Source organism: Maribacter luteus (assembly GCF_009674825.1).
Lineage (GTDB): Bacteria > Bacteroidota > Bacteroidia > Flavobacteriales > Flavobacteriaceae > Maribacter_A > Maribacter_A luteus.
In genome coordinates, this window is sequence record NZ_WKJH01000030.1 from 57,672 (window position 1) to 115,342 (window position 57,671).

Annotated in this window: 45 protein-coding genes and 1 other RNA gene (1 of these 46 only partly in view); 24 read left to right on the top strand and 22 right to left on the bottom strand. The window is 39.8% G+C overall.

The window, feature by feature from the left end; all coding sequences use genetic code 11:
* Both GJ691_RS17410 and GJ691_RS17415 read left to right on the top strand, forming a co-directional pair.
* Positions 1 to 2,251: the 3' portion of an alpha-ketoacid dehydrogenase subunit alpha/beta gene (locus GJ691_RS17410; protein ID WP_154369254.1), read on the top strand. 161 nt of this gene lie to the left of the window's left edge; 2,251 of the gene's 2,412 nt are visible here — the last part of the coding sequence; its start codon lies off the left edge, out of view; the stop codon is at positions 2,249 to 2,251.
* Between the two features lie 321 nt (positions 2,252 to 2,572).
* Positions 2,573 to 2,950: a DoxX family protein gene (locus tag GJ691_RS17415; protein WP_154369256.1), complete on the top strand. Its 378-nt coding sequence runs from the start codon at positions 2,573 to 2,575 to the stop codon at positions 2,948 to 2,950.
* On the opposite strand, the gene holA is transcribed toward GJ691_RS17415, so the two are convergent.
* Positions 2,951 to 3,952 carry a DNA polymerase III subunit delta gene (gene holA, locus GJ691_RS17420; protein WP_154369258.1) on the bottom strand — a complete coding sequence of 334 codons (1,002 nt, stop codon included), beginning with the start codon at positions 3,950 to 3,952 and terminating at the stop codon, positions 2,951 to 2,953.
* A 26-nt stretch (positions 3,953 to 3,978) separates the two neighbouring features.
* Between holA and GJ691_RS17425 the strand changes: the two genes are divergently transcribed.
* From GJ691_RS17425 to GJ691_RS17435, 3 genes are all read left to right on the top strand, one after another.
* A complete protein-coding gene (locus GJ691_RS17425) occupies positions 3,979 to 4,425 on the top strand; it encodes a type I restriction enzyme HsdR N-terminal domain-containing protein (RefSeq protein ID WP_154369260.1) in 447 nt (148 codons plus the stop codon).
* A 12-nt stretch (positions 4,426 to 4,437) separates the two neighbouring features.
* Complete coding sequence (locus GJ691_RS17430) at positions 4,438 to 5,439, top strand: glycosyltransferase family 2 protein (RefSeq protein WP_154369262.1); 1,002 nt, start codon at positions 4,438 to 4,440, stop codon at positions 5,437 to 5,439.
* 106 nt (positions 5,440 to 5,545) lie between these two features.
* Entirely contained in the window at positions 5,546 to 6,397 is an 852-nt protein-coding gene (locus GJ691_RS17435; RefSeq protein ID WP_154369264.1) for an OmpA/MotB family protein, read from the top strand.
* Between the two features lie 77 nt (positions 6,398 to 6,474).
* On the opposite strand, the gene GJ691_RS17440 is transcribed toward GJ691_RS17435, so the two are convergent.
* From GJ691_RS17440 to GJ691_RS17450, 3 genes are read right to left on the bottom strand one after another with little or no spacing between them, the layout of a single operon-like run.
* On the bottom strand, positions 6,475 to 7,095 hold the full coding sequence (locus tag GJ691_RS17440) for an L-threonylcarbamoyladenylate synthase (RefSeq protein WP_154369266.1): 621 nt from the start codon (positions 7,093 to 7,095) through the stop codon (positions 6,475 to 6,477).
* 6 nt (positions 7,096 to 7,101) lie between these two features.
* Positions 7,102 to 7,947, bottom strand: a complete 846-nt coding sequence (locus GJ691_RS17445) for a glycoside hydrolase family 16 protein (protein ID WP_154369268.1) — start codon at positions 7,945 to 7,947, stop codon at positions 7,102 to 7,104.
* A 29-nt stretch (positions 7,948 to 7,976) separates the two neighbouring features.
* Positions 7,977 to 10,304, bottom strand: a complete 2,328-nt coding sequence (locus GJ691_RS17450) for an ATP-dependent helicase (protein WP_154369270.1) — start codon at positions 10,302 to 10,304, stop codon at positions 7,977 to 7,979.
* A gap of 133 nt (positions 10,305 to 10,437) precedes the next feature.
* Between GJ691_RS17450 and GJ691_RS17455 the strand changes: the two genes are divergently transcribed.
* The 5 genes from GJ691_RS17455 to GJ691_RS17475 all read left to right on the top strand — a co-directional run bounded on the left by GJ691_RS17455 (position 10,438) and on the right by GJ691_RS17475 (position 15,338).
* The gene (locus tag GJ691_RS17455) at positions 10,438 to 10,980 is read left to right on the top strand and encodes a DsrE family protein (RefSeq protein ID WP_154369272.1); all 543 of its coding nucleotides are present in this window, start codon (positions 10,438 to 10,440) and stop codon (positions 10,978 to 10,980) included.
* 11 nt (positions 10,981 to 10,991) lie between these two features.
* Positions 10,992 to 12,299, top strand: a complete 1,308-nt coding sequence (locus GJ691_RS17460; protein WP_154369274.1) for an amidohydrolase — start codon at positions 10,992 to 10,994, stop codon at positions 12,297 to 12,299.
* Positions 12,300 to 12,334: 35 nt separating this feature from the next.
* A complete protein-coding gene (locus GJ691_RS17465) occupies positions 12,335 to 13,909 on the top strand; it encodes an FMN-binding glutamate synthase family protein (RefSeq protein WP_154369276.1) in 1,575 nt (524 codons plus the stop codon).
* A 49-nt stretch (positions 13,910 to 13,958) separates the two neighbouring features.
* A complete protein-coding gene (locus GJ691_RS17470) occupies positions 13,959 to 14,735 on the top strand; it encodes an OmpA family protein (protein WP_154369278.1) in 777 nt (258 codons plus the stop codon).
* A gap of 84 nt (positions 14,736 to 14,819) precedes the next feature.
* Positions 14,820 to 15,338 (top strand): DUF7935 family protein, encoded by a 519-nt coding sequence (locus GJ691_RS17475; RefSeq protein WP_154369280.1) that lies wholly within the window; start codon positions 14,820 to 14,822, stop codon positions 15,336 to 15,338.
* Between the two features lie 62 nt (positions 15,339 to 15,400).
* Here the strand turns inward: GJ691_RS17475 and GJ691_RS17480 are convergent, their stop codons facing one another.
* Together GJ691_RS17480 and GJ691_RS17485 are read right to left on the bottom strand one after the other, a co-directional pair.
* Entirely contained in the window at positions 15,401 to 16,312 is a 912-nt protein-coding gene (locus GJ691_RS17480) for a patatin-like phospholipase family protein (protein WP_154369282.1), read from the bottom strand.
* Positions 16,309 to 18,360: a M1 family metallopeptidase gene (locus tag GJ691_RS17485; RefSeq protein WP_246200218.1), complete on the bottom strand. Its 2,052-nt coding sequence runs from the start codon at positions 18,358 to 18,360 to the stop codon at positions 16,309 to 16,311. Before GJ691_RS17485 ends, GJ691_RS17480 begins: the two co-directional genes overlap by 4 nt.
* Before the next feature lie 264 nt (positions 18,361 to 18,624).
* Between GJ691_RS17485 and GJ691_RS17490 the strand changes: the two genes are divergently transcribed.
* On the top strand, positions 18,625 to 21,165 hold the full coding sequence (locus GJ691_RS17490; protein WP_154369286.1) for a DUF559 domain-containing protein: 2,541 nt from the start codon (positions 18,625 to 18,627) through the stop codon (positions 21,163 to 21,165).
* Between the two features lie 203 nt (positions 21,166 to 21,368).
* Here GJ691_RS17490 and GJ691_RS17495 read toward each other — a convergent pair whose 3' ends face one another.
* The 5 genes from GJ691_RS17495 to GJ691_RS17515 all read right to left on the bottom strand — a co-directional run bounded on the left by GJ691_RS17495 (position 21,369) and on the right by GJ691_RS17515 (position 33,652).
* On the bottom strand, positions 21,369 to 24,122 hold the full coding sequence (locus GJ691_RS17495) for a DUF5011 domain-containing protein (protein ID WP_154369288.1): 2,754 nt from the start codon (positions 24,120 to 24,122) through the stop codon (positions 21,369 to 21,371).
* Between the two features lie 182 nt (positions 24,123 to 24,304).
* Entirely contained in the window at positions 24,305 to 28,378 is a 4,074-nt protein-coding gene (locus GJ691_RS17500; RefSeq protein ID WP_154369289.1) for an immunoglobulin-like domain-containing protein, read from the bottom strand.
* Between the two features lie 101 nt (positions 28,379 to 28,479).
* Entirely contained in the window at positions 28,480 to 32,061 is a 3,582-nt protein-coding gene (locus tag GJ691_RS17505) for an Ig-like domain-containing protein (RefSeq protein WP_154369292.1), read from the bottom strand.
* A 5-nt stretch (positions 32,062 to 32,066) separates the two neighbouring features.
* Positions 32,067 to 32,609 carry a conjugal transfer protein TraO gene (locus GJ691_RS17510; RefSeq protein WP_154369294.1) on the bottom strand — a complete coding sequence of 181 codons (543 nt, stop codon included), beginning with the start codon at positions 32,607 to 32,609 and terminating at the stop codon, positions 32,067 to 32,069.
* Entirely contained in the window at positions 32,606 to 33,652 is a 1,047-nt protein-coding gene (locus tag GJ691_RS17515) for a DUF4138 domain-containing protein (RefSeq protein ID WP_179955166.1), read from the bottom strand. The genes GJ691_RS17510 and GJ691_RS17515 overlap by 4 nt, the downstream gene beginning before the upstream one ends.
* 387 nt (positions 33,653 to 34,039) lie before the next feature.
* Here GJ691_RS17515 and GJ691_RS17520 point away from each other — a divergent pair, with 387 nt between their 5' ends.
* The 4 genes from GJ691_RS17520 to GJ691_RS17535 all read left to right on the top strand — a co-directional run bounded on the left by GJ691_RS17520 (position 34,040) and on the right by GJ691_RS17535 (position 37,019).
* Positions 34,040 to 34,789: an SOS response-associated peptidase gene (locus GJ691_RS17520; protein WP_154369298.1), complete on the top strand. Its 750-nt coding sequence runs from the start codon at positions 34,040 to 34,042 to the stop codon at positions 34,787 to 34,789.
* Positions 34,790 to 34,822: 33 nt separating this feature from the next.
* Positions 34,823 to 35,194 carry a VOC family protein gene (locus GJ691_RS17525; RefSeq protein ID WP_154369301.1) on the top strand — a complete coding sequence of 124 codons (372 nt, stop codon included), beginning with the start codon at positions 34,823 to 34,825 and terminating at the stop codon, positions 35,192 to 35,194.
* 111 nt (positions 35,195 to 35,305) lie between these two features.
* On the top strand, positions 35,306 to 36,178 hold the full coding sequence (locus GJ691_RS17530) for a pirin family protein (RefSeq protein ID WP_154369303.1): 873 nt from the start codon (positions 35,306 to 35,308) through the stop codon (positions 36,176 to 36,178).
* A 235-nt stretch (positions 36,179 to 36,413) separates the two neighbouring features.
* Positions 36,414 to 37,019 carry a hypothetical protein gene (locus GJ691_RS17535; RefSeq protein WP_154369305.1) on the top strand — a complete coding sequence of 202 codons (606 nt, stop codon included), beginning with the start codon at positions 36,414 to 36,416 and terminating at the stop codon, positions 37,017 to 37,019.
* 7 nt (positions 37,020 to 37,026) lie between these two features.
* On the opposite strand, the gene GJ691_RS17540 is transcribed toward GJ691_RS17535, so the two are convergent.
* Both GJ691_RS17540 and GJ691_RS17545 read right to left on the bottom strand, forming a co-directional pair.
* On the bottom strand, positions 37,027 to 37,962 hold the full coding sequence (locus GJ691_RS17540; RefSeq protein WP_154369306.1) for a 3-keto-disaccharide hydrolase: 936 nt from the start codon (positions 37,960 to 37,962) through the stop codon (positions 37,027 to 37,029).
* A gap of 44 nt (positions 37,963 to 38,006) precedes the next feature.
* Entirely contained in the window at positions 38,007 to 38,465 is a 459-nt protein-coding gene (locus tag GJ691_RS17545; protein WP_154369308.1) for a nuclear transport factor 2 family protein, read from the bottom strand.
* A 134-nt stretch (positions 38,466 to 38,599) separates the two neighbouring features.
* On the opposite strand from GJ691_RS17545, the gene panB reads away from it, so the two are divergent.
* Genes panB through GJ691_RS17565 form a run of 4 tightly spaced genes read left to right on the top strand, consistent with a single transcriptional unit; the run spans position 38,600 to position 41,196 of the window.
* Positions 38,600 to 39,418 (top strand): 3-methyl-2-oxobutanoate hydroxymethyltransferase, encoded by an 819-nt coding sequence (gene panB / locus GJ691_RS17550; RefSeq protein WP_154369310.1) that lies wholly within the window; start codon positions 38,600 to 38,602, stop codon positions 39,416 to 39,418.
* A 28-nt stretch (positions 39,419 to 39,446) separates the two neighbouring features.
* Positions 39,447 to 39,929, top strand: coding sequence for a signal peptidase II (gene lspA, locus GJ691_RS17555; protein WP_154369311.1), 483 nt, complete (start codon positions 39,447 to 39,449; stop codon positions 39,927 to 39,929).
* A 4-nt stretch (positions 39,930 to 39,933) separates the two neighbouring features.
* Positions 39,934 to 40,626, top strand: coding sequence for an RluA family pseudouridine synthase (locus GJ691_RS17560; RefSeq protein WP_154369314.1), 693 nt, complete (start codon positions 39,934 to 39,936; stop codon positions 40,624 to 40,626).
* A 42-nt stretch (positions 40,627 to 40,668) separates the two neighbouring features.
* Positions 40,669 to 41,196, top strand: a complete 528-nt coding sequence (locus GJ691_RS17565; protein ID WP_154369316.1) for a DUF4252 domain-containing protein — start codon at positions 40,669 to 40,671, stop codon at positions 41,194 to 41,196.
* Positions 41,197 to 41,205: 9 nt separating this feature from the next.
* Here the strand turns inward: GJ691_RS17565 and GJ691_RS17570 are convergent, their stop codons facing one another.
* Both GJ691_RS17570 and GJ691_RS17575 read right to left on the bottom strand, forming a co-directional pair.
* Entirely contained in the window at positions 41,206 to 42,015 is an 810-nt protein-coding gene (locus GJ691_RS17570) for a DMT family transporter (protein WP_154369318.1), read from the bottom strand.
* Between the two features lie 54 nt (positions 42,016 to 42,069).
* Positions 42,070 to 43,614: a hypothetical protein gene (locus GJ691_RS17575; protein WP_154369320.1), complete on the bottom strand. Its 1,545-nt coding sequence runs from the start codon at positions 43,612 to 43,614 to the stop codon at positions 42,070 to 42,072.
* Positions 43,615 to 43,761: 147 nt separating this feature from the next.
* On the opposite strand from GJ691_RS17575, the gene GJ691_RS17580 reads away from it, so the two are divergent.
* Together GJ691_RS17580 and leuB are read left to right on the top strand one after the other, a co-directional pair.
* Positions 43,762 to 44,934, top strand: a complete 1,173-nt coding sequence (locus tag GJ691_RS17580; RefSeq protein ID WP_154369323.1) for a 2-isopropylmalate synthase — start codon at positions 43,762 to 43,764, stop codon at positions 44,932 to 44,934.
* Positions 44,935 to 46,053, top strand: a complete 1,119-nt coding sequence (gene leuB, locus GJ691_RS17585) for a 3-isopropylmalate dehydrogenase (RefSeq protein ID WP_154369325.1) — start codon at positions 44,935 to 44,937, stop codon at positions 46,051 to 46,053.
* A gap of 9 nt (positions 46,054 to 46,062) precedes the next feature.
* On the opposite strand, the gene GJ691_RS17590 is transcribed toward leuB, so the two are convergent.
* On the bottom strand, positions 46,063 to 47,223 hold the full coding sequence (locus tag GJ691_RS17590; protein ID WP_246200219.1) for a TlpA family protein disulfide reductase: 1,161 nt from the start codon (positions 47,221 to 47,223) through the stop codon (positions 46,063 to 46,065).
* A gap of 190 nt (positions 47,224 to 47,413) precedes the next feature.
* On the opposite strand from GJ691_RS17590, the gene pheT reads away from it, so the two are divergent.
* A complete protein-coding gene (pheT, locus tag GJ691_RS17595) occupies positions 47,414 to 49,840 on the top strand; it encodes a phenylalanine--tRNA ligase subunit beta (RefSeq protein ID WP_154369329.1) in 2,427 nt (808 codons plus the stop codon).
* On the opposite strand, the gene GJ691_RS17600 is transcribed toward pheT, so the two are convergent.
* A complete protein-coding gene (locus GJ691_RS17600) occupies positions 49,832 to 50,407 on the bottom strand; it encodes a fasciclin domain-containing protein (protein ID WP_154369331.1) in 576 nt (191 codons plus the stop codon). The genes pheT and GJ691_RS17600 overlap by 9 nt on opposite strands.
* 216 nt (positions 50,408 to 50,623) lie before the next feature.
* Here GJ691_RS17600 and GJ691_RS17605 point away from each other — a divergent pair, with 216 nt between their 5' ends.
* Positions 50,624 to 51,343 carry a hypothetical protein gene (locus GJ691_RS17605; RefSeq protein WP_154369332.1) on the top strand — a complete coding sequence of 240 codons (720 nt, stop codon included), beginning with the start codon at positions 50,624 to 50,626 and terminating at the stop codon, positions 51,341 to 51,343.
* A 26-nt stretch (positions 51,344 to 51,369) separates the two neighbouring features.
* Here GJ691_RS17605 and GJ691_RS17610 read toward each other — a convergent pair whose 3' ends face one another.
* Both GJ691_RS17610 and GJ691_RS17615 read right to left on the bottom strand, forming a co-directional pair.
* Positions 51,370 to 52,503 carry a hypothetical protein gene (locus GJ691_RS17610; protein WP_154369334.1) on the bottom strand — a complete coding sequence of 378 codons (1,134 nt, stop codon included), beginning with the start codon at positions 52,501 to 52,503 and terminating at the stop codon, positions 51,370 to 51,372.
* A gap of 28 nt (positions 52,504 to 52,531) precedes the next feature.
* Positions 52,532 to 54,160: an ABC-F family ATP-binding cassette domain-containing protein gene (locus GJ691_RS17615; RefSeq protein WP_154369337.1), complete on the bottom strand. Its 1,629-nt coding sequence runs from the start codon at positions 54,158 to 54,160 to the stop codon at positions 52,532 to 52,534.
* 175 nt (positions 54,161 to 54,335) lie between these two features.
* On the opposite strand from GJ691_RS17615, the gene GJ691_RS17620 reads away from it, so the two are divergent.
* The gene (locus GJ691_RS17620; protein ID WP_154369339.1) at positions 54,336 to 55,721 is read left to right on the top strand and encodes a TlpA family protein disulfide reductase; all 1,386 of its coding nucleotides are present in this window, start codon (positions 54,336 to 54,338) and stop codon (positions 55,719 to 55,721) included.
* A gap of 58 nt (positions 55,722 to 55,779) precedes the next feature.
* On the opposite strand, the gene fsa is transcribed toward GJ691_RS17620, so the two are convergent.
* From fsa to ffs, 3 genes are all read right to left on the bottom strand, one after another.
* Complete coding sequence (fsa, locus tag GJ691_RS17625; RefSeq protein WP_154369341.1) at positions 55,780 to 56,433, bottom strand: fructose-6-phosphate aldolase; 654 nt, start codon at positions 56,431 to 56,433, stop codon at positions 55,780 to 55,782.
* 64 nt (positions 56,434 to 56,497) lie between these two features.
* Positions 56,498 to 57,307 carry an SDR family oxidoreductase gene (locus GJ691_RS17630; protein ID WP_154369343.1) on the bottom strand — a complete coding sequence of 270 codons (810 nt, stop codon included), beginning with the start codon at positions 57,305 to 57,307 and terminating at the stop codon, positions 56,498 to 56,500.
* A gap of 116 nt (positions 57,308 to 57,423) precedes the next feature.
* Positions 57,424 to 57,522: signal recognition particle sRNA small type (gene ffs / locus GJ691_RS17635), an RNA gene on the bottom strand.
* Positions 57,523 to 57,671 lie beyond the last annotated feature (149 nt).

A 57,671-nucleotide genomic window follows, 5' to 3' on the forward strand; every position in this document is an offset into this window, starting at 1 on the left:
CAAGGAATTACCACAATTGGCCATGGCCAAATCTTTCAGAAACGGTGATTTCCGCAGTGGCTATTACAGGGACCAAACCTTTATGATGGCTTTGGGCCTACTTAATGCCAAAGAATTTTTTCATGGTCTGTACGCTACGGCAGATATCGATAAAGACCCCATGAGTGGAGGAAGGCAAATGGGCGGACATTTTTTGACACACAGTCTTAATGCCGATGGATCCTGGAAGAACCTTACCGAACAGAAGAACAGTAGTCCGGATATTTCATGTACTGCCGGGCAAATGCCAAGATTATTGGGATTGGCCCAAGCTTCTAAGGTTTACCGTAATTTACCTAATATAGATGCTACCAAATTTTCAAACAATGGTAATGAGGTCGCATGGGGAACAATCGGGAACGCGAGTACCAGTGAAGGCTTGTTTTTTGAAACTATCAATGCCGGAGGTGTACTACAGGTACCTATGGTAGTTAGTATTTGGGATGATGAATATGGGATTTCGGTTCCTGCCAAATACCACACGACCAAAGAAAATATATCAAAAATCCTATCGGGATTTCAGCGGGATGAAAATGATAACGGATATGAATTATTAAAGGTTAAGGGGTGGGACTACACTGCATTGATGCATGTTTATGAAAATGCATCGGATATTGCCAGGGAACAACATGTTCCTGTTATTATACATGTAACCGAATTGACACAACCACAAGGCCACTCGACCTCAGGTTCCCATGAGCGATACAAAAATGCTGAACGCCTTCAATGGGAAAAAGATAACGACTGCAATAAGCGATTCAAAGAATGGATTTTGGAATCAGGGATTTCAACCGAAGATGAACTAGCAAAGATCGAAAAGGAAATTCGCCAAAAGGTACGGGCCGCCAAAAATGAGGCTTGGGCAGAATTCCTTAGTGAACATAAACAAATGAAAACTGTTTTGTTGGGGCTTCTGAACAATGTCGCCAATAAAAGTGCCAATCGTAATTTTATTGCAAAATTAAGGAATGACCTAATAGCTGTAGAAGAGCCGCTCAAAAAAGATTTAGGAATTATTTCCCGTAAAGCGCTACGCTATTTAATCGGGGAAGAATCGCAAGAAAAAGATGCATTGATAAAATGGGTGAATGACTTTCTTGATAAGATGCAACCTAAATTCAGTAAACATCTTTATAGCGAACATCCCAATAAAGCAACGAACATTCCAATGATAGAACCTATCTACGACACAAATGTGGAAGAAGTAGATGGTAGGATTATTTTAAGGGATAATTTCGACAAACTGTTCGAAAAGTATCCGGAGGTATTGATTTTTGGTGAGGATAGTGGCAAAATCGGTGATGTAAACCAAGGCTTGGAAGGTCTTCAGAATAAGTATGGCAAAATACGGGTCGCAGATACCGGTATTCGTGAAGCTACCATTATTGGTCAAGGTATAGGATTGGCCCTCAGAGGTTTGCGTCCTATTGCCGAAATTCAATATTTAGATTATATTTTCTATGCTACGTCCCAACTGACCGATGATTTGGCAACAATGCTTTATAGGAGTTTTGGTAAACAAAAAGCGCCGCTCATAGTTAGGACCAGAGGGCACAGACTAGAAGGTATTTGGCATTCCGGCTCTCCCATGGGCGGACTTATCAACCTATTGAGGGGAATGTACATATTAGCCCCTAGGAATATGACCCAAGCTGCCGGTTTCTATAATACCTTAATGAAGAGTGATGAACCCGCCTTGATCATAGAAAGCCTAAATGGGTATCGTTTAAAAGAAAGAAAACCAAAAAACTTAGGGGAATTTTGCACTCCCATAGGAATGGTAGAAACCTTGAAAACAGGAAATGATATTACACTGGTATCATACGGTTCAACCGTACGCATTGTTTTAAGGGTTGCCAAAGAGCTTGCTGTTGTAGGTATTGATGCCGAAGTTATAGATGCCCAAACACTTTTACCTTTCGATATCAACCACGATACCGTGAAAAGTCTCCAAAAAACGAATCGTCTATTGATTATTGACGAGGATGTTCCCGGAGGATGTTCCTCTTACCTCCTTAACGAAATAATCGAGAAGCAAGGAGGTTACAATTATTTGGATAGCAAGCCACATACCTTAACTAGTAAAGATCATAGACCTGCCTATGGTACGGATGGCGACTATTTTTCCAAACCAAGTGCTGAGGACATATTTGAAAAAGTGTACGATATAATGCATGAGGCGAACCCTTCCGATTATCCAAAATTAAGATAAGCCCATAAATTTGATGGTGAACCCCTTTTTTTAAACCTATCGGTATATTATTATGCCTTGATACATTTTTCCTGTTTTTGATCCAGTTTCTTTCCATTGACAAGTCGGACAGTTACTTAATTTCCCCTGATTTACCTGAAAATTCGCTTCCATTGGTAGATAAACGCTTAAATAGTTATCCCGTTTGATGGCAAATAATCCATTTTTATAGCCCATTTTACCCTTAAACGATATAAACACAAGCATTTAAAAGAATATTGAACCACCTTTTAAATTAATCAAAAAATTGGTACTTTTAATGCTATTGAAACTTTACTGCAAATGAAAAACAACCTAGTTACCCAAATCGGCTTGGCTTTCCTTAGAATTATGCCTTCTCTCTTGATGATTTCCCACGGACTCCCAAAATTTCAAAAATTGATCAGTGGAAATTTTGAATTTGGAGACCCCATTGGAATTGGTGCAACTCCATCCTTATTCTTAACCGTACTTGCTGAATTTATTTGTCCCATTTTAATTATCATAGGTTTTAAAACCCGATGGATGGCTGTTCCCGTAGCAATTACCATGGCCGTAGCTGCTTTTATCGTGCATGGGGCTGACCCATTCGGAACCAAAGAAAAAGCATTGGTTTATTTGGTTTTCTTTGTGGCCATTATTCTTTTGGGTCCTGGAAAATTCAGTATTGACAGAAAGTAATTAAAAAATCTTTACCAATAGTTCTTTCAACAAATCGGATTGTGGTGTGGCATTGGCCCCTACCCCTTTACCTTTAAGATCCATTTCGCGTAAATTTGAAATAATCATACTTACTTTTTTCATGGGATAATTCTTGGCTGCAACTTGGTATTCCCCAACAAAATAGGGATTTATCCTCAGGGCACTTGCAACACTCTTCGGAGAATGGTCATTTAACCCATGATATTGCAACAATTGCGAGAAAAAACTATGCAAGAGGGTTATCGTAAGAACGAACGGATTGTCTTTCGGGTTTTGGGCAAAATATTTGATGATCTTGGATGCCTTTAGCACATCCCGCTCCCCAATTGCCTTCTTCAACTCAAAATTATTGTAGTCTTTACTAATGCCGATATGCTCTTCGATATGCTCGGGCGTAATTTGGCTCTCTTTCGGCAGAATATAAGTCAGCTTATCCATCTCCTTACTTATTCGACTTAAATCGGTACCTAAATTCTCCACAAGTAAAATAGCCGCTTTATGGGAGATTGAATAGCCCTTGCCCTGAAGCACCTTTCTCAACCAATCGGAAACCTGGTTTTCATACAACTTCTTACTCTCGAATAAAACTCCGTGTTTTTGAATCGATTTATATAATTTCTTTCGCTTATCTAGCTTCTTATATTTGTAACAAATTACCAAAACCGTCGTGGTCTGGGGATTTTCAGCATAATCGACCAATTGCTCTATGGTCCTCGAAAGCTCTTGGGCCTCTTTTACAATGACTACCTGCCGTTCTGCCATCATGGGATAGCGTTTGGCATTGGCCACTATATCATCGATACTTGCCTCCTTACCATATAAGACCATTTGATTAAAGCCCCTCTCGTCTTCGGTCAAGACATTTTTCTCGATATATTGAGATATCTTGTCAATATAATAGGGTTCTTCGCCAAACAAAAAATAAATGGGACGTATATTTCCTTTTCTAATATCGGCAACAATTTGTTTTACTTCATCCATCCAAAAAAAATCATCAAATTTGCCACATGCAACGGCTCAATTTTCCGCACTATGACTTTCGTTTCAAAAATAGCGAAAATAACATCTATATATTTGATGCTATTCGTAAAAAATTCGTGGTATTGCAACCTGAGGAATGGGTTCGCCAAAATGTAGTCCAATATCTGATTACTGAGAAAAAATATCCAAAAAGCCTCATTAACGTTGAAAAACAAATCATTGTAAATAAAATCAAAAAAAGATATGACGTCGTTGTTTTCGATAGTATAGGCAATATCGTATTATTGGTTGAATGTAAGGCACCCCAAATACCCATTACCCAAAAAACCTTTGACCAGATCGCCAGATATAACATGAATTTGAACGCGACCTATTTGATGGTCACCAACGGTCTGGATCATATTTATTGTAAAATGGACTATACGCAAGAAAAATATACGTTTTTAAAGCATATTCCTGATTTTAGCCGTTAATTTGCAAGCGATTTGAGAATTGCGATAGTCATATTGAACTGGAACGGAGAGGTACTTTTGGAAAGATACCTTCCATCGGTCGTACGGTATTCGGAAGGCGCTGATATTTACGTTGCCGATAATGCCTCTACAGATGATTCGATTGATTTTCTTAGAACCAATTATCCAGAAATCAAGTTAATACAAAATACTGTCAACGGTGGTTTCGCCAAAGGTTATAATGATGCCCTTATAAACGTAGATGCCGATATTTTCTGCCTGTTGAACAACGACGTGGAGGTTACCCCTAATTGGTTGGCCCCAATTAAAACTGCTTTTGAGACCATTCCCCATGCCAGTATTATACAGCCAAAGATCTTGGATTTAATGCGAAAAGACCATTTTGAGTATGCCGGTGCGGCTGGCGGATTCATAGATCAATTGGGATACCCGTTCTGCAGAGGGCGAATTTTTCAGGAACTGGAAAAAGATACCGGCCAATACGACGATATAATGGAAATCTTCTGGGCAACCGGTGCCTGTATGTTCATAAAAAGTGATGTCTTTAAGAAATTAGGTGGATTTGATGAGGAATATTTTGCCCACCAAGAAGAAGTTGATCTTTGTTGGAGGGCAAAAAATGCAGGCTATGGAGTTTATTATGTAGGTACTTCTAAAGTTTATCATTTAGGGGGATCCACCTTAAGCAACATGAACCCTAAAAAAACCTATCTCAATTTTCGAAACTCCCTTTTTTCAATTACAAAGAACTTACCTAGGAGAAAAGCGTTCCTTATTATATTTTTAAGGTTACTTCTAGATGGCATAGCGGCCATTCGCTTTGTTTTCCAATTAAAATTCAATCACTGTCTTGCCATTTTAAAAGCCCATGTAAGTTTTTATTCTAATTTTCGAAGCATGAATCGGAAACGTGAAAAATTGAACTTCATAAATAATTATTACATCACAAAATCCATTGTATGGTCCCATTTCGTAAATGGAGTAAGGAAATTTAACATTTTAGTAAAAGATTAACTAATTTGACTAATATTAGCTAAGCGAATTGCATAATTTTGATGTAGAATTTAGTTCTTTTAATAGAGTATCAATTATTAAATTTAAACCAGTTATAACATAGATTATGAAGAAAATTATTTTAGGCTGTTTGGGTGTGACCCTATTGTTATCATCATGTGTTTCCCAGAAGAAATATGCTGATTTGGAAGCTAAACATAAGGAAACCCAAGATTTATTGAATTCGGCAACCGTTAAATTGAACAGTTGTTTGGAAGATAAAGCAACGGCAACCTCTAGATTGCAAACATTGGAAGATCAAAATGCATTTTTAAAGGCCAATAACCAAGAGTTGATAAACAACATGGGTAATTTAACCACGTTGACAACCAAAGGTGCCGAAAACCTTGAGAAATCTTTAGAGAGCTTACAAGAAAAAGATCTTACCATCAGAAAACTACAAAATGCCATTACAAGAAGGGATTCTGTAAACCTTGCGTTGGTACAGAGTTTAAAAGGTGTTTTGGGTAACTTGGATGATGAGGATATCGAAATCAGTGTTGAAAAAGGTGTGGTCTTTGTTTCTATCTCCGACAAATTGTTGTTCAGCAGCGGTAGCTACAATGTAACCAGTAGGGCCAAAGAAGTTTTAGGTAAAGTTGCACAGGTTGTTAACAACAAACCGGATTTCGAATTCATGGTTGAAGGTCATACTGATGACGTTCCTTACAGAAAAGGTGTTTTATTGGATAACTGGGACTTGAGTGTTAAACGTGCTACAGCAGTAGTAAGGATTTTACAGAAAGACTACAACGTTGATCCTAAGCGTATGACTGCAGCTGGTAGAGCCGAATATGTACCGGTTTCACAAACTGAAAAATCCAAGAACAGAAGAACAAGAATCGTTGTGCTTCCAAAAATCGATCAATTCTATAGTATGATCGAAGAAGGAATGAAAGATCCTGCAATCAATAACTAGATAGCAAATCTGCGTTAAAATAAAAAAATCGCCTAGGCATATTGTCTAGGCGATTTTATTTTTACGATATTGTCCATTCAAAAAATATCGAGACTACCTTTACCTTCCCTCAGTATTTCGGGTTCCTCCCCAGATAAATCAATCACTGTTGATGCGACATTATCCCCATATCCCCCATCTATTACAATATCAACAAGGTTTTGCCACTTTTCATAGATAAGCTCAGGATCGGTCGTGTACTCCAAAAGTTCATCTTCATCGTGAATTGAAGTGGATACAATGGGGTTTCCCAATTCTTGAACCAATGTTTTCGCGATTAAATTATCGGGGACGCGTATACCAACTGTTTTCTTTTGTTTAAAATCCTTGGGTAAATTGGAACTGCCCGGTAAAACAAAAGTGTAAGGCCCTGGAAGTGCCCTTTTCAATATTTTAAAGGTAGCGTTATCTATTTGACGTACATAGTCTGATAGATTACTTAAATCGGCACAAATAAAGGACCAATTTGCCTTTGCCAGTTTAATTCCTTTTATCCTTGCTATTTTCTCCAATGCACGGGTATTCGTAATGTCACATCCAAGTCCGTAAACCGTATCGGTAGGATAAATAATGAGACCGCCTTTCCGAAGCACCTGTACTACTTTGGCAATCGCTTTGGGATTGGGGTTTTCTTCGTAAATTCTGATTAATTCCGCCATATTGCATTATTTAACTTGGTATACCCGAACAAAATCAACTTCCATAACCGCAGGAAAAGCCACATCGTCTACGCCTTGTTGCCCTCCCCAATTTCCACCGACCGCTAAATTCAATAGAAAATAGAACGGTTTTGAAAATGGCCAATTATCTTGATTGAAATCCTCGGGTCTTTCAAATGTATATTTTATGTTATCAATGTCATCCAAATAAAACTTCACGTATTCCGCTGACCATAATAATCCATAAGAATGGAATTCTTCCTCTGCCGTTTCCAACTCAATTGGTCCGGAAGAGGCTTCTGTACCATCAACATGGTTGTTGGCCGTACTATGTATGGTCGAATATACCGTATTTGGCCTATAACTTACATATTCCATAATATCTATTTCCCCGCATTGGGGCCAACCTTTGGTACCAATGTCATTACCGAGCATCCAGATTGCTGGCCAAAGACCCTTTCCCTTATAATCTGGAAGCTTGGCCCGTATTTCCATTCTTCCATAGGTGAATTCTTCAGTACTCTTTAAACGAGTCGAAGTATAATCCCCTATTTCCCGGCCATTACCCGTTTTTTTGGCAATAATTTTCAAAGTCCCGTTACTGACTTTCACGTTTTCATCTGCAACATAATTCTGCAGTTCATTATTGCCCCAACCGTTTTGACCGGTTTCAAACCGCCAATTTTGTGTCGATAACCGATCACCTTCAAATTCATCGTTCCAGACCAATTCCGCATTATCCCAATAGTCCGGGGCATTAACATCGTACTTTTTCCCTTCAGTATGCTTACAGGAATTCAACTGAAAAAGAAATAAAACCAGCAACAAATAATTGAAACGCACCTTTGTCATAATGGTCTATATTTTAAAACGATCTCAATTCAAGATATCACTTCCAATTTAGCGAATCGCAACAATAATTTCTTGATATCTCCCTGATCGAATTTTATCTCGGCCTTTTTATCATTTCCGACGCCTTCCAATTTAATAACCACACCACGACCAAAGCGGGTATGGTTTACGACAGCACCTTCTGTCAGATTAGGGTCTATTACATTGGTATTTCCTATAGGTTTGGCCAATTCGGGTTTTAATTTCCTTAATTTTCGCAATTGGGATTCATTGGGTTTACCCACAGGAGGAGGCGTGCCTGTCCGCGGTTTAACCTGTCGTAGTTTACTTTTATCAACCTCTCCGAAAATATCAGCATCGATAAGTGATTTATATCTATATCCTTTATCTATCGGGGTTAGGTTCTCTATATATTTCTCATCTATCTCTTCTATAAAACGACTGGGTTCGGCATCTATGAGTTTACCCCATCGATATCGATTTTGGGTATAGGTCAGATATGCCTGTTTTTCTGCCCGTGTCAATGCCACATAAAACAAGCGGCGTTCCTCTTCCAATTCGCTACGGGTGTTCATACTCATGGCCGAAGGGAAAAGATCTTCTTCCATTCCTACTATATATACGTAAGGGAATTCTAGTCCTTTCGCCAAATGAATGGTCATAAGGGCTACCCTATCGTCGTCACCAGTATCATTGTCTAAATCTGTTGCCAAGGCCACATCTTCCAGAAACTCCCCAATATTACCGGTAGCATCTGCAATTTCCTTTTGGCCTTCAACAAAATCCTTGATTCCGTTAAGTAATCCCTCTACATTTTCCATTCTGGCGATTCCTTCGGGAGTTCCATCCTTTTTAAACTCCAAAAGAATCCCCGTTTTCTTTGCTACATGTTCAGACAATGTAAAAGCATCGGCACCTTCGTTCATGATCTGGAAGCTCTTGATCATGGTAACGAAATCCTGTAATTTTCGTTTGGTCCCCGAATTAATTTTCAGATTAATACGATCCAGGTTTTCTATAACCTCGAATATTGATCTACCATAGTGGTTTGCAGCAACAATCAATTTATCCAAGGTTGTCTGCCCAATACCGCGGGCAGGAAAATTAATGACCCTTTTTAGGGCTTCTTCATCTTTCGGGTTTATCACCAGTCGTAAATAAGACAAAACATCCTTGATCTCTTTACGCTGATAGAATGAAAGTCCACCATAAATACGATACGGAATATCCCTTTTACGAAGTGCATCTTCAATGGCCCTGGATTGGGAGTTGGTACGATAAAGCACAGCAAAATCCCCATTTGGTAACTGCTGTTGCATTTTGTTCTCAAAAATGGAACCTGCTACGAACCTACCTTCCTCAGCATCGGTTATACTGCGATGAATTTTTATCGGAGGACCATCGTCATTAGCTGTCCACACCTCCTTTTCCAATTGGTTTTTATTGTTCGCAATGATTGAATTCGCCGCGTTAACGATATTTTTGGTGGATCGGTAATTTTGTTCCAATCGGTACATTCCTACATTATCATAATCCCTCTGAAAGTTCAGGATATTACTGATATTGGCCCCTCTGAATGAATAGATACTTTGTGCATCATCCCCAACCACACATATATTCTGGTAACGATCGGAGAGTGCTTTAACAATTAAATATTGTGAATGATTGGTATCTTGGTACTCATCTACCAAAATATAACGGAACCTATCTTGATACTTCATTAAAACCTCGGGAAAACGGGTCAAAAGTTCATTGGTCCGTAATAAAAGGTCATCAAAGTCCATCGCTCCCGCCTTAAAGCATCGGTTCACATATTCTTCGTAAATCTCCCCTGTTCTTGGTCGTTTGGCCATTGCATCCGCTTCAATCAATTCGGGGTTCTGCATATAAGCCTTCACCGTTATCAAACTATTCTTGTAAGATGATATTCTATTCTGAATCTGTTTATACTTATAGATATCCTTATCCAACCCCATTTCCTTGATAATCGATGCGATCAAACGTTGGGAATCCTGCGTATCATATATAGTGAAATTACTTGGATAACCCAGTTTATCGCCATCAAAACGTAACAACTTGGCGAAAACGGAGTGAAAAGTACCCATCCAAAGATTTTTTGCTTCAGAATCCCCTACAATATCGGCAATACGCTTTTTCATTTCCCTAGCCGCCTTATTCGTAAAGGTCAATGCCAATATATTAAATGAGTCTACCCCTTGCGCCATAAGATGTGCGATACGGTAGGTAAGTACCCTGGTTTTTCCCGAACCTGCACCCGCAATAACCATAAGGGGCCCATCTTTATGCAACACAGGGGCCTTTTGGGCCTCATTCAATTCATCTATAAAATTTTTCAATACAATCTAGGATTTAGAGGCGTGAATTTACCATTAATTCACCGGACACTAAAAAGCTGCTAACAATAATTATGAACAATGGAAATTGATTATTCTTTCAATTTGAATATATTTAGGCAATAAAAGTCCGAAAATGCAGCGATTTTACCCCTTTTCATTATTCCTAGGTTTACTTTTTCATTTAACAATGGTCGCCCAAACCAAGAAAGCAGGACCTGTAATAACTGATTTCGGTGAAGTTTTCATTGTGAACGAAATTGATTTTGTCGTCGACACTTCGATGGAATTCAAAGTGGTCTTTGACATCATGAATTCCCCCGATGACCATAAAACATTGAATTCCTCCATTGAAACCGCTGCCCGTTTTTTGAATATGCATGCCCAAAACGGAGTACCGTTAGAACAAATGAAAATAGCATTGGTTGTTCACAGTAAAGCTTCGAAAGACATAATGAACAATGAGGCCTACCAAAAACGATATGGAACAAACAATCCTAATATTGAATTAATCAAATCACTATTGAACGTGGGAGGTCAAATTATCTTCTGTGGACAATCATCAATGTCCCGTGGCATTTCAAAAGAAGAGTTGATAAGCGGTGTACAATTATCGCTCTCGGCCATGACCGCCTTGATCCAATTACAGAATAAAGATTACCAACTCATTAAATTTTAAATCAGACACTTATGAAAAAACACTTAAGCTTAATGCTTCTCCTAATCGGAGGTTTGGCATTCGCCCAAAACCAGGGTCTTGACAAAGACTACCAAGCCGTTGAAAAAAAGGTAATTGAATGGCGAAGGGACATTCACCAGAATCCTGAACTTTCAAACCGTGAGTTTAAAACTGCTGAAAAAATTGCCAAGCATTTAAAATCTTTGGGAATCGATGTACAAACCGGGGTTGCACATACAGGTGTAGTTGGTGTTTTAAAAGGTGACCAAGATGGCAAAGTAATTGCTTTACGAGCCGATATAGATGCCTTACCGGTTTACGAACGTAACGACCTGCCATACAAATCGAATGTATCTTCAGAGTTCTTAGGGGAAAAAGTCGGGGTAATGCATGCCTGCGGCCATGATACCCACACTGCTATTTTAATGGGAGTTGCAGAAGTATTATCCAAGAATAAGGATAAGATCAAAGGAACCGTTAAATTCATTTTTCAACCTGCAGAGGAAGGTCCGCCACCGGGAGAAGAAGGTGGTGCTTTATTAATGGTTAAGGAAGGTGTTCTTAAAAACCCGGATGTAGATGCGATTTTCGGTTTACATATCAATTCCCAAACCCCTGTTGGTGTTATTCGTTATAAATCCGGGGGCACAATGGCCGCTGCCCAAAGTTTTACCATAAACGTAAAAGGAAAACAGAGTCACGGATCCCAGCCTTGGTCGGGAATTGACCCGATTATGATCAGCGCCAAGATTATCGACGGCTTGCAGACCATTATCAGCCGTGAGGTTAATTTAACGAATGAGGCCGCAGTTATTACCGTTGGGAAAATAAAAAGTGGGGTACGCTTTAATATTATTCCCGAAAGTGCTGAAATGATCGGCACCATAAGAACATTGGACTATGATATGAAAGAACACATCAACAAAAGAATGATGGAAATGGTGCCTGCCATTGCCAAAGCTTATGGAGCTGAAGCAACCATTGAAATCAAGGATGCGACGGATATTACCTATAATGATCCCGCTTTGGTGGAACAAATGCTTCCTACTATGAAGCGTGTAGCAGGTGAAAGTAATATTCAAACACAGAAAGCCGTTACGGGAGCCGAGGATTTCTCATATTTTCAGCGCAAAGTACCTGGTTTCTTCTTTTTCTTAGGTGGAATGACTCCGGGCACTACCGAATCTTTTCCTCACCACACTCCGGATTTCCTCATAGATGACAGTGGTTTACTCCTTGGCGTGAAAACACTGACAGAAATGAGTTTGGATTATTTAAACCCAAATATTTCCAGTGAACCCACAATAAAAGGGAAATAAAGTAATAATTCGTTTTAAGAGATATCTTACGGTTCATGGATTCAATTTTAGGATTTTTAAGTACTGTTTCTTGGTGGATGTGGGTGCTCGTTTTTTTGTTCATTGTTGCTATTCGCGACATTTTTGTTCAACAAGCGCATACGATATCACATAACTTTCCAATTGTTGGGCATTTACGTTATTGGTTGGAAAGCATAGGTCCCGAAATGCGCCAATATTTCGTAGCGAACAATCGGGAAGAGCTTCCTTTTAACCGTATAGAGCGCAGTTGGATCTATGCATCGGCAAAAAAGGAAAACAATTATGAGGGTTTTGGTACAGATCGCGATATTTATGCCCATCAACATATATTCGTTAAAAACCAAATGATGGCCTATAAAATAGGGTCAGGACATCCAAATAAAAAGGATAATTCATTTTTACCGTGCGTAAAGGTCATGGGGGCATATAACCAACGTAAAAAACCGTTTAGACCCGCATCGGCCATAAATGTATCCGCAATGAGTTTCGGGTCACTTTCAGCTGCAGCTATAGAGTCATTGAATGTTGGCGTTGCTAAAGCGGGAGCCTATCATAACACGGGTGAAGGTGGCCTTTCGCCCTACCATAAAAAAGGAGGGGATATCATTTTTCATTTCGGAACAGGTTATTTTGGCGTTCGAAGCGAAGATGGAAACTTTTCCATGGAAAAACTGAAAACACTGGTCAATGAAAACCCTTGTATCAAGGCTATCGAAATTAAGCTATCACAAGGTGCCAAACCCGGAAAGGGCGGTGTATTGCCCGGAGCGAAAATAACACCTGAAATTGCCAAAATCAGAGGGGTCGAAGTTGGAAAGGACGTCCTCTCCCCTGCTACCCATAAAGCTTTTGATACCATTCCTGAGCTTCTAGAACTTATTGAAGATATTGCGGAACAAACCGGATTACCAGTCGGTGTCAAGGGAGCTATAGGCAAATTGGACCAATGGGAAGAACTGGCCGACCTTATGATCAAAACAGGGAAAGGACCCGATTTTATAACCGTAGATGGTGGTGAAGGCGGTACGGGGGCTGCCCCACCCAGTTTTGCGGATCATGTATCATTACCATGGGTATACGGTTTTTCAAGTCTGTACAAATTGTTCTTGGATAAAAACCTAACAGAAAGAATCGTCTTTATCGGAAGTGGAAAATTGGGGTTCCCTGCCAAAGCGGCCATGGCATTCGCTATGGGAGTTGACTGCATTAATGTGGCCAGAGAGGCCATGATGAGTATTGGATGCATCCAAGCACAGGTATGCCATACCAATCGCTGTCCCGCTGGGGTAGCCACACAAAGTAAATGGTTACAAAACGGTATTCATGTGCCGCTGAAATCGGACCGATTGGCCCAATATTTCAAGACTTTCAGAAAGGAACTGATTGAAATCACCCATGCAGCGGGTTATGAACATCCTTGCCAATTTACCATGGATGATATTCAAGTAAACGTTGATGACGATTTTCTTCATAGCGATCTAAAATCGACCTATGGTTATGAAAAATCAAAGGTTGACTTTAATAATATGCAAGAACTTTATGATTGTGAATTTTTAGGAGGACGTGATTTTCACGGAACAATCAAATAACATACTTTTGTGACTTATTTTTTAATTCTTTAAATATTCCTCAAGACCCATGAAAAAAACCCTACTTAGCCTAACCTTGATTCTTGTTGCCTCCACATCTATTTTCGCACAACGAAAAAGTGATCTAATAGCAGAGATAGCCTCGCTTAAAACGGAACTTGATTCTACCAAAGCCATTGTAATAAAGGCCAAAAAGAATGAAAAAATCGGTTTGGCCCGAGCTGAATCTTTCGAATCCCAAGTACAGGAGCTTCAAGATGCCAATGCTACCTTGTTAAAGAATTTGAACAGTTTTGCCCAAGTTTCGAACAAGAACTCTGAAAACATAAACAAGGCCTTGGCGAAACTTGAAGAAAAAGAGAATCAATTAAAAGCCATTAACAATGCGTTGTCCTCCAATGACTCCACGGCCGTTGTGGTTTTGACAAACGCAAAACAATCCCTCGGAGAAAATGCCAAAATCGGTGTAACCAATGGATCCGTAATCATTGCCTCAAAATTGGAATCATTATTTGGAACTACTTCCGGTGCCACAGTTACACCTGAAGGTATTGCATGGTTAGAAAAGATCGGTAATATTTTAAAAGCGAACCCAAAGGTTTCTTTGACCATTGAAGGACTAAGTATGACAGGGGAATTGGACCTAGCGGCCAACCAAGCCTATGCAATCGCTTCCATTCTTGAAAAACAGTTCGCCATTGCCTCAAATAGAATAAACACCTTAGGGAAGGACGGTAATTTCAAGGAAGGGATAAACCTTGTCCTACACCCTGATTATGCCGAGTTTTACGATATGGTAAAGGAACATATGAAGGCTTCAAACTAAATTGGGAGCATATTGAAATTTGATATACTTTTTCTATAAAACCTTCGTTTTAATTTGCGTAAACCGAACTAAATACCAATTAAAATGTCAGGAGATCAAATATTTCAATTATTCGCTTACCTATTGCCATCTGTAGTTGTCGGGGCCATTGCTTTTTATTTCTTTAGAATGCATACCAATAATGAAGAAGGCAGAAGACGTTTTCTATTACACAAAGACTCCCAACACAACACCTTACCCATTAGACTGCAGGCTTATGAGCGTATGGCCTTGTTTTTGGAACGTATCTCCATACCAAGTTTAGTTGTTCGTGTTGCACCCAAAACAGCGGATAAAAACGATTACGAAAACCTATTGATACGAACCATAGAAAATGAGTTTGAACATAATCTTTCCCAACAGATTTACTTATCTGATGAATGTTGGAATATCATCAAAGCCGCAAAAAGCGCTACCATTCAAATGATACGCAAAGCCGCCTTGAGTGAAACCGACTCGGCCGATAAACTGAGGGAAGACGTTCTTAACCAAACGATGGACAAACAATCCCCTTCTGCAACTGCCTTGTCATACGTGAAAAAGGAAATCGGGGAACTTTGGTAACCCAAATTCCACAATGCTTTTTATCGATTATTTTCCATTGAAATACTTATTCCTTTAGGAACTCACTCTACATCAAGTTCCAATTGGGAAGTTTCCAAATTTTTGTATTTGGCAAAATTATAACCGCTCTGCCACCAAGCAGTCATTTTCTCTTTGTTGAAAATCAGTGAGTTGGTCGTCAGAACGGCCGGAGTATAATAGAAATTTATGACCGCATCATGATGATTGGCAACGAATTTACCAATACGTATATTCTGATGCTCAATACGATCCAACATAAAAGCGAACATTGAGGTCAACAAAGCAAAGGCATTCTTTGAAGGCATTCGATTGAACATCGTGGTTTCAGTCTGCAAGATTATCGCATCTATTTCAGTTGCACCTCTTTTTATGGCCTCTTCGATAGGTACCATGGAACCAAGACCGCCATCGGCATATTCACACCCATTTTTCTTTACCAAGCTCATAAAGGGAGTATAATTGCAGGAAATCCATATCCACTCACAAAATTCCTCATAGTCAAAATCGTTGATCGACTTATATTCTACCTGGTTCATAGAAAGATTGGAAACGGTGACCACAATATCCTTGGGCCCATTTTTCAGAATATGGAATTCCTCCTCGGTCAGGGTGTTTTTTATTAATTTGAGTAAGTTTTTACTCTCTCCGAATGTCTTTCCGCCTCGATAAAAATTCTTCAATACGTTCCAATGATCTATTCCTATACTTTCAACCCCATGTTTTTTCTGGATAACAAAGGGACAGTTGCTGAAGATACTATCTTGGTTAACCGATGTATATACCTCTTTTATCTTTTCTATTTTTTGAAGTGCCAAATGGGAAATCAACAAACTACCCGTTGAGGTTCCAAGAAAAAGGTCATAGTTATGGTCAAGTCCTTGCATCAAATATTGCGCAACACCACCGGCAAAGGCTCCTTTGCTACCACCACCCGATATGACCATCGCTCTCATTCGCTATTCAATTTAGTCTTAATATAACGAAGTTTCGCGTCATTCAAACCTTTTGTTAGTTCTATGATACGATTTCTTTGTTTATCAACCTTAAGTTCATTATCCAATAAACCCCGTGCATAATTCCTAAATTGCCAAGAATGGTGTGCCGTGGCATCAATGAGATCCAAAATATTCTGGTCGGTAAAATGTAGCACATCCGCAATAATACCAAAAGCACCTTGCCGTATTTCCATGGAATACCCTGGAGAAGTATAACCGTGTAGCTCGGCCAAATACCCCTCTTTGGAATCATTATCATAATCTTTGGTCAAACTTGCCAATAACAACCAAAGTAAACGAACATTTTTATTGGGTAGCCCAATTATACCTTTGGTCTTATCCAAATAAAGGTGTCGGTCTTGCGGAAAAGAAATCCATAAACGATATAAAGCACTTTCCAAGGTAATATAGCTTTTATCTTCCAATAAGGATTCGTACTCCATTTTAAAGTCTGTCGGGATTCTAGCTGAGGTCAATGCCAAAGCCTGCCTTATCTTTATTGATTTACTATCAAACGCCGATTTGATAATATCTGAGGAAAGCTGCTTATGGTACTTTGATACCAATCTAGCCTTAAATTCTTCATTATCAGATTCTTTCCAATATTTATCAATGATATCTTTTTTGTTTTTCAAGCTTGTGGTGAGGTCCCATTTAAGTTGAATGAAAGCGCCGACAGAGGACGAATTTTCAGATAGATAGTCTGTCACTTTTTCATTCGGAAATACAGAAGAACTCAACCATAACCGTTTAAATGGACCAAGATCCAAATTCGCGGCCAATTCCATCTCCCCTAGAAAATCATCAATGGTCACATTTTGGAACTGATACTTTTCCAAATAATTCTTTATACCCTTTTTAAAGGCCACATCCCCAATTTCGTTACGAAGCATAACCAAGGCCCAAGCTCCTTTTTCGTAAAAAGTAAGGCTACTGGCTTTCGGATCAGTTAAAGCCTCCCCTTTGTCCGCTTTTGACCGTTCATTCAATTGTTGGGCGGTATCAAAAAGCTTCCAATAGAAATAATCGTCCCCAAAAATTTCCTTTTCAGTCAAATAAGCATAATAGGTGGCAAAGCCTTCATGCAACCAATGGTGTTGACCATCTTTCTCGGTTACCAGATTCCCGAACCATTGATGTGCCAATTCATGGGCATTTACATTCACATAATTCTTATCGATAAATGCGACGGAATCTATCATAAATGCATCAGAGAAAATCGTAGTCCCAGTATTTTCCATTCCCGCATATAAAAAATCTTTAACGGGAATCTGTTTATAATTCTGCCAGGGATAAGGCATACCGATTTCATTTTCGAGAAAATCGAATATTTTCTTCGTATACCGATAGGTAGGCTCAACTTTTAGACTGTCTTTCGAGTAAAAATAATTCTCAATGGCCAAACCATTTTCCGAGATCAATTCCTGCTTGTCGTATTGAGCGATCACGAATGCCAGAAGATAGCTGCTCATAGGGTTTTGCATATCATAGGACCAGGTTTTAAGACTATCGGATTCTTTATACTTTCTTAGTTTCCCGTTTGCGATTACCTCATACTTTGGATTAAAGGAAATATTCAAATCAAACTCCACCTTTTCGGTCATATCATCAAAACTGGGTAACCAATGGCTAGTATATTTCCCTTGGCCTTGTGTCCATATTTGTCTACCAGATAGCAAATCATCCCCCCCTAAAAAATAAACCGTTTGCCTTGGCTTAGCCGAATATTCCAAGGTTAGGGAATAGCTTCTGTTCTTTTTAAAATTTTTATAAACCGTTATTTTGGTTTTAGAGACCTTGAAGCTCGCTTTCTTATGGTTCACCAAGACCGCACTGAACTTCATATCCTGGGCATCCAAAAAGACGGAATCCACATTCTGGAAGACCTTAAAGCGATAAATCACAGATCCTTCAATGGCTTTTTGATCTACCAATGGTCGAATGTTCACTTCTGCATGAATAAAATCCACCTTATCCTGATGTTGGGCATGTAGGTTTGAAAACATCAAGCCCAAAAAAACTATAACGAAATACCGTTGAACCATAAATTAAAATTACAATGTTTTATTGAATTTTAGGAAAGATGAATTATCAATTAAGAGAGTCTGGATATTCGGGAAACCCTTCTTGGAAGATCAGTAATTCAAATATGGCCCATTGCATATTAAACTGGGGGTTTCCAATAAAACAGTCTTCACCCCTGATACAAAGAATTGAAATGACCAATCCCCAAAATTGCATCTAATTCGTAATACTCTTATTTTTATCGAATGAATGCCAATTTCCTTCAAACTCCCATTACGTACCTTAAAGGCGTAGGTCCTCATAGGGCCCAAATACTGCAGTCGGAGTTAGGGATCGGTACATACCAAGATCTTATCAATCTATATCCAAATCGTTATATCGATAAGACCAAATACTATAAAATAGGTCAATTGCAACGTAGTAATGCCGATGTTCAGATAATTGGGAAAATCGTTCATCTAAAAACCGTTGAACAAAAGAAAGGGAAACGTCTAGTGGCTTCTTTCATTGATGATACAGGTGAAATGGAATTGGTTTGGTTCAGGGGTCAGAAATGGATTCGGGAAAACCTAAAACTGAATACCCCCTATGTGATTTTTGGCCGGTGTAATTGGTATAATGGTAAATTCTCTATGCCACATCCCGAAATGGAATTGCGTACCGAGCATGAAAAAGGCCTTAAAATAAAAATGCAGCCCATTTACCCCTCCACTGAAAAGTTAGGGAATAGTGGCATCACCAATAGGGTTATCAATAAATTACAACAACAACTTTTTATTGAAACAAAAGGACAGTTCAGGGAAACCCTCTCTGACCCACTTCTTCATGAACTTAGATTAATATCAAAAAGTGAAGCCCTATTCAATATCCATTTTCCTAAAAGCCAAGAATTTTTGGCCAAAGCCCAATTCAGATTGAAATTTGAAGAGTTGTTCTACATTCAATTACAACTTATTTCAAAAAAATTGCTGCGTAAACAAAAAATAAAAGGCTTCAACTTTGACCAAGTAGGCGAACGTTTTAATGACTTTTACAATAACCATTTACCGTTCCAATTGACCAATGCCCAAAAAAGGGTTATCAAAGAGATTAGGGCCGATTTGGGTAGTAATGCCCAAATGAATCGATTATTACAAGGTGACGTTGGCTCTGGAAAGACGATCGTTGCCCTAATGATCATGCTTTTGGCAATAGACAATGATTTCCAGGCCTGCTTAATGGCACCAACGGAAATTTTGGCCAATCAGCATTTTAATGGAATCAAGGAACTTTTGGCAGATATGGGAGTACGGATTGCCCTATTGACCGGTTCTACAAAAAAATCAGAACGAAATATCATCCATCAACAACTGGAAAGTGGGGAATTAAATATATTAATTGGCACACATGCCTTATTGGAGGACAAAGTGCAGTATAAAAACCTAGGTCTAGCTATTGTTGATGAACAACATCGTTTTGGTGTGGCACAACGTTCCAAATTATGGCATAAAGGAAGCCCACCCCAGACCCCTCCCAAAGGGAGGGTGAATGAAATTCATCTCAAATATCAAACAGCTAGACCTTCCACCTACAACCTTTTAAAAGAACTTCAAAAAGAAAGAAAAAAACAAACAACGGAAGCGGAAAGAATTCTATGGGAACAATTAAAAACCAAACAACTTGGTGAAAAATTTAGACGACAGCATGTGATTGACGAGTTTATCGTGGATTTCGTATGCTTATCTAAAAAATTGATTGTTGAGGTTGATGGTGAATATCATAACAATAAAACCCAAAAAGAAGCTGATGACCTTAGAACTAAAATCTTGAGTGAGTTTGGTTATAAAGTTATACGCTTTTCAAACGAAGAAGTTATTGGTGCCATTGATGCCGTAACTAAAAAGATAAAGACAGTTTTAAATAGCCTCCCCCTAGGGGAGGATGGTGGGGCTTTACCACCACATATTCTGGTCATGACCGCCACACCTATTCCTAGGACCTTGGCAATGAGCTTATACGGGGATTTGGATATTTCGGTCATAGATGAGCTTCCTCCTGGACGGAAAGCCATTAAAACGGTACATCGGTACGATTCCAACCGCCTTAAGGTATTTGGTTTTATAAAGGATGAGATAAAAAAAGGAAGACAGATTTATGTGGTCTACCCGCTGATCCAGGAATCGGAGGCCTTGGACTATAAAGATTTAATGGATGGTTATGAAAGTATTGTGAGGGATTTCCCCCAACCTGAATACCAAATATCAATCGTTCATGGAAAAATGAAACCTGCGGATAAGGATTATGAAATGGAACGCTTTGTTAAAGGCGAAACCCAAATCATGGTGGCCACCACCGTAATCGAGGTGGGCGTAAACGTTCCCAATGCATCTGTAATGATCATCGAAAGTGCGGAACGTTTCGGGTTGTCCCAATTACATCAATTACGGGGTCGCGTAGGCCGAGGTGCAGACCAGAGTTATTGTATTTTAATGACCAGCCATAAACTATCCTCCGAAGCCAAAACGAGATTAGAGACCATGGTACGTACCAATGACGGTTTCGAAATCGCCGAGGTAGATCTTAAACTGCGAGGGCCTGGGGATTTAATGGGTACCCAACAAAGTGGAATCCTCAACCTGAAGATTGCCGACATCGTAAAGGATAATGATATTTTAAAAACCGCCCGCCACTTTGCCATGAAAATCTTAAAAGAAGATCCGCCGCTCGAAAAACCTGAAAACCTTACCATTCGGCATACCTATGCCCAAATCGTTAAACAAAAAAATATATGGAATTATATTAGTTGAAGAGACTGAAAAACTTGCAACACTTATTTAAACCGTTTTAAAAAATAGCGCATTAAAGAAAAACAATGACGGTCAAACACTCAGTCAAATATATTCCTTTAATTAAAACAAGGATTTAGATTTGTCTAATGATGAGGTAATTGAAAAAAGTATTTCAATTTAAATCATGTACAAATTTAATAAGTAACTATCTTATAACCTTGCTAATTTGCATTCACATTTGCAGCCACTACAGCCGAAATTGAACCGGATATACTAATATCTAAACTATAAGTATAAGTACCTGATGAATAAAAAACAGTAGTATCAGTACCATTAACCCCTGCTGTATTTGTAGATGCTGTATAATCATCACTATCCACATAGAATGTTGCATATGCAGTAGCTCCCAAACCAGTAATTAACCTAGCTGTTAAGGTAAAAGTCCTTGGTATTCCTGTTATGGTTAATTGCCCTGTAATAGAATCACTATTGGATCCACCAGTATTATTAACAGCAGATCCGTTATCAAAAATCACAAAATCCCTTGGATTTGCTGAAAAGGTATATGTATCCGTTAGAGCACCATCACTGACAACTAGAGATACGTTATATATTCCAGCACTAGAGTATGTATGACTAGGGTTAGAAGCATTTGAAATATTTCCATCCCCAAAATCCCAAGAATACGTCAATATATCATCATCAGGATCTGTTGAACCATTGCCTATAAAATCAATTATATATTGTGAAGTCCCTGTTCTTTGAGAAGAGGAAACTATTGCCGTTGGTGCCTGATTCGCTGGGCTAATCCCTATTATAGTAATCGTTACCGTTGCCGTATCAAAGCCGCCATTACCATCGGAAATTTGATATGTTACAGCTGTCTCTGTTGTCTCCCCTTCATCTAGATAATCAAATTCCCCTAAAGTGGGTAAAAATTCTAAATTCCCATTAGGTAATACATACAGTTGTCCACCATTATTACCACTAACCGTCTGACTTACCAAGGTCTCAGAACCGTTGACTTGACTTACAACGAGTGTATCACCATCCAAATCACTGTCCGCACCGTTCCCGTTATCTTCTAAAACATTACCATTTAGTGATCCGTTGACCGTCCAAGAAAATTCATCATCAATAGCGTTTGGCGCATTGTTCAGGACCGCATTAACGGTCACCGTTATCGTTGCACTTACCACCGGGTTGTTCCCATCATCCACTAAATAAGTAATCACATCATTCCCTGTAAATCCATTGTTCGGAGTGTAACTGATTACCGTTCCGGATATGGTAGCCGTTCCATTGGCCGGACTGCCTGTCTGAATGCTCACGGTCAAGGGGTCGTTCTCTGGGTCGCTGATCTCACTGGCTACATTTATTGAATTATTCGTTGAATTCCCTTCTACCATGACCGTGAAGTTGTTCGCTGTCGGTGCTTCGTTCACTACCGCATTGACCATAACCGTTATCGTTGCACTAACCGCCGGATTGTTCCCATCATCTACCAAATAGGTGATCACGTCATTACCGGTATATCCATTGTTCGGGGTGTAACTGATAACGGTACCTGTTATGCTCGCGGTTCCATTGGCCGGACTGCCATCTGCAATGGTTATGGTAAGCGGGTCGTTCTCCGCATCGGCGATATGGTCGTATACATCGATACTATTGTCTGTGGAATTCGACAATACCGAAACTGAAAAGTCCGTGGCCGTCGGTGGCTCGTTCGCTACGGCGTTCACCGTCACCGTACGTATCACCTCTGTTGCTGCATTCCCGTCCGAATCGGTTACGTTATAGGTCACTTGATAGCTTCCTGCCGTATTCGTGTCCACTGCCGAGGCATCGATAATGATATCCCCACTGATGTCAAGGTCCTCCACATCCATGGCCGTGGCCCCTTCTTCCACATAGGTATCCCCAACGGTCAAGGTAATGTCCCCTCCAATAAGCGTGATCTCCGGATCCGTACTTGTTGCTTCCTCGATCACCGTTACCGTCCATTCCTGTACCTCCTCGTTCTCGGCCGTTACCGTATAAATGACCGGAACCGTGAAATCCTGTTGTGTAGCCATGTCAGGTGTTACCGTGGCACCTTCAGATACCGTCAATACCGTTGGTGCCGTGGTCAAGGTCGTTCCCATCGGAACAGTGACCGATACCGTATGGGCCTGATCATCGATCAAGGACGTACCATTTTGTTCCGGTAACGTGAATGCTATGATGTCGTTCTCTCCCGAGGAAAGTTCCTCGACTACTTCCAGATTCACCGATGCGGTAAGTTCCTGACCGTTACTGTCTCTCAGATCGAAGGTCAAGGTCACCGCGCCAAGGGCATCCGGAACGAAACCGTATTGATAGGTGCCCGGGGTTATTCCCTCATAACCATCTAGGCCTACCCCTGTACCGTCACTTTGGGTCAGTGCCCCGGAGCCAGTGGATATACTATAATTACGTTCATAAGTTGCATTACCCGTACCTTCATTGCCCAAAGTGACCGTGACGGTCGTTTGGTACCCAACCAAAAGTTCACTGTCCGAAATCGTGGCCGTCCAGGTAACGGGGACCTCGCTTAAGATATAGGTGAGTTCAAGCTCCTCGGTGAAACCATAGGTGTCAGTGGCCTGGACCCTTACCGTATGGGCCCCTACCGTGGAACCGATATAATTTAAGCTCTTCGATAAGGGATCGAAAGGGCGGCGCTCCCCTTGGGGGACCTCTTCCCCGTTGGCGTCCTCGAAATGGCCTTCACCGCTCAATACCGTATACCTGTAATCATAGATATAACCTTCGATAAGTTCCTCAGGGACAACCGTCAAAGTCGTGGCCAGGGGTTCGTTCACATACCCCTCACTCGTATAATTCTCCGAGAGATCGAACTCCACCTCCGTGACCAATCCAACCTGTTTGGTGCAGGCGATCAGGATAATCAGCATCAGAATGAAATATATCGGGGACCTTCGTTTCTTGTTCATATATTTTTATATCCTAACCAAAATAATGACTGTCAACCTCTTATTCAAATCTTTTCGGTATAACGCAACTTAATAATATTCTCTTATTCCTACCTTCTAAAAAAAACCTAACTCTTCCTACCTAAACGTATTTTGTAAACCGAAAGAAAAATTAAAATTATATTATTTTTAAACCTAATTTTTTAATCCGGTATTATAGTTATAACATAACCCTGAGCTGATCCTCCTGGTATAATGAGTTGAACAGTATAAGAATATGTTCCTGTAGGAATAAATGAGGTTCTCTCTGTTTCGGTAGTTCCAGCGGCTGCTTGTACATACCATGAATCAGAACCAATGGTTAAATGATATTCAGCAGGTTCGTAAAGATCATTCCCAGCAAACAGGGACAATTCAAATTGAATTGGACCATTACTAACCGTTAATTCTCCAGAAATTGTTCGCAATGAAGAGCTCAAAGAAGTACCGTTATCAAAACTTGCTGATGGTAGTGGAGCGGAAACTTCAATTTCGAATTCCATATAATCAGTTGCACTATCATCGTCAGTAACGGTCATTCTAGCCATATATGTTCCAGGTGTATCGTACACATGGCTAACTTCACTGGGATAAGTTGCATTTTCTGTTGACCCATCTCCAAAATCATAGAATACACCTTCAATTGTACCATCTTCATCTGTTGAATTTATATTTTTGAAACTAACAGTTAATGGGGCGCTTCCACTTAAAGGGGTAGCGACACCATCAGCTACTGGTGGTTGATTGACAGCACTTACCACCACATCTCTGGTTTTTTGAATCGCCATATTTCCCGCAACATCACTGACATTATAGGTCACCGTATACGTGTCCGCTACACCTGTATTTACTATTCCACCAACAACCACACTCCCTGTTATGTTCCCATCCACATTGTCCGTGGCCGAATATCCCGGCTCTATATATGTATCCCCCACCGTAAGGTTCACCGTTCCACCTACCAAAGTGATGACCGGTGGTGTCGTATCAGGGGCGGCACTTACCACCACACTCCTCGTTTTCTGAACTGCCGCATTCCCCGCTGCATCACTGACATTATAGGTCACCGTATAGGTGTCCGTCACACTGGTATTCGGAAGACCGGCCACAACTACACTACCTGTGATGTTCCCATCCACATTGTCCGTGGCCGAATATCCCGGCTCTACATATGTATCACCCACCGTAAGGTTCACCGTACCTCCTACCAAGGTGATAACAGGTAGTGTCGTATCAGGGGCGGAACTTACCACCACACTCCTTGTTTTCTGAAGTGCCATATTTCCCGCAGCATCACTCACATTATAGGTCACCGTATACGTGTCCGCTATACTGGTATTCGGAAGACCGGCCACAACTACACTACCTGTGATGTTCCCATCCAAATTGTCCGTGGCCGAATATCCCGGCTCTATATAAGATTCCCCAACAGTAAGGTTCACTGTCCCTCCTACCAAGGTGATCACTGGTGCTGTCGTATCAGGGGCAGCACTTACATTTACTGTCCTGGTTTTCTCTATTCCTATATTACCGGCTACATCACTGACATTATAGGTCACGGTATACGTGTCCGCCACACTGGTATTCGGAAGACCGGCCACAACTAAATTTCCTGTGATGTTCCCATCCACATTGTCAGTGGCCGAATAACCCGGATCTATATAAGATTCCCCCACCGTAAGGTTCACCGTTCCACCTACCAAGGTGATTACAGGTGGTGTCGTATCGGGGGCGGCACTTACCACCACACTCCTCGTTTTCTGAACTGCCGGATTCCCTGCTGAATCACTGACATTATAGGTCACCGTATACGTGTCCGCTACACCTGTATTTACTATTCCACCAACAACTACACTCCCTGTGATGTTCCCATCCTCATTGTCAGTGGCCGAATAACCCGGCTCTACATATGTATCCCCTACCGTAAGGTTCACCGTTCCTCCTACCAAGGTGATTACAGGTGGTGTCGTATCGGGGGCGGCACTTACCACCACACTCCTCGTTTTCTGAACTGCCGGATTCCCTGCTGCATCACTGACATTATAAGTCACGGTATACGTGTCCGCTACACTGGTATTCGGAAGACCGGCCACAACTACACTCCCTGTGATGTTCCCATCCTCATTGTCAGTGGCCGAATAACCCGGCTCTACATATGTAACCCCCACCGTAAGGTTCACCGTTCCCCCTACCAAGGTAATGACCGGTGGTGTCGTATCGGGGGCGGCACTTACCACCACACTCCTCGTTTTCTGAACTGCCGGATTCCCTGCTGAATCACTGACATTATAGGTCACCGTATACGTGTCCGCTACACCTGTATTTACTATTCCACCAACAACCACACTCCCTGTTATGTTCCCATCCACATTGTCAGTGGCCGAATAACCCGGCTCTACATATATATCCCCCACAGTAAGGTTCACCGTTCCGCCTACCAAGGTGATTACAGGTGGTGTCGTATCAGGGGCGGCACTTACGTTTACCGTACGTATCACCTCCGTTGCTGCATTCCCGTCCGAATCGGTAACATTGTAGGTCACCTGATAGCTTCCCGACGTGGCCGTATCCACCGCTGAGGCATCGATAACTATATCCCCACTGATATCTCCGTCCTCGGCATCCGTGGCAGTGGCACCTTCTTCTATATAAGTATCACCAACGGTCAAGGTCATATCGCCACCGATCAACGTTATCTCAGGACTCGCATTATCACTTACCGTAACCGTTATCGTTGCATTTACAACTGGATTGTTTCCATCATCGACCAAATAGGTGATCACGTCATTACCGGTATATCCATTGTTCGGGGTGTAACTGATTACCGTTCCCGATACGGTAGCCGCACCGTTGGCCGGACTGCCCGTCTGTAAATTTACGGTCAAAGGGTCGTTCTCCGCATCGGCGATATGGTCGTATACATCGATACTATTGTCTGTGGAATTCGTTACAACCGAAACTGAAAAATCCGTGGCTGTCGGTGGCTCGTTCGCTACGGCGTTCACCGTTACCGTACGTATCACCTCTGTTGCTGCATTCCCGTCCGAATCAGTCACATTGTAGGTCACCTGATAGCTTCCCGCCGTATTCGTATCAACCCCTGAGGCATCGATCACTATATCACCACTGATATCTCCGTCCTCGGCATCCGTGGCCGTGGCCCCTTCTTCCACATAGGTATCCCCAACGGTCAAGGTAATGTCCCCTCCAATAAGCGTAATCTCCGGATCCGCACTTGTTGCTTCCTCGATCACCGTTACCGTCCATTCCTGTCCGTCACCGTTCTCGGCAGTTACCGTATAAATGACCGGACTTGTGAAATCCTGTTGCGTACCCATGTCAGGTGTTACCGTGGCACCTTCAGATACCGTCAATACCGTTGGTGCCGTGGTCAAGGTCGTTCCCATCGGAACAGTGACCGATACCGTATGGGCCTGATCATCGATCAAGGACGTACCATTTTGTTCCGGTAACGTGAATGCTATGATGTCGTTCTCTCCCGAGGAAAGTTCCTCGACTACTTCCAGATTCACCGATGCGGTAAGTTCCTGACCGTTACTGTCCCTCAGATCGAAGGTCAAGGTCACCGCGCCAAGGGCATCCGGGACGAAACCGTATTGATAGGTGCCAGGGGTTATTGCCTCATAACCATCCAGGCCTACCCCTGTACCGTCACTCTGGGTCAGTGCCCCCGAGCCAGTTTCGATTTGATAGTTGCGCTCATAGGTCGCATTGCCCAAGCCCTCATTGCCCAAGGTGACCGTAATGGTCGTCTGGTCGCCCAACAATAGTTCAGTATCCGCAATCGTGGCCGTCCAGGTAACGGGGACCTCGCTTAAAATATAGGTGAGTTCAAGCTCCTCGGTGAAACCATAGGTGTCAGTGGCCTGGACCCTTACCGTATGGGTCCCTACCGTGGAACCGATATAATCTAAGCTCTTCGATAAGGGATCGAAAGGGCGGCGCTCCCCTTGGGGGACCTCTTCCCCGTTGCCGTCCTCGAAATGGCCTTCCCCGTTCAACACCGTATACCGATAATCATAGATATAGCCCTCGATAAGCTCCTCGGGAACTATGGTCAACGTCGTGGCCAAGGGTTCGTTCACATTGCCGTTCTCCAGATGCTGTTCGGTCAATTTGAACTCCACCTCCGTGACCAATCCAACCTGCTTGGTGCAGGCGATCAGGATAATCAGCATCAATATGAAATATATCGGGGACCTTCGTTTCTTGTTCATGTATTTTATAAATCCTTGTCAAAATAATGACCGGCAATGAATTATTCAAATCTTTTCGTTGTATTCACTATAAATATCTCAAATCAAGTGCATGCGGTGGTTCAATATACAAGAGTTAAGGTTCTTGATTTTGATATACCGCTTATTCCTTCTGTTACGGTAAAAGTTACCGAAACTTCTGAATTAAGCAAAAGATCAGTAAAAGACCCTATAACAGCACCAGTAGCCATTGGTATTTCAATTCCTTCTCTAAAAGGGTTACCGTCTATATCTATGGTAGCTTTTCCTGTAGTCATTACCATGGTATAAGAACCTGTCGACAAAGCACTATTTGGTGATATATTAAAATATATATCAATAGGATTGGAATAACCATTTTCAGGTTGGGGTTCATAAGGGTTGGCTGAAAAACTAAAATCGGGAGCTAGTGGTTCTTCCAAAACTATTGGAACGGTATCTGTCCCTGTGGCCCCAAGATTGTCGGTCACGGTCAAGACAATATTATAAGTACCTGATGCATTGAACGTATGTGAAACGGAAGAATCATCAGTATTGTTTATTATGTTCCCTGCTGAACCGAAATCATCAAAATTCCATTCATAATCCACAATGCTACCATCATCAGTTGAACTGGACACAAAGAAATCCAATGTTTTAGGGAAATCTCCACTAGGAATCAGTATTAGTTCATTAATTTCCACGGTGGGACTTTGGTTCGGTATCACATTTACATCGATTGTTGCCGTACTAGTACCTCCATTACCATCTGAAATCGTATAATCGAACCTGTCATTTCCAGTTGTCGCATTATAGAGAATGGTTTGTTGGCCAGGACCAATGGATGCCGTACCATTTATTGGATTTTCGATAGCCGTTATCGTTAACAAATCACCGACATCAGCATCACTGTCATTATCCAATACATCCAAAGAATTGTTCGTCGTATTTTCATATACCGTGTATACATCATACACTGCGGTCGGTTCTTGATTTCCTGAAGCTTCTACAACGACCATCACGGTAGCTGTACCTGATGCCAAATCGTCATCCGTAGCCGTTAATCGGAATTCATATTCACCCTCTTCCAAACCGGTCACCATAGTAGATGCTGATGAAGGGTCCGTTATCGTCGCTGTACCTCCGTATTCCTTCTCCCATAAATAGGATTGGATCGTTCCATCACTATCAGTGGCGCTGCCATTAAGGGTCACCGAATTCATCGGTAAGGTAATAACGATATCACTACCTGCAGATACTGTTGGTGCAGCATTTGAATCTTCGACTCCTGTTACAGTTACCGTTACAGTTGCCGCATCAAAGCCTCCATTCCCATCAGTAATCTGATATTGAATATTGGTCAGCGCACTTTCCCCTTCATTCAGAGCATCATAATCCCCATTAGGATCAAAACTAAGATTTCCTCCGGCTGTCACCGTAAATTGACCACCAGTACTTCCGTTAATGGTAACTCCTACGTTTAATGAACTACCATTGACCTGATCCACAACGATACTATCACCATCGGCATCCGAATCCACACCATTGCCATTATCCAAAAAGACAGATCCATTCAGTGTACCATCTGCTGACACCATAAAGTCATCATCAACAGCAGTCGGTGCCTGATTAGCTGCTGTAACCGTGATTATATTGGTTACCGTACCGCTAAGGGCAGGGGTACCATCATCAGTTACAGTTAACGTAACTGTATAGGTACCGGGTGCACTAAAAGTATGTGACACGGTTCTAGGAAAACCACCAGTGTTTCCTGAACTACCATCACCAAAATCCCAATTGGTCAATACGATAGAACCATCGGGGTCAGAAGAACCTGAATTATTGAATTCAACCGTAAGTGGTGCTGTACCACCAGTACTATTTGCAATAGACACAGCTGTCGGTGCTTCGTTCACTACAGCATTCACCGTCACCGTACGTAACACTTCCGTGGCCGGGTTCCCATCCGAATCGGTTACGTTATAGGTCACTTGATAGCTTCCCGCCGTATTCGTATCCACCGCTGAGGCATCGATAACGATATCCCCACTGATGTCAAGGTCCTCGGCATCCATGGCCGTGGCCCCTTCTTCTATATAAGTATCCCCAACGGTCAAGGTCATATCGCCACCGATCAACGTTATCTCAGGACTCGCATTATCACTTACCGTTACCGTTATCGTTGCACTTACTGCCACATTGTTGCCATCATCGACCAAATAAGTGATCACGTCATTACCGGTATATCCATTGTTCGGGGTGTAACTGATCACCGTTCCCGATATGGTGGCCGTTCCATTGGCCGGACTGCCATCTGCAATGGTTATGGTAAGCGGGTCGTTCTCCGCATCGGCGATATGGTCGTATACATCGATACTATTGTCTGTGGAATTCGACAATACCGAAACTGAAAAATCCGTGGCCGTCGGTGGCTCGTTCGCTACGGCATTTACCGTTACCGTACGTATCACCTCTGTTGCTGCATTCCCGCCCGAATCGGTTATGTTATAGGTCACTTGATAGCTTCCTACCGTATTCGTATCAACCGCTGAGGCATCGATCACTATATCACCACTGATATCTCCGTCCTCGGCATCCGTGGCCGTGGCCCCTTCTTCCACATAGGTATCCCCAACGGTCAAGGTAATGTCCCCTCCAATAAGCGTAATCTCCGGATCCGCACTTGTTGCTTCCTCGATCACCGTTACCGTCCATTCCTGTCCGTCACCGTTCTCGGCAGTTACCGTATAAATGACCGAACTTGTGAAATCCTGTTGTGTAGCCATGGCCGGGGTTACCGTGGCACCTTCAGACACCGTCAATACCGTTGGTGCCGTGGTCAAGGTCGTTCCCATCGGAACAGTGACCGTTACCGTATGGGCCTGATCATCGATCAAGGACGTTGCGCTCTGATCGGGTATCGAAAAAGTAAGGATGTCGTTCTCTCCCGAAGATAGTTCCTCGACTACTTCCAGATTGACAGATGCGGTAAGCTCCTGTCCGTTACTGTCCCTAAGGTCGAAGGTCAGGGTCACCGTACCGAGGACATCCGGGACGAAACCGTATTGATAGGTGCCAGGGGTTATTCCCTCATAACCATCCAGGCCTACCCCTGTACCGTCACTCTGGGTCAGTGCCCCCGAGCCAGTGGATATACTATAATTACGTTCATAAGTTGCATTACCCGTACCTTCATTGCCCAAAGTGACCGTGACGGTCGTCTGGTCCCCAACCAAAAGTTCACTGTCCGAAATCGTGGCCGTCCAGGTCACAGGGACCTCGCTTAAGATATAGGTGAGTTCAAGTTCCTCGGTGAAACCATAGGTGTCAGTGGCCTGGACGCTTACCGTATGGGCCCCTACCGTGGAACCGATATAATTTAAGCTCTTCGATAAGGGATCGAAAGGGCGGCGCTCCCCTTGGGGGACCTCTTCCCCGTTGGCGTCCTCGAAATGGCCTTCCCCGTTCAACACCGCATACCGATAATCATAGATATAGCCCTCGATAAGCTCCTCGGGAACTACGGTCAACGTCGTGGCCAAGGGTTCGTTCACATACCCCTCACTCGTATAATTCTCCGAGAGGTCGAACTCCACCTCCGTGACCAATCCAACCTGCTTGGTGCAGGCGATCAGGATGGCAATTATTGCTAAAGAATAGCCTAATTTGATGTATATACCTCTCAAACTGCTTATTTATTAAAATAATATCTTAAACCAAGCCCCGTATAATTAGTAAAACTCCCAAAATCACTATTCGCATGATAAAACTCCGAAGTCCGAATTATCAGCGAAATGTGTTCACTGACTATAATATCCAAATCACCCGTCAAAACAGCTCCGTAAATAAACTTACTTTCCCCATTGACCGAAACAATATTTGAAATATCCATTTCGCCATTATTGACCATTTCATATCCGGCCAAGGCACCACCTCCTAAAGAAAGAGCCTGCATTCGCCTATTTCGACTATAAAGTGTTATGAAATAAGAATAACTGGCAGTAATACTCGAATAGGGAATTGAAGATATTCCTGATTTATAATTTGCAATAGAAACGTCCAAAGCAAGTTGTGTAAAAGTCGTTTCACTCAAATTCGTATTAAATGTTAATTCTCCCCCATAACCATCCCCGAAAATTCCTCCGGAGACCGAGAAAGTGTTTGTATAACTTTGTCCCAACAAAAAAACAGGGATACAAAATAGAATGACAAATAATGAGTTTTTAGTATTCAATTAGAGGGAAAATTTACTTGTTTATTATCCAACGGAAGTATGACCATATTATTGCTATCCTTCTCGGCAAGCGCAACATAGATTAACTCTTTACTGCTTATTTTGAAATTTTTAAATACATATACTATTTCATTTACACTAGCAGGATCAAGGGATTCTTGAAGATTGAAGGTATATCTAGGTTTCATGATTTTCTGTAATTGTCCTACTGCCGATTTTCTAAAGAAACTTACACCATCTATTTTATACTCCCGTTTGGAATTGTTTTCAATTTGAAGAACGAAATAAATATCACTCCTATCAACTAATATGTTGTTCAATTTTAAGACTATTCTTTTGTTCTGTCTAAAACTTCTTTTAAATATGGTCTTTTGCAAATAATTATTCTCACAAAAAATGCGATAATACTCTTCCCTATCCACTTCATACAAATCATCTTCTTCTGAAGAAAACTCAACTGGAACACCACTTTCAGTTGTGAAAGTCCCATCTATTTCCTGATCAACATCATTCTCGTTGGAAAAGGCCACTGTATCCTGAAAAACCGGCATCTCCTTGGGTATTTCCGGAGTATTTTCAATTATAGGTTCCGTTTCATCATAATACATAGATTCTGGTTCGTCATAATCCTTGGTTTCTTGACCTTCTTCGTTTGAGATAGAAACCATTTCATTTTGATCCACAGGCCCCTGATTGAGTTTGCCTACCGCTACCTCCGAATTAATTATATAGTTGTATTTATCTACTTTTTCTGAAAAATTGAGGACAAAAGAAAAGATATATCCATTATCGGTAATCACCGTCAAATTACTATCATTCCCTTTTCGACCTTGCAATGTCCCCAAATTGGCCCCTTCATCATATTCAAATTTAAAATTGACTCCTGGAGAAACAATCTTAACCACCTTGGACGGAAAAAAAAGACTAACAGTACTATTATCGTTACAAGCAATAGTCATTGGAGATTGGGCCCTAACATGGCCGCTGACCATTAATAGAATGATACCAATTAATAAATTACAAAAAATGGGGGATACCTTCATGTACGAAGAAAGTTTAATATTTTCCATAGTAATCTACCTAAAACCTATGTATTGAGGTAAATCAAACAATAAAAACCAAAAATATCAATTATCATATAAAAGGGTAAAAATAATCGCTAAAATGAATTGATTAATGGTTTTTAAACGCATAAAAATAAGTATTTAACCCTTTTAACGTAAGAAATATTCTATAATAATTACCCAGTCATGTTATTGAACCTTTTAGAAATAATTTTATAGCATCTAACTTACTAAAGAAATCCTTAAATTTAATTGAGTATGATTCTTTGTTGCAAAGGTCAAAATAAATCAGGGTAATATCCTTTTAACCAATATCATATTATCCGAAAAGAATTCTACCATAGTTTTAGAATGTAATAGTTAATTATGTGTTATGATATAAAAGCAAGTTTGGAAGCACAGTTGGCCAAGGCTAAAAAAGACCAGGATTATTTGGCTGTGGAAGAAATCATGGAAAAATTGATTCCCCTCACTGACCTTCCCCTTTATCATGCTTCTGGTTTTAGCCATCCCACCATATTGATTTACACCGACCGTTCACCTGGATTTCCGGAAGTGGCAACTTGGGGACTAATCCCCCATTGGGTAAAAGATGACGAACAACAGAAAAAAATATGGAACAACACCTTGAATGCCAGAGGAGAGAGTATTTTTGAAAAACCATCATTTAGAACCGCTGCCAATAACAATCGTTGTGTACTTTATATCGACGGGTTTTACGAACATCACCATGTCAACGATAAGACTTTTCCATTTTATATATACCGAAAAAATAAAGAACCTATGGTTCTGGCTGGACTATGGAGTGAATGGAAAAATGAACAAGGCGGCATGTTGAGAACCTTCACCATAGTAACGACCAAAGGAAATTCTTTAATGGCAAAAATCCATAATAACCCCAAACTGAAAGAAGCCAGGATGCCTTTGATATTGAATGAAACTTCAATAGATAAATGGTTAAGCAATACGGATCAACATACTATTGAGGAACTGATTCAGCCTAATCAGGAGATCGAACTTGAAACACATACGGTGGGTAGATTACGTGGAAAAGAATATTTAGGTAACTTAGAGGAAATCTCGAATCCCTTTGTTTATCAAGAATTGGAATTTTAAAATATAATCAGTAATCCGATAAAATTATTTAATATGGAATTAGGTGCATTTTCGATAAGTCTTAATGTGAAAGACCTTAAAACATCAAAGGAATTTTATGAAAACCTAGGTTTCTTTGTTTTCGCTGGAGACATGGAGCGTAATTATCTCATTATGAAAAATGGTGATACTTTGATCGGACTTTTTCAAGGCATGTTCGAGAACAATATATTGACTTTTAATCCCGGATGGGACGCAAACGCCAATAAACTAACGTCATTTGTTGATGTACGGGAAATTCAAAATGAACTAAAGAAAAATGGGGTTGAATTGGCGAGGAAAGTAGATGAAAACACAACCGGCCCCGGAAGCATCGTTTTTATGGATCCTGACGGCAATACCATTCTTATTGACCAACATGTTTGACAGGTGTACTACCGGCATATACAAGCATTCTAATTTGTAAATGCCAAAAACGCTCCATTAAAGGCGTAGTTGAGGTTTGTCTGAAGCCTTTATATTTTAAAAGATTAAAAAATGGAATCAAATAAAAAAGTAAAGACGTTAATTCCTGTTTTCAATATTGATATGGGCGGTATTCCCATTAAACAGGCCCTACCTACCACTAAAGTTAACCAAGTTGATCCATTTCTACTTTTACACCATGGTAAATTGAAGTATAGAAAAGATGGCAAGGCGATTCACCAAGGAATAGGACCGCACCCGCATAGGGGATTCTCTCCTGTTACTTTTATAATCGAAGGGGAAATACACCATCGTGACAGCTGTGGTAACAATCAAATCGCAAAAAAGGGCGAAGTACAATGGATGCATGCCGGTTCGGGCATTATTCATAGCGAGCGTCCTTCACAAGCGTTGGTAGACCAAAATGAGTATAATGAATTTGTACAGCTTTGGATCAATAGTCCGGCTGCAAAAAAAATGCAGCAACCAAAATATCAATTTATCTCAGAAGAGGATATTCCATTGATATTTTCAGAGGACAATCAAATCATCAGTAAACTCATTGTCGGCATGTACGGTGCCCAAAAGGGTAAAATTACCCCTGAAAGTGAATTACTTATTCTTTGGGGAACGGCAAAGGGTTCTGGAGCGATGACCTATGAACTCCCTAAAGACCATAATACAATGCTATATACGGTTAAAGGTAAAATCAACCTTAAAGGGTATGGTAAAGTGGAAAAAGAATGCTTAGTGGTTTTTGAAAATGAAGGAGAACAAATTACTATTGAAACTACCGAAGAAGCATCATTTCTTATCTTAAGTGGTAAGCCCATTAATGAGAAAACAGTTCAACACGGCCCATTTGTAATGAATTCCGAAACGCAGATACTTGAAGCCATGCGTGATTATCAAATGGGGAAAATGGGTATTTTGATAGAAGAGTGAAATGGGAAACCCAATTTAAAGGACTTTGAATTTATGACGATTATAGATTTATCCACAAAAATTATTCTTTTAATTAAGAACAACGCCTTAACTAATTTGATTTTATAGAACCCTTTATGACATTAGTCATATTCCCACCCTAAACTTTCTTTTATCTTTAAATCAAAGACCCACCCAAATTGGAATCTTAAAAGAACTTTCCCTTATGTAGATTATAAGTACAAAATGTAACTACATGAAAAGGTTTGGAACGGACTTTTTGGAAATGATAAAAGGCTTTGACCTCGAAGTACTCGAAAAAAGCAGGTATTCCATTTATGCCTTATCGAAAGAACTTAAATTCATTTATTTTAATCCTGCTTGGTACCATTTTGCCATCGAAAACGATATTGACCAAACCGCTTTCAACAATATAACCCTCGGTAGTTCATTTTCAAAATCGATAAAAGGAATATGGCTAAAATTCTATTTTAGAAAAAAATACAAACAAGTCATAAAGACCGGTAAAACATGGCATTATCAATACGACTGTTCAAGTGCTGATACATATCGTTATTATCTACAAACCGTTTATCCATTGAATAATAAATCCGGGGTTTTGATCATAAATACAGAAATGTTCAATCTACAAAACACTAAAATGAACCTTGAAACATTCAAATCAATTAAAAAAAGGTATGTTCAACCCAATGACCTGATAATTATCTGTCCAAATTGCAAACATACCAAACGAGCCGATAAAACAGGTACGTGGGACTGGGTACCCGATTGGGCAAGTAATTCACCTGTTAACACAAGTTTAGAGATATGTCCTACCTGTCGTCATCTTTTCAAAGATTGAATTCTTCCTAATTAAGGGTCGGAGTAACAATTATATTCCTGAATTCAACAGGTCCGTGATCCCCTTGAATCAAAAACGGGCCGGCTTCTTCCTCTTTATTATCCAACGCGCCACCTGTCATGCCCGGAATTATCTGATCGGTAATGATCTCTTTACCGTTCGCAACAATAGTAACCCGTCTTCCGATCAATGTTATGTCATATACCTGCCATTCTCCGGGAGCTTTGGCCACCATTTCGTTTGGCGTAAGAAAACCATAAATTCCCCCTAAATAGATACTAGATGGCTCTAACCCGAAGTTATCAGCGATCTGCACCTCATATCTTCCCCGTAAATAAATCCCACTATTACTTCCTTCAGGATAACGGAATTCAATATGTAATTTAAAATCATCGAATTTCTGATCGGAAACCAAATTAGCACCAGATTTTTCACTAATTAAAATTCCATCTTTTACCTTCCATTGGTTTTCACCCATGGCGTGCCATCCTTCTAAATTTTCACCGTTGAATAGTCTCATTGGAGTTCCCCAAACAGGGCTTGTATTAAACTCCAATTTAGGGGCCCTGACTCCTATCCAGTCATATTCCTTACCGTCTGTATAAACCATTTTACCGATTAGTCGGTCTCCTTTCATTTCCCCTTCAAACTCCATGTACCTTTTACCTGGCTCCCATTGTGGTGGTATTTCAAAATTGAATTTCCCGTCGTTGAATTTCACCTCGGCAATGGGTCTTGCGCTTCCAAAAGCATAAACAAAACGCCCTACCAACGTACTAAAGCCTGAGTGTGTAACTTCTAACCAAGAAGGCACCTCTTTCCCATCTTGGGTAATGGTCAAATTCCATCTTCCTTCAATCGGTTTGGCTTCTTGGGCATTCATTTGAAATGAAAGTAGACTGATGGTTACAAACGCTATTGATTTCAGTTTTTTAATATTCATCTTCATTCTATTTTATATATTTTCTATTTCTAAGTATGTATATTTCAATGATCGCAACCTTCCTTTCGTCTCGTATCTATAAGGTATATGATCTTCCATTCACCTTTATCCTTGAACAATTGAAAGGAGTTAACGCCGCAATGACTTAATGACCCATTGTACCAAAATTCATAGGGTGTCCAAGCATTTGCCATAGACCCATCAACCTGTATTTTTATAGATAATAAGCGCTCTTTAAAATCGACCGAATCCGGAATACTTTCTATTGATCTTAAAAATTCACCAAAGTCCTCGGTCATTAGAATACCGGAACCATCTTTTGCTCTCCCAATGGTCTGTATAATCACATTTTCGGATACCGTTTTTTTAATCAAAGAAGAATCTTTAGCGTGAAAACCGAAGAAAAAAGCCTCTATGGTCTTTTGCACCTCTGATTGAACTGTATTCTGGGCAGAAACATTCAAGTAAATAAGAAATAAAATTAGTGGTGCAAACTTTTTCATGTACCCTTATTTCTTTCAAAAATAAGTCAAATTCATTTAATGGCCAGCAACTTCGGGCACATTCTAAAAATCCCTGATATCTCCCTGAAAACAGCTACAAAATCCTTACTTTTATCGATTCTAAAAAGTTTTCAATGTCTACAGCGAAGAAAGAATACAAAAGGGTTACCGTTAAGTCCCTTGTTGATATGAAAAAACACGGGGAAAAAATTTCTATGCTCACCGCATATGATTATTCAATGGCCAAAATAGTTGATGCTGCCAAGGTCGATGTTATTTTGGTAGGTGATTCGGCCAGTAACGTAATGGCCGGTTACGAAACTACCCTCCCCATTACCTTGGACCAAATGATTTATCATGCCTCATCGGTTTTGAGAGCGATAAAACGAGCATTAGTTGTGGTTGACATTCCATTCGGAAGTTACCAAAGTGACCCGAAGGAAGCCTTGCGTTCAGCCATTCGCATAATGAAGGAAAGCAGGGCCCACGCTGTAAAAGTAGAAGGCGGGGAAGAAATAAAAGAATCGGTAAAAAGGATTTTGAATGCCGGAGTCCCTGTGATGGGACATTTAGGCTTAACCCCACAAGCAATATACAAATTCGGCACCTATACAGTTAGGGCCAGAGAAGAAGAAGAAGCCGAAAAATTGATTTCCGACGCTAAATTATTGGAGCGTTTAGGTTGTTTTGCCATCGTACTTGAAAAAATTCCTGCAGAACTTGCTAAAAGGGTATCCGAAAGTATTTCCATTCCTACTATTGGGATTGGTGCCGGAAAACATACTGACGGGCAAGTATTGGTCATTCATGATCTTTTGGGTATGACCCATGAATTCAATCCTCGATTCCTTAGAAGATACATGAATTTATATGAAGAAATGGGTAATGCCATTTCCCAATATGTAGATGATGTAAAAACCAAGGATTTTCCGAATGACAACGAGCAGTATTAATTAAATTGAAAACCATCGCTTTCTATACATGTTAAAACGAATAAGCATCATCCTCATTGTACTTTTGAACGTTGGTTGCGACCAATTGTCAAAAGACCTTGTGCGCAAACATGTAGAGCCTATGGATTATATTCAGGTGGTAAATGATAATTTCATATTGACCAATGTAGAGAACACAGGGGCTATGTTGGGATTTGGACAAGACTTCCCCCCTATTCTCAAAAGGATATTCCTTCAAGGGTTACCGCTAATCGTTTTACTGGTATTAATGGCACGGACCTTACAGAAGGCCAACTTAAATCGGTGGATGGTACTTGCGTTTGCCTTTGTAATCGGTGGTGGTATCGGTAATTTAATAGATCGCATCGCTTATGGTTCAGTGACCGATTTTTTTCAGGTGAAATTCGGTTTTTTTAAAACAGGTATCTTCAATATGGCCGATGTATCGGTAAGTATCGGGGTATTCCTATTGCTATTTGTGACTCTTCGTTACAGGAATTTATCCATTTAAAAGGATGTCAAAGATTATTTCACATCCCAAAAACCTTCAGATTCTTTACGAAGACAATCATCTCATTGTCATAAACAAACGCCCTGGAGACATTGTGCAAGGAGATAAAACCGGGGACAAACCCCTTAGCGAGGTCGTTAAACAATACATTAAGGAAAAATACAACAAACCCGGCAATGTGTATTTGGGTGTCCCCCATAGATTGGACAGGCCTACGTCTGGCATTGTCGTTTTTGCAAAAACATCAAAGGCCCTACCGAGACTCAATAAGCTATTTGCAGACAAAGAAGCAAAAAAAACCTATTGGGCCATCGTAAAAAACAGCCCACCAAAAGATTTTGACACCCTTACCCAATGGTTACGCCGTAATACCAAACAAAACAAATCCTACGCCAACAACAAAGAAGTGATTGACAGTAAAAAAGCTGTTTTGGATTATCGTTTGGTTAAAAAGTTGGATAATTACTTCTTATTGGAAATTGATTTGAAAACGGGACGCCATCATCAAATTAGGGCGCAATTAACCTCAATTGGCTGTCCTATAAAAGGGGACCTTAAATATGGTTCTGACCGCAGTAACAAAGACGGAAGCATTCATCTACATGCAAGAAAATTATCGTTTATACATCCAGTAAAGAAAACGGCTTTGGAAATTATAGCCCCAACACCGGATGATCCAGTTTGGAATGCTTGTTGATACTATTTTCGTACATTTAATTCAGACTCAAAACACTATACCATGTTTAAGAAAACAATTTTACTGCTAAGTCTTGTGCTTTTAACTTCTTGTGGAAGCTATAACTCCATAGACACATTTTACAATGCCCACAAGAATGACAATCAGGTCACGGCCATTCGTGTTCCTAAGTTCATGTTAACCTTGATCAGCGGTATCTCACCTGAAATGCAAGCCCTTGTAGGCAACACAAAGGATTTACGATATATGAGATTCCCAAGTGCCACACCTGCCAAAACCCAATTTTTGAATTCACAAATGAACGGAATTACCGGAAATTCGTTTATCGAGGTATATCGAAAAAATGATGAATTAAAAAGGAATGTAGTTTCTATTCGTGAAAAACGCAATAGTGTTAGGGAAATCCTGATTTACAATAATGACAACCTCAATGGCTCCTTCCTATATTTTAATGGGGATTTCGACCCTGTCAAGGTGCGGGAAATGGCAAAGAACAATGAATTCGGAAAAATGGGAGAAGGCCTGATCCAACAATTCAGTCCAAACACCCCAGGAATAAACCAACCGTAAACATTAAGGTCATCGAGAGGTTCGAATACTTTCGATAATAACAGACCCTAAAATGAAGATTCCCCCAACAATTGTAGTCCAGGAGGGAAATTCGGACAGGAATATGGCTCCGATTAAAATGCCGTAAACCGGCTGTATACTGCTTATAATACTTATGGATGTAATTGAGAAATGCTTAAATGTCATCAAGAAAAGTGTATGGCCAATTGCCGTTGTCAAGACAGCCAAAGCAACAATACCTTCCCATTGGCCCAATAATACATCTAATTCAACAAATAATAAAGCTGGCAATAATAACAACCCTATTATCCCGGTTTGATAGACCATAAGCATGGAACCGTGATAATTTGCCGTTTTCGATTTCAGGATAATATTCCTTAAAGCGTAAAACAATGCCGATAATATACCCATACCAACAGCTACGGTTACCGAATTACCTGTGTTAAAATCGGGAGTTAAAAAATAGATTCCACATAAAACCAATATTCCCAATAACACATGGATCTTTTGGAATTTGGTCTTCAGGATCAAAGGTTCTAAAAATGCAGTGATTACGGGATAGGTAAAAAGAGAGAGCATGCCTATGGCCACGTTCGACATTTGAAGTGCATAAAAATACGTTATCCAATGAAGGCACATTAGAACCCCGCTAAGAATCACCATTAGCCTATCACTAGATTGAACACGTAAGGAAATTCCCTTAAGTCTACAATACGAATACAGAACAATAAAAGCCAGAATACCCCTTGTCGCAATGGTAATCGGTACAGGCAACTCAACATACTTACCCAAAGCCCCTGAGGTACTGATAAAAAGCATTGCTAAATTTATCTCCAGTAAATAGGAAAGGTGCGTACTTTTCTTCAAACTGAATTAACGGGTTTGCTGCATGGCCTTCTCACGAATAATCTCGCCGACCGGTTTATTTTTCAAATGGCTTTCTAGCCATGAGAGTATATCCAAATAGAGGAAAGCCCGTTTTTCATACGGGTGGTTCTCATACTTTTTCAGCTCATTATACAATTTTTGGAATTCATTGCGCAGATCGCTAGGATAAATGCTACCTAAGTTCCGTAAAAACTTGATCATCTCTTTTTGGACCGCATGAAGATCGTTCATTTTCAACAAAAACTTATACGTAGATTTCAGTTGAAGCTCCATATGATAATCCATTCCTGCCTCATAATGGGCCACCAAACTCAACACCCTTGCAAAGCACATAAGGTCTTCGCGCATTTTCAGGTTTTTATTATCTATTATTTTCTTTAGGTAAAGAATACAATTTTTATTATCCCCGTTACCAAAGTAAAGACTGGCGATTTTGTAATATAGGACCATAATATGGTGGGCATCCAAGCGGTCTCTATGCTTGGTAATGCCGTACTCGATAATTTTGACCAAGTACAGTCCTTTACTAAATGTACCTTCCATAAAATGAAGGTTCAACCTATTGGCGTTTAAATATAGAAAGGCCAATGAGGAAATATTATCATTCTTCGGAAAATTCTTTCCTTCCACAATACCTTCTAAACGATGGAGTGTTTCCTTAAACTGGGAACTGTATTTCACATAAAACAAGGATTCTAACAAATAATGGTTTCCTTTTAGGAAAAAAACTGGGTTCAATTGAATCATCTTTTCATTTTCATAAAATAGATCCACCCACTTATTGGCATATTTATAGCACGAAAGAAAATCTTGTGTTAAAAAACTATACCAGAGATAAGCTTTATAAAGCCATAATTTCTCACGAAAACCAAGTTCATCGATGTTGTATTTGGGTAACTTGTTCTTAAAATAAGTTTTTACGGTTTTAAGATCCTCATCACTACGAACATAACCCAACTTCAGCATCAACCCATATAATTGCAAGGATAAATTTGACAATTTACTGGTCATTACATTTTGTTCTGACAATTCTTTCGCCTGAACTGCCAGCTCATCGGCCCTATCGGGAATACTCCGCGTTATGTATTGGGTCTCGATTATTTTCTCCAACTCTACAATTTCATAGGCCACGTTCTTTTCTTCATTTTCTATGGCTATGAGCTTTGCCTTGTCAAGGATTTTCAAACTTTGTTTATAAAGTCCTTTTTGATAAAGTATGGTTGCAAAATCCAATTGCTCACGCAATTGTACCCTAATGTTCTGGTTAACAGGGTTCAATCTTAAACTTACAAGAATCTGTTTGTACAAATGGGCTTTAAGATTGGAAAGTTGCGACTTTTTAACAATGCCACTATCCAAAATCACTTTTTCATCATATTGCTTTGTTTTGTCCAATAAATTGAATAATGCTAAAAATTTAGCATCGGTATTCACCCCCAAGCGCCCAACATAAAGTTTAAATTGGCGTTTTTCTGACTTAGAGAGCGACTTTACCAGAACGAACAATGCATCTTTATGCACATTTGTCATCGTAATATATATAGTTTAAATCGTTGTATTTCAATATCTTAAACCTAGCAAAAAGTTGCTTAACGTTGTAAATGTAATCCGTAAGCTTAGGACATTAGCCTTAATGGCCATATATTCGTAAATAGCTAGTAAAATTACGTAAATATAATGAGTAAAGATATAGTACAGATTTTTGACACCACACTTCGTGATGGGGAACAAGTTCCAGGATGCAAATTGGACAAAGAGGAGAAGTTGATCATTGCAGAGCGTCTGGACGATCTTGGTGTTGATATCATTGAAGCTGGGTTCCCTATTTCTAGCCCTGGCGACTATAAGGCCGTATTTGAAATAGCCAAAATTGTAAAAAATGCTACCGTATGTGGTTTGACCCGTGCCGTAAAAAAAGATATCGAAGTTGCTGCCGAAGCCTTGAAACCTGCCAAAAGACCTAGGATACACACGGGAATAGGAACATCCGATTCGCACATATTGCATAAATTCAATTCGAACAAAGAGGCTATAATAGAAAGGGCGGTCAATGCCGTGAGTTACGCCAAAACCTTTGTTGAAGATGTAGAATTTTATGCAGAAGATGCCGGTAGAACCGATAATGAGTTCTTGGCCAGGGTATGCGAAGCAGCCATTAAAGCAGGTGCTACGGTATTGAACATACCTGACACGACCGGTTATTGCCTACCAGAAGAATATGGAGCCAAAATGAAATATTTAAAGGAAAATGTTACAGGAATCCATAAGGCGACACTTTCTTGCCATTGCCATAATGATTTAGGACTGGCTACGGCCAATTCCATCGCAGGGGTCATCAATGGTGCCCGCCAGATTGAATGTACGATCAACGGTATTGGTGAACGTGCCGGAAATACTTCTTTGGAAGAAGTGGTGATGATATTGAGACAACATCCTTATCTTGGTATAGATACGAACATCAACAGTAAATTACTTTATGATACCAGTCAAATGGTATCTGATAAAATGGGAATGTTGGTTCAACCCAATAAGGCCATTGTTGGTGCCAACGCTTTTGCCCATAGCTCAGGCATACACCAAGATGGAGTAATTAAAAACAGGGAAACCTATGAAATCATGGACCCTGCCGATGTTGGCGTAAATGCATCATCTATAGTTCTTACAGCAAGAAGTGGCAGGGCCGCTTTGGCCTACAGGGCTAAAAATGTAGGGTATGAACTTACTAAAACACAATTGGATATTGTTTACCAAGAATTTTTGAAATATGCCGATAGGCAAAAAGAAATCGTGGATAGTGATATTCATGAGATCATTGAGAGTAGCAATATAAAAATTGAAAGCATTTCTTAAATGAAATTGAACATTGCCGTTTTAGGTGGAGATGGTATAGGGCCTGAAGTAATAACCCAAGCCGTAAAATGCCTACAAGCCGTTGAAGAGAATTTTGGACACGAATTTACGTTTACCGAAGGTTTGGTAGGTGCCGTGGCGATGGAAAAAACTGGTAGTCCTATCCCCAAAGAAACAATAGAATTATGTAAAAAATCGGATGCCACATTATTTGGTGCCATTGGTACCCTTGAGTACGACAATGATCCTATGGCGAAAGTTCGGCCTGAGGACGGACTCCTATATTTAAGAAAGGAATTGGACCTTTTTACGAATATTCGCCCAATAAAAATATTCCCTGCACTCATAAATAACTCCTCCCTTAAACGCAATATCGTTACCGGCACGGATCTGGTTATTTACCGTGAGCTCACCAGTGGCATGTACTTTGGTGAGAAGAGTTTAAGCGAAGACGGCACCATTGCCACCGACCTTTGCAGGTATACCGAAGAAGAGATAAGTCGTGTTGCCCATATGGCCTTTAAAGCAGCGAAAAAACGAAAAGGTAAATTGACCTTGGTAGACAAGGCCCATGTTTTGGAAACCTCCAGACTATGGAGAAAGGTCGTTACCAAAATCTCGGAAAGCTATCCGGAAGTGGAATTGAATTGTATGTATTTAGAACACGCATCAATGGCCATAACAATGGACCCCACCTCTTTCGACGTAATTTTGGCCAGCAATATGATCGGCGACATTCTTTCTGCCCAGTGTAATGTACTTATAGGTTCTGCCGGCTTATTGCCTTCAGCATCAATAGGCGCGGAAAATGCCATGTTCGAACCCATACATGGTTCATACCCACAAGCAAAGGGGAAAAACATAGCAAATCCGGTTGCGGCTATTTTCAGTGCGGCATTATTACTGGAACATTTTGGATTGCACGAGGAATTCAATGCTATTATCTCAGCCGTCCATCAATCATTTAGAAAAAAGATCGTGACCATCGACATCTTAGGAAGTACAAAATACGGAACATCCAGTGTAGGTGACTTTATTGCGAAAAACATTGTTGATGCCGATGACAACCTCAATATAAATGATGAGAATATTGGTCTCGGTAAATCGACCATAATTTAAAGGCTAATGTTATTCCGATGCCAACTTTTTGACGAAGGCATCGAAATCTTTTTTAAATGATTCATATTTTTCGCCTGTCGCAGGACCATTGAATCCCGTATGTATTCTTTTCACCTCTCCTTTTTTATCGATGTAGATTGTTGTTGGGTACGAAATGATATGGTTCAACATGGGTAACTTCTCATGTGCTTTTATCTTACTTGATGACCCATATTGAGCCAATAAAACGGGATAATCAATACCAATGGCCTTTTTTAACCTGTCAATGCGCTGAAACGCCTTTTCCTCAGTCTTAGAATATTCGAAAGCCAAAGCAACTACTGCAATATCCAGTTCTGGGTGCTCTTCAATATAATTAACAAGGAACTTGGATTCATCTAAACAATTTGGACACCATGTACCCATTATCTGCACGATTACAGCTTTATTTTTGAACTGATCGTCTTCCAATGAAATATGTCTACCATCGGAATCAGGAAAATCAAAAGTGAATTTTTCATGTCCAGCCTTTAAAAATGTCAAAGAATCCGCATCGGGTAATTCAAAACTTTCATTTCTAACCGCCATGAAAGGTTCCTGATAATGGTTACCCGAATAAAAAGTACCTTTAAGAGTACTATCGGTTACTTTTGCAGTAAACAAAAAGGCATGGGCACCATCAAATGCTGAAATTTTCATGATATCACCATCAATCGCCCCATCCAAAAAACGATAATCACCAGTGGTCGTCCTAAACGTACCTGTAACTTTGTTACCATTTTGTGTGAAGACACCTTTCCCTAAGTAACTATTTGAGGAATTCGGACTGAATTCAGTTTCCCATATACCAGAAATATCGGTCAATGGTTCTTGAGTTGTTTTAAAACGTGGTTGCTTCCCAAATGTAGCTTTAAAAGGAACTACACGATTTAAACTCTCAATAATGAATTCGCCACCAATGACCGTGTCGTTGAACCTTCCCTTTACATAACCCTCAAATACCGGTAATTGAATACGTATAGAATCCTTCATCAATTTTATCTCATCAACCTTGATAATTTCATCCCCATTAAAAATATCAATCTTCAATTGCCCTTTATCGTTCTTCAAATCAAAATTAAAAGGTAAAGTTTCACCATCCTGAACCTGTAACTGAGCAAGCCACGAACCTTCAGAAAGCCCTTTTTGCATAGGATTAGTACATGAAACACAAAATATTACCACCAATAGGAAAGCCGCCCAATAACGCATAAATCAATTTTTAAAAAGTTTATTCGAAGAAACAAATAATTACTTACATAAAAAATTAAAACAATTCAATTGAAACTGTATTGAATGTCTTATTTCATTGTTTTATCTTTACCAGCTTTAAATATAGAAAATGAACATTTCTTACAACTGGTTAAAACAGTTCCTTAATATTGATTGGAAAGCTAATGATACAGCTGAACTTTTAACCGATTTAGGTTTGGAGGTTGAAGGTATATCGAGCTATGAAACCGTTAAAGGCGGATTAAAAGGTATTGTCGTTGGTCACGTATTAACATGTGAGCAACATCCGAATGCTGATCGCCTTAAACTTACTACGGTAGACATTGGCCTTGAAAAACCAGTACAGATAGTCTGTGGCGCCCCAAATGTGGCTAAAGGACAGAAAGTACCCGTTGCTACCATCGGCACAACGCTTTATACCAAAGAAGGGGAAGCTTGGACCATTAAAAAAGGAAAAATACGTGGCGAAGAAAGTCATGGAATGATATGTGCCGAAGATGAACTTGGGTTGGGAGAAAGCCACGATGGGATTATGGTTCTGGAAGACACCCTTGTTCCTGGAACTCCTTTTGCCGAAATTGTGGAAATTGAAAATGACGAGGTTTTCGAAATAGGGCTAACCCCAAATAGAGCGGATGCCATGAGCCATTATGGTGTTGCAAGGGATTTAAAGGCCGGACTTAAACAAAAAGAAGTAGTAAAAGAGCTTATAACACCATCGACCAGTCATTTTAACATTACCGATCGATCATTGAAAATGGATGTTTCGGTAGAGGATAACACTTTAGCACCCCGTTATTGTGGTGTAACCCTTAGTAATCTTATCATTCAACCCTCACCAAATTGGCTAAAAAACAGACTAAAGGCCATTGGCCTGAACCCTGTTAACAATGTGGTTGATGCAACCAATTATGTTTTGCATGAAATGGGGCAACCCTTACATGCCTTTGATGCGGATCGCATTTTGGGTAAAAAAATAGTCGTTAAAACATTGCCTAAAGGCACCAAATTCATGACGTTGGATGGTATTGAAAGGGAGCTTCATGAAGAAGACCTTATGATTTGTGATGCCGAAAAACCAATGTGTATTGCCGGAGTTTTTGGGGGAATAAATACGGGAGTTACCGAAAATACAAAATCCATATTTTTAGAAAGTGCCTATTTTGATCCGGTATCAATAAGAAAAACCGCTAAGAGACATGGCCTGAACACCGATGCTTCTTTTCGATTTGAAAGAGGTATCGATATTGAAAATGTTGAGTATAGCTTAAAACGTGCCGCACTGTTGATCAAAGAAATTGCCGGGGGCGACATAACATCGGATATCGTTGATCTATATCCGCATAAGAAGGATGATTATCAAGTATTCCTGACTTTTGATAAGATCGACCACCTTATTGGCCAAAAAATACCTCGGGATACTATTAAGTCCATTTTGGCCTCATTGGAAATCAAAGTAAAGAATGTTACCGAATCCGGTATGGGATTGGTCATACCATCTTATAGGGTTGATGTACAGCGAGAAGTAGATGTTATCGAAGAAATCCTTAGGGTATATGGTTACAACAATATTGCCTTTGGAGATAAACTGAATGCTTCAATCGCTCCTATTTCCAAATATGAAGATTACAACCTACAAGTTATTATTGGGGATTTATTGGCTTCAAGGGGATTTTATGAGATTATGACCAATAGCCTAACCTCACCGGATTACATTGATTTGATTAAAGAGCTCAACAAAGATGATTCGGTTAGTATGCTGAACCCGTTAAGTGCCGATCTTTCAGCTTTACGTCAAAGCATGCTATTGAATGGTTTAGAGACGATATCATATAATATAAATCGTAAAAACCGTAATCTCAGGTTCTTTGAGTTCGGGAAAACCTATCATAAATATGCCGATAGGTATGTCGAGAACAAGCATTTAAGCCTAATGGTTACTGGCAACAGAAACGAAACGGGATGGGCTTCACCGGCCAAACCAACCGATTTTTTCTTTTTTAAATCTGTAGTTGAAAACATTCTAAATAGATTGGGTATTCCGGAAAGAACACAAACCCCGGCCGAAAGCTCTTTGTTTTCAGAAGGATTGACTTTAACTGCCAAGAAAAAGAAAATCGTGGATTTTGGTGTCATCAACAAATCCCTGATCAAACACTTTGACATAAAACAAGAAGTATTTTATGCTGATTTTAATTGGGACAACATTATTGAACTAGTACCGAAATCGGAAATAATATTTAAGCCAATTCCTAAATACCCCGAAGTAAAAAGGGATTTCGCTTTATTGATAAATGAGAACGTCGCCTTTAAGCAAATACATGACATTGCTTTTCAAACTGAGCGAAAACTCTTGAAAAAAGTAAATCTTTTCGATGTATATACAGGGGACAAATTACCTGAAGGAAAAAAATCCTACGCGGTAAGTTTCACTTTGTTGGATGAGAACAAGACCCTTACCGATAAACAGATAGACAAAATAATGTCTAAACTTCAACAGAAGTACGAAACGGAACTGGGAGCGGAATTAAGGTAAATAATTCATTTTTTTAGGTAGAATCACACTATCTATAGTATGTATTACCCCATTGCATCGATTGGTATCGGCGGTGGTTATTTTTGCCGAATTCCCAAAGCTATCGGTTAAAACAATATCAATACCTTGGATAGTGGCCGTAAGAGCTTCACCTTGTATCGTCATGAACGTTGCCGTGCCATTCCCCCTGCACAATGCCTTGAGTATACTGGAAGCCGTGAACTTACCCGCAATAATATGGTATCTTAAAAGTGCCTGTAAATCACTTTTATTCTCCGTTTTCAATAAGTTAGACCCGGTGTTTTCGAAAAGTATATTGAACGCCTTATCAGAAGGGGCAAAAACAGTAAAAGGACCATCGAAAGCCAATATATTATCTAAATCGGCTGCTTTTATAGCCGAATATAAGGTGGCATGGTCTGTTAGGTTCAAGGTGTTCGAAAGTATAGACTCTTCAAACCCAATAGCCAACAATTCATTTTCCACATCGGAATTGGGACCTTGCCCTACCATTGAAATAGTCCATAGAAAAGTCAAGAAAGCCAAGTGGGGAACAAAAAATCTCATTTAGGTTTAATTTAGGGCTTGATTTTAAAAAAATCGATGAACTGCATCGAATGATCGACAATATACAATATAAACCTATGTAGAAAACTGACAAATTACACCTTTTACCATATTTAACATTATATTAACATTATATTAACATTTAGGGTTTAACATTATAAAATTTGCGATAAAGGCAAATTGTTTTATTTTCAGAGCTTTATGATATATAATGCTATGAAATTGAAAAAAACAAATCTGAAAAAAGCATTGAATTATGCTAGATCGAAGGATAGCACAACCCCTGATATACTTGAAGCGGTACAAAGGATATTCGAGATTGACCAGGCCCATACGAAGAGAATTGAAGAAAATATCCAAAAAAGTACAACCGAATCATCCAATTGGTTCAATTCAGATTTATTGGAATCTGAAAATATATATCATATAGAGCACATAAAGCAGATCTGCATTGATTATCGACTACGATTTTTAGATTCCAAATATTTTAAGGGAGATATTCCGCCTGAAGCGATTTCTAAAATAAAACAGCTTGAAAAACAGCATAACTCTGAGTTAACCGGATTCAAAATAGTTGCTCCGTCTAAACTTTTTAAATTAAAGGACAAAGACGACCCTTTAATGTTCGTAACCCTAGGCAACGATTACTATTACTTTATACACAAATGGGGTAATGACCTCCATCCTCTTCGAAAAGTTTTAATGTGGCCTTTTAAGAATGTTGTGAACTTACTTATTACCGTACTGGTATTGAGTTTCTTGACGACATTGATAACCCCTATCCAACTTTTTACGAAAACCACTACAGGTTATGAATTTTGGTTATTGTTCTTTTTTATGTTCAAATGGTCACTTGCCGTAGTCTTGTTTTATGGTTTTGCCAAAGGGAAGAACTTTAACCAAGCTATATGGAAAAGTCGTTTTCTAAACACCTAGGTTTTCATCTTAAAAGTTATCAGTCCTTATAAAAAAAACTGATAGGGCACCGCGTTTAAATCAAGATTATCCAAAAACTTGGGTTCCGGCTCTAATTGAATTCGCAAGAGTCCACCCTTATTTTCATCATCGCTCTTCTGATAACCCACTATTAAAACATGGTTTTCATTATCATAGCTAACCATCGAGGTCTGCCCTATTTTAAACTCGAAATCCAATTCTGAAGCAGTAAGGAAATTACTGTATATATACAATAACACAAGGTTGTTGGAAAAATCATAAACAGCAGGGATTCCTATTGGATTTGAATCCGATGTTTTGATATAAAACATTCTTCCCGATTCATCAAAGCAATTATTCTCAGAACCATAAAATTCTGGAGCTGTGGCCGTATCGTAATTAACATACTTAACCCCAAAAGTTGAACTATTTAAAACCGTATGCAGTTCTTTATATGAAATAATGATTTGATCTTGGGTATCTGTAAATATATGCCCTACATTATAACCTAGACCTTTTTCATGTATTACAGCCTTGGTAGCTAAATTCACTATCGATAATTCATACTCATTGGTAACATCCAAATCTAGCGTTAATACAAACAAACGGGCATTTGCAATGGCCATTTGAACCGGCTTTTTATCCAATTCTATATCAATGGCATTGCTAACCTCAGATGAAAAATCCAAAATACGGACATAATACTTGTCAATTTTTGATGTCTCCTCTTTGGTATATGCAACGTACAAATTATCCGCATCGAATGCGATTGAAGAAACCATAAGGCTACAATCCAATAAATCTTCAAATACGTCTAAAGTTCTTGATTCATTATCTTCAAAATCATGAAGGGTTACCTGCCCATCACAATCCGTTACTTTGGTATAATATGCAAAAATCGACCCTTGCCGGAATGTCAGTTCGGGTGATGGTGTACTTTCAAAAGTACTGTCCGCTTCACTCAAATCGATACCTGAATCCGTGACTTTAAGTGATTGTACGGATAATTGGCCGTTACTTTTCTGCAATAATGCATAATCCGCATCGTAAGAAGTTTCTTCAACTTCATTTTCTGTAGGAATCGTGGAGTTGTCCTCAGAAGTACTGCAACCCATGGCCACAAATGCCACAAGTGAACAAAGCAAGCTGTAGGTTTTCATAATGTAAGATATTTAGGGACCGATAAAACTATCCCTTCACATCGTACATTTTGTTACGCTGTTCTTTTATAGTCTTATCCGACATATATTCATCAAACGTCAAATATCTGTCAATGTTGCCTTTTGGTGTCAATTCTATAATACGATCAGCCACAGTTTCTGCAAATGCATGGTCATGGGTCGTAAAAAGAACCGTTCCTTTAAAATTATTAAGCGAGTTGTTAAAGGCGGTAATACTTTCCAAATCCAAGTGATTGGTTGGCTCATCCAACATAAGCACATTCGCCCTTAGCATCATCATTCTACTTAACATGCAACGAACTTTTTCCCCTCCGGAAAGAACGGTACATTTTTTCAAGGCTTCTTCCCCACTAAAAAGCATTTTACCCAAAAACCCCCTGATATAGACTTCTTCTCTCTCCTCTTCGGTCTTCGCCCACTGCCTTAACCAATCTACTAGGTTGATGTTCTGGGTAAAGAAGTCAGTATTATCTGCGGGTAAATATGATTGTGTAGTTGTTACGCCCCATTGAAATTCTCCTGAATCTTGTTTCTTGTTGCCGTTCAGTATCTCGTAAAAAGCACTGGTAGCCCTGGAGTCTCTTGAGATTATGGCGACCTTGTCCCCTTTTGCCAAATTAATATTTACGTTTTGGAACAATAGATCTCCGTCTTCAGAAGAGGCCGACAATCCTTCAACATTCAATATTTGATCTCCTGCTTCACGTTCCCGTTCAAAAATCAATGCAGGATATCTTCTGCTAGAGGGTTTTATATCCTCGACCTTTAATTTAGAAAGCATTTTTTTTCGTGAAGTGGCCTGCTTACTTTTTGCGACATTCGCACTAAAACGCATAATGAACTCCTGCAGTTCTTTGGCTTTCTCTTCTGCTTTCTTATTTTGTTGGGCTCGCTGGCGCGCGGCCAACTGACTACTTTCATACCAAAAGGTGTAATTCCCTGAAAACAAGTTCATCTTGCCAAAATCTATATCTGCAATATGCGTACATACCGCATCCAAGAAGTGACGGTCATGCGAAACCACAATTACCGTATTCTCATAATCTGCCAAAAAGTTCTCTAACCAACCAATAGTCTCGTAATCCAAATCATTGGTGGGCTCATCCATGATCAATACATCAGGGTTTCCAAATAGGGCTTGTGCCAAAAGCACCCTAACCTTCAGTTTTGAATCTATATCCGACATTAACGAATAATGTAATTCTTCATGAATACCCAGGTTAGACAGCAAGGCAGCGGCATCACTATCGGCGTTCCAACCGTTCATTTCTTCAAATTGCACCTGTAACTCCCCTATTTTATCTGCATTCTCATCGGTATAATCCGCATATAATGCATCAATCTGATTTTTTATCGAGAATAGGGGTTTGTTCCCCATAACAACAGATTCCAAGACCGTATGTTCATCATAGGCATTGTGGTTTTGCTCCAGTATCGACATACGTTTGCCAGGTTCTAAATGAACATGGCCGGATGTAGGATCTATCTGCCCCGATATAATCTTAAGAAAGGTACTTTTACCTGCCCCATTGGCCCCAATGACACCATAACAGTTCCCTTGGGTAAATGACACTTTGACTTCATCAAACAAAACGCGTTTGCCAAATTGAACAGATAAATTCGATACTGATAACATATTCCTCTTTTTAAAATCCGTGCAAAAATAGACAATTAAATAGCTCTAGACCAATAAACTTTAAGCTTAAATATGGGGAATATCTTAACGAAACCGTACCGTATTTTAACTCGCAATTAACAGGTAGCCACCTTTGGGTTCCTTAATTTTGTTAGCATATCGTATAAAATATTATATGAATAGACGTTTACTTTATCTTTTTCTTATTGTACTGGCAGGCTGCAATGAAAGCCAGGAAAATTTATCCAATGCTTTTTTTAGCGGGGAAATCGTAAATCCGACCAGCGATTACGTCGTTCTTTATAAGGGTAATGCCATTATCGATTCATCAGCCTTGGACAAGAACAATATGTTTTCCTTTAAGCTAGATTCGATAGAAGATGGCCTTTACCATTTTAAACATGCACCGGAATACCAGAATGTATACCTTAAGAAAGGTGACAGCCTTTTGATTCGTTTAAACACCGTTGATTTTGATGAGTCATTAGTTTACTCTGGTAAAGGAGAAGAGATAAACAACTTTATGATGGAAGTTTACCTCACCAAAGAAAGTGAAAAGAAAAGCATAACAAATTACTACCGATTAGAACCAAAGGACTTCAGCAGGAAAATCGATTCCCTTCAAAAAATAAAGTTAGACCTACTAAAGGAGCTTGACGTGGAAATTCATTTTACGGAGAAAGAATTGGAAATCGCCAAGGCCGATATAGTATACAGCTATGCAAAATTCAAGGAACGATATCCATTTAAACATAAAAAATTATCCAAGGATAAAAAATCACCCAAATTAAATAAGGATTATTACGCCTATAGAAACAAACTCACATACGACAACAAAGACTTAACATATTTAAGGCCGTACTATGAGTTCATGGTGAACCATTTTGGCAACTTATCTTACATGTCCTGCACCCACGGATGCGACATTAAGGACAATATGGCAAAAAACCACCTTCATTTCAATAAACATAAATTGAAACTTATCGATAGTTTAGTTATTGAAAAAGAACTTAAAGACAACCTTTTCAGGAATGTGGCGGTAGATTATTTATTGAAGGTGCATGACACCCAGGAAAACAATAAAATCTTTATGGAAGTTTTTCACGCCTTATCGGGAGATAATAGGCATATGGCCGAAATTGATGATTTATATGCGGGAATAAACAACATTCAACCCCAAAAAAGAATCCCTGAAATCGAATTGACCAATTTTGAAGGGGAAAAGGTTTCTTTGCCTAATATTTCCAAAAACAGGAAGACCGTATTCTATTTTTGGTCAGGTACGAATAGAAAACATCTGAAAGATATTTCGAATAGAGTAAAGCATCTATCCCGTATAGAACCAAATTTCAGCTTCGTGGGCATTAATGTAAAAACCGATCAAGACGATTGGAAATCCTTGGTCAACGCATCTGGTTTTGACCCCTCCTATCAGTTTCGTTCTGACGATTTTGAACAACTTACGAAGACCTTGATCGTATATCCAATGAATAAATGCATTATAACTGAAGACGAGCAGATAGTTGATGCTTTTGGTGATATATATAAATCATTCCCATAAAAAACCCAAAAACTAAAAGCTTTTGGGTCTAATATCTTAATAAACAATTAAAAGGTTCTTAGTTTCCTTTTTTATAATCTGCCAGGAACTTTTCCAATCCACTATCGGTCAAAGGGTGCCTTAAAAGACCTTCAATAGAAGAAAGTGGTCCCGTCATTACATCGGCGCCTATTTTCGCACAGTCTATAACATGCATGGTATGCCTAACGGAAGCGGCCAATATTTGTGTTTCGAAAGCATAATTATCATAGATATGACGTATTTCGGCAATCAAATTGAGCCCGTCTGTTGAAATATCATCCAATCTACCTATAAACGGAGAAACGTATGTTGCACCGGCTTTGGCAGCCAATAATGCTTGACCTACGGAAAAAACAAGAGTACAGTTGGTACGAATACCATTATCGGAAAAATACTTTAAGGCCTTTACCCCATCCTTTATCATTGGTACCTTAACTACGATCTGCTCATGCAACTCTGCCAGTTCTTCCCCTTCTTTGACCATTTCCTTGAACTCCGTCGCTATTACTTCGGCAGAAACATCCCCTTCAACAATATTACAGATATCCACATAATGTTTTAGGATATTATTACGCCCAGTAATACCTTCTTTGGCCATTAATGAAGGGTTGGTGGTTACCCCATCTAAAACCCCAAGTTCCTGAGCCTCTTTTATTTGATCTAAATTCGCGGTATCGATAAAAAATTTCATGAATTTCTATATTAATTGATTAATATTCCAGTTGTTTTTTATAATTATTCCAATTCTTCCAAAATTACAACTTATAATGGTTCAGCAATAGCTTCTCATAAGCTTTGTCTGGCAATAAATATTTTAAAACAATAGAGAACTTTTGCATAAAGGATCCTACCTTATAATGCACTTTTGGTTTTTTGGCATTCAGGATACAGTAAACCATTAGGGCTACTTGAATGGGATCACTACCTGAATCAACATGATCATTGATTAGTTTTAAAGTATTCCCATAGGGAATTCTATACGGGGAACCTTCCATTACGGGGGCATGATATCGCCCGCTGGCAATATTAGTGGCAAAATCGCCCGGTGCCAAATTACTGATGTGAATTCCGAAATCCTTCGTTTCCATCCTAAGCGCTTCAGTCGTAAGTTCCAAAGCCCCTTTTGTGGCAGAATATATGGCCCGGTACGGTAGCCCCATATACCCAGCAATTGATGTTATATTGATAATACGCCCGTTTCCTTGTTTACGCATTTGCGGCAATACAGCCTTGATCATGTGAAGGGGTCCATGAAAATTGGTCTCAAACGTTTTTAGAATCTCCTCATGGGGAGTTTCCTCAATAGGGCCCGTAATACCAACACCTGCGTTATTTATCAAAACATCCAATCGGCCTTCCTTTTCTAAAAGTTCGGAAATTGCTTTTTGAATGGAATCGATATCCCTAACATCCAATTCCAATAAATCAAAATCCTTGAAATCAGGATAATTGGCAAGGTTCCTTGTTGTTCCGTAAACTTTATATCCTTTACTTTTTAGGTAATTGCCGACAGATTTGCCGATTCCTGATGAACCGCCTGTGATAAGAACTATTTTTTGCTCCATAATAGTTGCAAAATTAACGAATAATAAAAAGTCTTTATTCTATGGATTTATATTCATCTAAAAGATTGGTGATGAAAAACCTTAAAAAACACCTTAGGTAAAATAAAGGCATAAAAAAACGGCAAGCTACCTACATCGCACCGCTACAACCATATACCCTTGCTGCGTTCCCACCCTGGGGGATTCTACAGGAGCTGGTCGTGTAGGACTTGCCGAATGCAAATATACAATCTTTTATATCAAATAATAAACCTTAAATATGCAGATTCTACGACAAAAACGAAAAGTCATTGTCTACCAATGAATTAAATACCCAGAATACCATAAGATCAAATAAAAAAACGGTTCTTAAAACATAATCAAT

Excerpts from the sequence above, each read along its gene's own strand:
- GJ691_RS17415 (WP_154369256.1), top strand. The coding sequence starts at position 2,573 with ATGAAAAACAACCTAGTTACCCAAATCGGCTTGGCTTTCCTTAGAATT.
- holA (WP_154369258.1), bottom strand. The coding sequence starts at position 3,952 with ATGGATGAAGTAAAACAAATTGTTGCCGATATTAGAAAAGGAAATATA.
- GJ691_RS17425 (WP_154369260.1), top strand. The coding sequence starts at position 3,979 with ATGCAACGGCTCAATTTTCCGCACTATGACTTTCGTTTCAAAAATAGC.
- GJ691_RS17435 (WP_154369264.1), top strand. The coding sequence starts at position 5,546 with ATGAAGAAAATTATTTTAGGCTGTTTGGGTGTGACCCTATTGTTATCA.
- GJ691_RS17440 (WP_154369266.1), bottom strand. The coding sequence starts at position 7,095 with ATGGCGGAATTAATCAGAATTTACGAAGAAAACCCCAATCCCAAAGCG.
- GJ691_RS17445 (WP_154369268.1), bottom strand. The coding sequence starts at position 7,947 with ATGACAAAGGTGCGTTTCAATTATTTGTTGCTGGTTTTATTTCTTTTT.
- GJ691_RS17455 (WP_154369272.1), top strand. The coding sequence starts at position 10,438 with ATGCAGCGATTTTACCCCTTTTCATTATTCCTAGGTTTACTTTTTCAT.
- GJ691_RS17460 (WP_154369274.1), top strand. The coding sequence starts at position 10,992 with ATGAAAAAACACTTAAGCTTAATGCTTCTCCTAATCGGAGGTTTGGCA.
- GJ691_RS17465 (WP_154369276.1), top strand. The coding sequence starts at position 12,335 with ATGGATTCAATTTTAGGATTTTTAAGTACTGTTTCTTGGTGGATGTGG.
- GJ691_RS17470 (WP_154369278.1), top strand. The coding sequence starts at position 13,959 with ATGAAAAAAACCCTACTTAGCCTAACCTTGATTCTTGTTGCCTCCACA.
- GJ691_RS17475 (WP_154369280.1), top strand. The coding sequence starts at position 14,820 with ATGTCAGGAGATCAAATATTTCAATTATTCGCTTACCTATTGCCATCT.
- GJ691_RS17480 (WP_154369282.1), bottom strand. The coding sequence starts at position 16,312 with ATGAGAGCGATGGTCATATCGGGTGGTGGTAGCAAAGGAGCCTTTGCC.
- GJ691_RS17485 (WP_246200218.1), bottom strand. The coding sequence starts at position 18,360 with ATGTTTTCAAACCTACATGCCCAACATCAGGATAAGGTGGATTTTATT.
- GJ691_RS17490 (WP_154369286.1), top strand. The coding sequence starts at position 18,625 with ATGAATGCCAATTTCCTTCAAACTCCCATTACGTACCTTAAAGGCGTA.
- GJ691_RS17495 (WP_154369288.1), bottom strand. The coding sequence starts at position 24,122 with ATGAACAAGAAACGAAGGTCCCCGATATATTTCATTCTGATGCTGATT.
- GJ691_RS17500 (WP_154369289.1), bottom strand. The coding sequence starts at position 28,378 with ATGAACAAGAAACGAAGGTCCCCGATATATTTCATATTGATGCTGATT.
- GJ691_RS17515 (WP_179955166.1), bottom strand. The coding sequence starts at position 33,652 with ATGAAGGTATCCCCCATTTTTTGTAATTTATTAATTGGTATCATTCTA.
- GJ691_RS17520 (WP_154369298.1), top strand. The coding sequence starts at position 34,040 with ATGTGTTATGATATAAAAGCAAGTTTGGAAGCACAGTTGGCCAAGGCT.
- GJ691_RS17525 (WP_154369301.1), top strand. The coding sequence starts at position 34,823 with ATGGAATTAGGTGCATTTTCGATAAGTCTTAATGTGAAAGACCTTAAA.
- GJ691_RS17530 (WP_154369303.1), top strand. The coding sequence starts at position 35,306 with ATGGAATCAAATAAAAAAGTAAAGACGTTAATTCCTGTTTTCAATATT.
- GJ691_RS17535 (WP_154369305.1), top strand. The coding sequence starts at position 36,414 with ATGAAAAGGTTTGGAACGGACTTTTTGGAAATGATAAAAGGCTTTGAC.
- GJ691_RS17540 (WP_154369306.1), bottom strand. The coding sequence starts at position 37,962 with ATGAATATTAAAAAACTGAAATCAATAGCGTTTGTAACCATCAGTCTA.
- GJ691_RS17545 (WP_154369308.1), bottom strand. The coding sequence starts at position 38,465 with ATGAAAAAGTTTGCACCACTAATTTTATTTCTTATTTACTTGAATGTT.
- panB (WP_154369310.1), top strand. The coding sequence starts at position 38,600 with ATGTCTACAGCGAAGAAAGAATACAAAAGGGTTACCGTTAAGTCCCTT.
- lspA (WP_154369311.1), top strand. The coding sequence starts at position 39,447 with ATGTTAAAACGAATAAGCATCATCCTCATTGTACTTTTGAACGTTGGT.
- GJ691_RS17560 (WP_154369314.1), top strand. The coding sequence starts at position 39,934 with ATGTCAAAGATTATTTCACATCCCAAAAACCTTCAGATTCTTTACGAA.
- GJ691_RS17565 (WP_154369316.1), top strand. The coding sequence starts at position 40,669 with ATGTTTAAGAAAACAATTTTACTGCTAAGTCTTGTGCTTTTAACTTCT.
- GJ691_RS17570 (WP_154369318.1), bottom strand. The coding sequence starts at position 42,015 with ATGCTTTTTATCAGTACCTCAGGGGCTTTGGGTAAGTATGTTGAGTTG.
- GJ691_RS17575 (WP_154369320.1), bottom strand. The coding sequence starts at position 43,614 with ATGACAAATGTGCATAAAGATGCATTGTTCGTTCTGGTAAAGTCGCTC.
- GJ691_RS17580 (WP_154369323.1), top strand. The coding sequence starts at position 43,762 with ATGAGTAAAGATATAGTACAGATTTTTGACACCACACTTCGTGATGGG.
- leuB (WP_154369325.1), top strand. The coding sequence starts at position 44,935 with ATGAAATTGAACATTGCCGTTTTAGGTGGAGATGGTATAGGGCCTGAA.
- GJ691_RS17590 (WP_246200219.1), bottom strand. The coding sequence starts at position 47,223 with ATGCAAAAAGGGCTTTCTGAAGGTTCGTGGCTTGCTCAGTTACAGGTT.
- pheT (WP_154369329.1), top strand. The coding sequence starts at position 47,414 with ATGAACATTTCTTACAACTGGTTAAAACAGTTCCTTAATATTGATTGG.
- GJ691_RS17600 (WP_154369331.1), bottom strand. The coding sequence starts at position 50,407 with ATGAGATTTTTTGTTCCCCACTTGGCTTTCTTGACTTTTCTATGGACT.
- GJ691_RS17605 (WP_154369332.1), top strand. The coding sequence starts at position 50,624 with ATGAAATTGAAAAAAACAAATCTGAAAAAAGCATTGAATTATGCTAGA.
- GJ691_RS17610 (WP_154369334.1), bottom strand. The coding sequence starts at position 52,503 with ATGAAAACCTACAGCTTGCTTTGTTCACTTGTGGCATTTGTGGCCATG.
- GJ691_RS17615 (WP_154369337.1), bottom strand. The coding sequence starts at position 54,160 with ATGTTATCAGTATCGAATTTATCTGTTCAATTTGGCAAACGCGTTTTG.
- GJ691_RS17620 (WP_154369339.1), top strand. The coding sequence starts at position 54,336 with ATGAATAGACGTTTACTTTATCTTTTTCTTATTGTACTGGCAGGCTGC.
- fsa (WP_154369341.1), bottom strand. The coding sequence starts at position 56,433 with ATGAAATTTTTTATCGATACCGCGAATTTAGATCAAATAAAAGAGGCT.
- GJ691_RS17630 (WP_154369343.1), bottom strand. The coding sequence starts at position 57,307 with ATGGAGCAAAAAATAGTTCTTATCACAGGCGGTTCATCAGGAATCGGC.